The 57,671-nt window shown below is 34.6% G+C and carries 49 protein-coding genes (1 of these 49 cut by a window edge); 26 read left to right on the top strand and 23 right to left on the bottom strand.

All coding sequences use genetic code 11. The features are described 5' to 3' along the window. Window positions 1–187: 187 nt before the first annotated feature. On the bottom strand, window positions 188–1,573 hold the full coding sequence (locus tag HMPREF9449_RS08805; protein ID WP_009136906.1) for an MATE family efflux transporter: 1,386 nt from the start codon (window positions 1,571–1,573) through the stop codon (window positions 188–190). Between the two features lie 707 nt (window positions 1,574–2,280). On the opposite strand from HMPREF9449_RS08805, the gene HMPREF9449_RS08810 reads away from it, so the two are divergent. Continuing rightward, window positions 2,281–3,084, top strand: coding sequence for a phage integrase SAM-like domain-containing protein (locus HMPREF9449_RS08810; RefSeq protein ID WP_009136907.1), 804 nt, complete (start codon window positions 2,281–2,283; stop codon window positions 3,082–3,084). Here HMPREF9449_RS08810 and HMPREF9449_RS08815 read toward each other — a convergent pair. Further along, a complete protein-coding gene (locus HMPREF9449_RS08815) occupies window positions 3,002–3,712 on the bottom strand; it encodes a hypothetical protein (RefSeq protein WP_009136908.1) in 711 nt (236 codons plus the stop codon). The two genes, HMPREF9449_RS08810 and HMPREF9449_RS08815, sit on opposite strands and share 83 nt — an antisense overlap. A 643-nt stretch (window positions 3,713–4,355) precedes the next feature. Here HMPREF9449_RS08815 and HMPREF9449_RS08820 point away from each other — a divergent pair. The 3 genes from HMPREF9449_RS08820 to HMPREF9449_RS08830 all read left to right on the top strand — a co-directional run bounded on the left by HMPREF9449_RS08820 (window position 4,356) and on the right by HMPREF9449_RS08830 (window position 6,465). After that, the gene (locus HMPREF9449_RS08820; RefSeq protein WP_040611296.1) at window positions 4,356–4,814 is read left to right on the top strand and encodes a LexA family protein; all 459 of its coding nucleotides are present in this window, start codon (window positions 4,356–4,358) and stop codon (window positions 4,812–4,814) included. Window position 4,815: 1 nt separating this feature from the next. Further along, window positions 4,816–6,072 carry a Y-family DNA polymerase gene (locus HMPREF9449_RS08825; RefSeq protein WP_009136910.1) on the top strand — a complete coding sequence of 419 codons (1,257 nt, stop codon included), beginning with the start codon at window positions 4,816–4,818 and terminating at the stop codon, window positions 6,070–6,072. A gap of 192 nt (window positions 6,073–6,264) precedes the next feature. Further along, the gene (locus HMPREF9449_RS08830) at window positions 6,265–6,465 is read left to right on the top strand and encodes a hypothetical protein (protein WP_009136911.1); all 201 of its coding nucleotides are present in this window, start codon (window positions 6,265–6,267) and stop codon (window positions 6,463–6,465) included. A 465-nt stretch (window positions 6,466–6,930) separates the two neighbouring features. Here the strand turns inward: HMPREF9449_RS08830 and HMPREF9449_RS08835 are convergent, their stop codons facing one another. The 4 genes from HMPREF9449_RS08835 to HMPREF9449_RS08850 are packed head-to-tail and all read right to left on the bottom strand — an operon-like array spanning window position 6,931 to window position 12,858. Further along, a complete protein-coding gene (locus HMPREF9449_RS08835) occupies window positions 6,931–7,362 on the bottom strand; it encodes a hypothetical protein (protein WP_009136912.1) in 432 nt (143 codons plus the stop codon). 4 nt (window positions 7,363–7,366) lie between these two features. After that, on the bottom strand, window positions 7,367–8,014 hold the full coding sequence (locus HMPREF9449_RS08840; RefSeq protein ID WP_009136913.1) for a fasciclin domain-containing protein: 648 nt from the start codon (window positions 8,012–8,014) through the stop codon (window positions 7,367–7,369). Between the two features lie 18 nt (window positions 8,015–8,032). Next, window positions 8,033–9,547, bottom strand: coding sequence for a RagB/SusD family nutrient uptake outer membrane protein (locus tag HMPREF9449_RS08845; protein ID WP_147640039.1), 1,515 nt, complete (start codon window positions 9,545–9,547; stop codon window positions 8,033–8,035). Between the two features lie 11 nt (window positions 9,548–9,558). Further along, complete coding sequence (locus tag HMPREF9449_RS08850; RefSeq protein WP_009136915.1) at window positions 9,559–12,858, bottom strand: SusC/RagA family TonB-linked outer membrane protein; 3,300 nt, start codon at window positions 12,856–12,858, stop codon at window positions 9,559–9,561. A gap of 279 nt (window positions 12,859–13,137) precedes the next feature. Between HMPREF9449_RS08850 and HMPREF9449_RS08855 the strand changes: the two genes are divergently transcribed. Together HMPREF9449_RS08855 and HMPREF9449_RS08860 are read left to right on the top strand one after the other, a co-directional pair. Beyond that, on the top strand, window positions 13,138–13,377 hold the full coding sequence (locus tag HMPREF9449_RS08855) for a helix-turn-helix domain-containing protein (protein WP_009136916.1): 240 nt from the start codon (window positions 13,138–13,140) through the stop codon (window positions 13,375–13,377). Between the two features lie 373 nt (window positions 13,378–13,750). After that, window positions 13,751–13,987, top strand: coding sequence for a helix-turn-helix domain-containing protein (locus HMPREF9449_RS08860; RefSeq protein WP_009136917.1), 237 nt, complete (start codon window positions 13,751–13,753; stop codon window positions 13,985–13,987). 101 nt (window positions 13,988–14,088) lie between these two features. Here the strand turns inward: HMPREF9449_RS08860 and HMPREF9449_RS08865 are convergent, their stop codons facing one another. From HMPREF9449_RS08865 to HMPREF9449_RS15890, 3 genes are all read right to left on the bottom strand, one after another. Continuing rightward, the gene (locus HMPREF9449_RS08865) at window positions 14,089–14,826 is read right to left on the bottom strand and encodes a leucine-rich repeat domain-containing protein (protein ID WP_009136919.1); all 738 of its coding nucleotides are present in this window, start codon (window positions 14,824–14,826) and stop codon (window positions 14,089–14,091) included. Between the two features lie 624 nt (window positions 14,827–15,450). Further along, entirely contained in the window at window positions 15,451–15,786 is a 336-nt protein-coding gene (locus HMPREF9449_RS08870) for a peptidase associated/transthyretin-like domain-containing protein (protein ID WP_009136920.1), read from the bottom strand. Between the two features lie 121 nt (window positions 15,787–15,907). Continuing rightward, on the bottom strand, window positions 15,908–16,201 hold the full coding sequence (locus tag HMPREF9449_RS15890) for a hypothetical protein (protein ID WP_009136921.1): 294 nt from the start codon (window positions 16,199–16,201) through the stop codon (window positions 15,908–15,910). A gap of 238 nt (window positions 16,202–16,439) precedes the next feature. Between HMPREF9449_RS15890 and HMPREF9449_RS08880 the strand changes: the two genes are divergently transcribed. Genes HMPREF9449_RS08880 through HMPREF9449_RS08900 form a run of 5 tightly spaced genes read left to right on the top strand, consistent with a single transcriptional unit; the run spans window position 16,440 to window position 34,521 of the window. Further along, window positions 16,440–17,105 carry a virion core protein, T7 gp14 family gene (locus HMPREF9449_RS08880; RefSeq protein WP_040611301.1) on the top strand — a complete coding sequence of 222 codons (666 nt, stop codon included), beginning with the start codon at window positions 16,440–16,442 and terminating at the stop codon, window positions 17,103–17,105. 2 nt (window positions 17,106–17,107) lie between these two features. Further along, complete coding sequence (locus HMPREF9449_RS08885; RefSeq protein ID WP_009136923.1) at window positions 17,108–18,280, top strand: hypothetical protein; 1,173 nt, start codon at window positions 17,108–17,110, stop codon at window positions 18,278–18,280. 47 nt (window positions 18,281–18,327) lie between these two features. Next, window positions 18,328–19,065: a phosphoadenosine phosphosulfate reductase family protein gene (locus HMPREF9449_RS08890; RefSeq protein WP_187118594.1), complete on the top strand. Its 738-nt coding sequence runs from the start codon at window positions 18,328–18,330 to the stop codon at window positions 19,063–19,065. Window positions 19,066–19,076: 11 nt separating this feature from the next. Further along, a complete protein-coding gene (locus HMPREF9449_RS08895) occupies window positions 19,077–19,901 on the top strand; it encodes a DNA cytosine methyltransferase (RefSeq protein WP_009136925.1) in 825 nt (274 codons plus the stop codon). 10 nt (window positions 19,902–19,911) lie between these two features. Further along, window positions 19,912–34,521, top strand: a complete 14,610-nt coding sequence (locus HMPREF9449_RS08900; protein WP_009136926.1) for an LPD38 domain-containing protein — start codon at window positions 19,912–19,914, stop codon at window positions 34,519–34,521. A gap of 135 nt (window positions 34,522–34,656) precedes the next feature. Here HMPREF9449_RS08900 and HMPREF9449_RS08905 read toward each other — a convergent pair whose 3' ends face one another. From HMPREF9449_RS08905 to HMPREF9449_RS08925, 5 genes are all read right to left on the bottom strand, one after another. Then, the gene (locus HMPREF9449_RS08905; RefSeq protein ID WP_009136927.1) at window positions 34,657–34,962 is read right to left on the bottom strand and encodes a helix-turn-helix domain-containing protein; all 306 of its coding nucleotides are present in this window, start codon (window positions 34,960–34,962) and stop codon (window positions 34,657–34,659) included. Continuing rightward, the gene (locus HMPREF9449_RS08910) at window positions 34,959–35,291 is read right to left on the bottom strand and encodes a type II toxin-antitoxin system RelE/ParE family toxin (protein ID WP_009136928.1); all 333 of its coding nucleotides are present in this window, start codon (window positions 35,289–35,291) and stop codon (window positions 34,959–34,961) included. The genes HMPREF9449_RS08905 and HMPREF9449_RS08910 overlap by 4 nt, the downstream gene beginning before the upstream one ends. A gap of 110 nt (window positions 35,292–35,401) precedes the next feature. Then, window positions 35,402–37,408 carry a hypothetical protein gene (locus HMPREF9449_RS08915; protein WP_009136929.1) on the bottom strand — a complete coding sequence of 669 codons (2,007 nt, stop codon included), beginning with the start codon at window positions 37,406–37,408 and terminating at the stop codon, window positions 35,402–35,404. Beyond that, window positions 37,405–37,905 (bottom strand): rhomboid family intramembrane serine protease, encoded by a 501-nt coding sequence (locus HMPREF9449_RS08920; RefSeq protein ID WP_009136930.1) that lies wholly within the window; start codon window positions 37,903–37,905, stop codon window positions 37,405–37,407. Before HMPREF9449_RS08920 ends, HMPREF9449_RS08915 begins: the two co-directional genes overlap by 4 nt. A 5-nt stretch (window positions 37,906–37,910) precedes the next feature. Beyond that, window positions 37,911–38,297, bottom strand: a complete 387-nt coding sequence (locus tag HMPREF9449_RS08925) for a hypothetical protein (protein WP_009136931.1) — start codon at window positions 38,295–38,297, stop codon at window positions 37,911–37,913. A 150-nt stretch (window positions 38,298–38,447) separates the two neighbouring features. On the opposite strand from HMPREF9449_RS08925, the gene HMPREF9449_RS08930 reads away from it, so the two are divergent. The 13 genes from HMPREF9449_RS08930 to HMPREF9449_RS08990 are packed head-to-tail and all read left to right on the top strand — an operon-like array spanning window position 38,448 to window position 48,299. Next, complete coding sequence (locus tag HMPREF9449_RS08930) at window positions 38,448–39,230, top strand: hypothetical protein (protein ID WP_009136932.1); 783 nt, start codon at window positions 38,448–38,450, stop codon at window positions 39,228–39,230. An 11-nt stretch (window positions 39,231–39,241) separates the two neighbouring features. Continuing rightward, window positions 39,242–40,615: an SU10 major capsid protein gene (locus HMPREF9449_RS08935; protein WP_009136933.1), complete on the top strand. Its 1,374-nt coding sequence runs from the start codon at window positions 39,242–39,244 to the stop codon at window positions 40,613–40,615. Between the two features lie 8 nt (window positions 40,616–40,623). Continuing rightward, entirely contained in the window at window positions 40,624–41,088 is a 465-nt protein-coding gene (locus HMPREF9449_RS08940) for a hypothetical protein (protein ID WP_009136934.1), read from the top strand. A 43-nt stretch (window positions 41,089–41,131) separates the two neighbouring features. Further along, window positions 41,132–41,809 carry a hypothetical protein gene (locus HMPREF9449_RS08945; protein ID WP_009136935.1) on the top strand — a complete coding sequence of 226 codons (678 nt, stop codon included), beginning with the start codon at window positions 41,132–41,134 and terminating at the stop codon, window positions 41,807–41,809. After that, window positions 41,806–42,657 carry a hypothetical protein gene (locus HMPREF9449_RS08950; RefSeq protein WP_009136936.1) on the top strand — a complete coding sequence of 284 codons (852 nt, stop codon included), beginning with the start codon at window positions 41,806–41,808 and terminating at the stop codon, window positions 42,655–42,657. Before HMPREF9449_RS08945 ends, HMPREF9449_RS08950 begins: the two co-directional genes overlap by 4 nt. 15 nt (window positions 42,658–42,672) lie before the next feature. Further along, on the top strand, window positions 42,673–44,031 hold the full coding sequence (locus HMPREF9449_RS08955; RefSeq protein ID WP_009136937.1) for a hypothetical protein: 1,359 nt from the start codon (window positions 42,673–42,675) through the stop codon (window positions 44,029–44,031). 15 nt (window positions 44,032–44,046) lie between these two features. Continuing rightward, window positions 44,047–44,535 carry a hypothetical protein gene (locus tag HMPREF9449_RS08960; RefSeq protein ID WP_009136938.1) on the top strand — a complete coding sequence of 163 codons (489 nt, stop codon included), beginning with the start codon at window positions 44,047–44,049 and terminating at the stop codon, window positions 44,533–44,535. A gap of 10 nt (window positions 44,536–44,545) precedes the next feature. Further along, a complete protein-coding gene (locus HMPREF9449_RS08965; protein WP_040611309.1) occupies window positions 44,546–44,824 on the top strand; it encodes a hypothetical protein in 279 nt (92 codons plus the stop codon). A 2-nt stretch (window positions 44,825–44,826) separates the two neighbouring features. Further along, complete coding sequence (locus tag HMPREF9449_RS08970) at window positions 44,827–46,110, top strand: hypothetical protein (RefSeq protein ID WP_009136940.1); 1,284 nt, start codon at window positions 44,827–44,829, stop codon at window positions 46,108–46,110. Beyond that, a complete protein-coding gene (locus tag HMPREF9449_RS08975) occupies window positions 46,107–46,568 on the top strand; it encodes a phage holin family protein (protein ID WP_009136941.1) in 462 nt (153 codons plus the stop codon). The genes HMPREF9449_RS08970 and HMPREF9449_RS08975 overlap by 4 nt, the downstream gene beginning before the upstream one ends. After that, window positions 46,555–46,962 carry a M23 family metallopeptidase gene (locus HMPREF9449_RS08980; RefSeq protein ID WP_009136942.1) on the top strand — a complete coding sequence of 136 codons (408 nt, stop codon included), beginning with the start codon at window positions 46,555–46,557 and terminating at the stop codon, window positions 46,960–46,962. Before HMPREF9449_RS08975 ends, HMPREF9449_RS08980 begins: the two co-directional genes overlap by 14 nt. Then, entirely contained in the window at window positions 46,959–47,432 is a 474-nt protein-coding gene (locus HMPREF9449_RS08985) for a hypothetical protein (protein ID WP_009136943.1), read from the top strand. The genes HMPREF9449_RS08980 and HMPREF9449_RS08985 overlap by 4 nt, the downstream gene beginning before the upstream one ends. 9 nt (window positions 47,433–47,441) lie before the next feature. Further along, window positions 47,442–48,299 (top strand): radical SAM protein, encoded by an 858-nt coding sequence (locus HMPREF9449_RS08990; RefSeq protein WP_009136944.1) that lies wholly within the window; start codon window positions 47,442–47,444, stop codon window positions 48,297–48,299. 640 nt (window positions 48,300–48,939) lie between these two features. Here the strand turns inward: HMPREF9449_RS08990 and HMPREF9449_RS08995 are convergent. The 9 genes from HMPREF9449_RS08995 to HMPREF9449_RS09035 form a co-directional block, all read right to left on the bottom strand. Beyond that, entirely contained in the window at window positions 48,940–49,437 is a 498-nt protein-coding gene (locus HMPREF9449_RS08995) for a hypothetical protein (protein ID WP_009136945.1), read from the bottom strand. Between the two features lie 9 nt (window positions 49,438–49,446). Then, complete coding sequence (locus tag HMPREF9449_RS09000; RefSeq protein ID WP_009136946.1) at window positions 49,447–51,444, bottom strand: portal protein; 1,998 nt, start codon at window positions 51,442–51,444, stop codon at window positions 49,447–49,449. After that, on the bottom strand, window positions 51,441–53,981 hold the full coding sequence (locus HMPREF9449_RS09005) for a hypothetical protein (RefSeq protein WP_009136947.1): 2,541 nt from the start codon (window positions 53,979–53,981) through the stop codon (window positions 51,441–51,443). Before HMPREF9449_RS09005 ends, HMPREF9449_RS09000 begins: the two co-directional genes overlap by 4 nt. Window positions 53,982–54,085: 104 nt before the next feature. Continuing rightward, window positions 54,086–54,490 carry a hypothetical protein gene (locus HMPREF9449_RS09010; RefSeq protein WP_009136948.1) on the bottom strand — a complete coding sequence of 135 codons (405 nt, stop codon included), beginning with the start codon at window positions 54,488–54,490 and terminating at the stop codon, window positions 54,086–54,088. Further along, the gene (locus HMPREF9449_RS09015; RefSeq protein ID WP_009136949.1) at window positions 54,474–54,719 is read right to left on the bottom strand and encodes a hypothetical protein; all 246 of its coding nucleotides are present in this window, start codon (window positions 54,717–54,719) and stop codon (window positions 54,474–54,476) included. Before HMPREF9449_RS09015 ends, HMPREF9449_RS09010 begins: the two co-directional genes overlap by 17 nt. Window positions 54,720–54,734: 15 nt before the next feature. Beyond that, window positions 54,735–55,334, bottom strand: a complete 600-nt coding sequence (locus HMPREF9449_RS15895) for a P-loop NTPase family protein (RefSeq protein WP_009136950.1) — start codon at window positions 55,332–55,334, stop codon at window positions 54,735–54,737. Continuing rightward, window positions 55,321–56,016, bottom strand: coding sequence for a Lin1244/Lin1753 domain-containing protein (locus HMPREF9449_RS15900; protein ID WP_050810413.1), 696 nt, complete (start codon window positions 56,014–56,016; stop codon window positions 55,321–55,323). The genes HMPREF9449_RS15895 and HMPREF9449_RS15900 overlap by 14 nt, the downstream gene beginning before the upstream one ends. Then, the gene (locus HMPREF9449_RS09030) at window positions 56,000–56,311 is read right to left on the bottom strand and encodes a hypothetical protein (protein WP_009136952.1); all 312 of its coding nucleotides are present in this window, start codon (window positions 56,309–56,311) and stop codon (window positions 56,000–56,002) included. Before HMPREF9449_RS09030 ends, HMPREF9449_RS15900 begins: the two co-directional genes overlap by 17 nt. A gap of 4 nt (window positions 56,312–56,315) precedes the next feature. Continuing rightward, a complete protein-coding gene (locus HMPREF9449_RS09035) occupies window positions 56,316–56,570 on the bottom strand; it encodes a hypothetical protein (protein WP_009136953.1) in 255 nt (84 codons plus the stop codon). 105 nt (window positions 56,571–56,675) lie between these two features. Here HMPREF9449_RS09035 and HMPREF9449_RS09040 point away from each other — a divergent pair, with 105 nt between their 5' ends. Next, entirely contained in the window at window positions 56,676–57,026 is a 351-nt protein-coding gene (locus HMPREF9449_RS09040) for a hypothetical protein (protein ID WP_009136954.1), read from the top strand. 42 nt (window positions 57,027–57,068) lie between these two features. Next, on the top strand, window positions 57,069–57,671 hold the 5' portion of the coding sequence (locus tag HMPREF9449_RS09045; protein WP_009136955.1) for a site-specific integrase. It continues 696 nt past the right edge of the window; 603 of the gene's 1,299 nt are visible here — the first part of the coding sequence; the start codon lies at window positions 57,069–57,071; its stop codon lies off the right edge, out of view.

Below are 57,671 nucleotides of genomic sequence, written 5' to 3' on the forward strand. Positions count from 1 at the left end.
TCACTAACAATCCTCTAAAAGTATACAAAATTTGCCATCAACACACATTTCAAGATCACTCTTTTCAACTCTTATCCATAAAAAAATCCTCAGTCCCTTCTCAAACATTTTATGAAGATCCCTATCTCCTAAGCTAAACAAAAATTTTCCTCTCTTTTTCCCCTCCCCCTATGTTTCTTCTATCCATTTACCAGCCCGGAAGATATGCGTAGGATTTACGATAATACCACCATCCGATTATATCTGCTAAAAACCATCCGATAGGGATAGACCACCAGATTCCGAGTACCCCTACGGAGGGGATTACAGAGAGAGCATAGGCCAAAGCGACCCGGGTACCAAGGGAAATGACAGTCAGTACGACCGACATACCGGGCCGCCTTACCGCCCGATAAAAACCATAAAACAGGAACAGATAACCAATTCCACAATAGAAAACACCTTCAATCCGCAGGTATTCCACCCCGATTGAAATAATTTCCGTTTCATAAGCCGGAACAAAAATAAGCATAAGAGGACGAGCAAAAACGAAGACTAAAAGAGAGATAAGAGCACAAAAAAACGTAGTCGCAAGAAAAGCGACCCGGCTTCCTTTACGGATACGTTCCCGGTGACCGCCACCAAAATTCTGGGCAATAAAAGTAGAAAAAGCATTGCCGAAATCCTGAACGGGCATATAAGCAAAGGAATCGATTTTGACGGCAGCCGCAAAGGCCGCCATAACAGCTGTTCCGAAACTGTTTACCAATCCCTGCACCATCAGGATACCGAAATTCATAACCGATTGTTGGGCACAAGTCAGGGAAGAATAGGTAGCAATCTCCTTGACCGTAGTCCACTGCAGCTTTGTATTCTTACGACATATCCGTAAGTCCGGATAGCGATAAAGTGTATAAATACAAAGCCCGACTCCTGATACGGCCTGCGCAATCACCGTAGCCCATGCTGCGCCTTCTACACCCCAACCGAATAACAGAATAAAAATCAAATCAAGTGCAATATTCAATACTACGGCTACGGCCAGAAACCACAAAGGCTGCAGGGAGTTCCCTATAGCCCGGAGTAAACAAGCGTAGAAATTATAAAGAAAAGTAAAACCAATTCCCCAAAAAACAACCCACAAATAATCGCGCATCAAAGGATATACTTCAGCCGGAACCTGTAATAACCGCAAAATGGGATCAATCCACCTAAAAACAAAGATGTTCAAAACCAAGGTAACAAATCCGATCAATACCCCTGATGCATAAATACTGCGTTTCAACATCTCTTTCTCTCCGGCTCCGTACTGTAGGGAAAAGACCGCCCCACTTCCCATGCACAATCCCAAAAGTACAGAGGTCAAAAAAATCATCAGCGTATAAGCAGAACCGACAGCAGCCAAAGCATCAGCCCCTAAAAACTGACCGACAATCAAAGTATCGGCAATGTTATAGAATTGTTGTAACAAATTTCCAACAATCATTGGAACTGCGAACCACAACATCCCGAGAGGAATATTCCCGGTAACAAGGCTTCGCTTTCTTCTTTTTTTGTACACCTGTGCAAATTCTAAATCCGATTCATGCTGCATACGACACTTCTCACTTTCAACCTGCGAAAATAAAAAAACTAGTCCTCCAAACTACTTTTCAAAGCATATTTATTAGTATTTCAAAAAAGCAAGTCCTCTCTGAAATAAAACGTGAGCTATCCGGCATTTTAAAGTAGAAAACAACCCCTTGACGCATTGTAGAAAAAACAGAAATTCCTAAAAGTGTCGTTATCGATTCACCTCCCCCTCTTTTTACACATTAGGGACGTGCCCTAATGTGTAATTTTACGCAATTTTACCCCTAAGAAATTCAGAAAATAATTGGGTTTAAAAGCATCCCTGTTTTTCACAAAAAAGGTCCGTCCCTCTTTGCGTAAAATCTTGTCAAAACATTTCAAACAATTTGTATACAAAATCCGTGTTCAGGTATACAAATGAAAAAGAGGTACAGCTTCTTGCTATACCTCTAAATTCCTATTTGTTAATTGGAGCGGGAAACGGGACTCAAACCCGCGACCCCCAGCTTAGAAGACAACCAAAAGATGTATGCATATCATTTGGGATTATTTACACTTTCCTTAATTTCGTAGTAATAACAGGCACTTGAGCGTGTATTCACTTTGAGTTTAGTAGCTTTTATCTGTGTAAAAAACGGCACAGAAACGGCACGATAGAGATTTTACCCTAAAAACGGCACGATAACGGCACGCTGCAAATGAGTAATTAATCTAAATTCTGCTGACCTCATGAAAAGCCACACCACGTCGAAAGCCAAAAAGAAATGGTCTTTTAAATTACTCCAAACGCAGGACAGGATGCGTCAGGACGGTAGCTTCCCCATCGCTTTAGTATTATGTTTCTGCCAACAACGAAGTATTACCACCTTAGATTTAATGGCTTTACCCGAACAGTGGGACAAAGAATTTGAACGATATAGCTTGAAAGGTGCAAACAGCCATCCTGATGCGCTGAAATACAATGTTTACCTGAATTCATTATCTACAACTTTAGATGAAACGATTTCTGACCTTACCAAGCGAAAAATCCCTTTTACAAATACGATGATTATAGAACATCTGTTTATCGTGGAGAAAACAACCAGACTGAAAACTTATATTCTGCAATTAATAGAGCAACTCGAAAAACAGGAACGTTTCGGACATGTCCTGACCTTTGTTGAATTATCGGAATACCTTGAAAAATTCGATAAGGCCTTAGACAAACGGTTATTTGCAGACGTGAATTATAATTATGTAGTTAAGTTTGTTCAATACCAACTAAAGAACGGACGTAAGAAAGGTGGCATACCTGTTAATGTCAGATCCCTAAGAACAGTCCTGAATACAGCTATTCAGGATAATGCGGGAAACCCTGAAACAGTAGTAGAATTTATTATAAAATTAAACGAATGGAATCAACAAAATCAACGGATTTATCTTATCAGAAAACATCTCTATCGATATATTATCAATGATTCGGTCTATTCAATAACATATTTAACATCGGGTCGGGCATATCCATTTTATGATATCCTTCATAATATGGATTGAATATATACCTAAGCGTTCTGCCTACATCCGAGACTCTAGCTCCGGGATCACCAATTTCATTTTCGTCGATTTCGTCCATAATAAATTTTCTATAATTCCACAAAATGGTCGTCATGTCAAGATAAAACAAACCAGCAGCTAACTCTTCTTGTGCATCTTCTACCATAAGCCAATCTTCAGTTGCATTCAAGAAGTATTTTAGAACGTCAATATATGTCTTTTGTATCATATCGGCACATATTAAGAATTGCCCATATTTGATTTTCTTTTTTAAGAAAGCACAGAAAGCTGTTGCTAGATAGGATACTTTTTCATTATCGTCACATCTGTCAATAATGTATAATAATTTTTCTCCTACTTTGTGACGATAGTCTTCAGATTTTTCTATTTTAGCTATCATTCGTTTGCGTGTGCTTGATTTAATATCTTTAATACCATTAAGAAATGAAAGGATTTTCTTAAGGAATAAATAATCTCGAATATCCCCAGTTGTTCTAATCAAGGAAACGATAGGTAGATCGGTCATTGAATCAATAATAGATTCTGATATATTTGCCATAACACTACTTAAATCGCTGTTTAGAATAGTGTCTTCAAAAACTGTTGTGACATCACTTTTGTTTGCCATGCCTTATTATGATTTTTTGCTTATTACTTAATATAAAAATAATGAATAAATTCAACTCTTACAAATCAAAAGATATTGCTTTATGAATTATGATTTTAACTAATCCGATTAGCTATATTTCACACCAAACCAACAGAGGAATCGGTTAAAAAGGTCTACCTTTGTAAATACAATAAAATTTAATTAAACACCATATAATGATAGGGATAAGATGATTTTATTGTGTAATTAAACGCGAGTTATTTGACATTTTTGGGGTATAAAAACGGCATGCTGACGGCACGGTACGAAAAAGGACATGAAAAAAGCAGCTACAACTCAATGTAACTGCTTGATTTTCAGAGAGCGGAAAACGGGACTCAAACCCGCGACCCCCAGCTTGGAAGGCTATTGACAGTGTTTAGACAGATTGTTATAACATATTTATTATCAGTTATTTATTTTAGTATTTTAACTTGTCCGTTTGCTTTGTCTAAACATTGTCAAAACGGACAAGTTAATTCATTTTATACATTCTTATATGTACAAATAGCTCGTTTTAACGTTGTGAAATTTAACCCTATTAACGTAAAGTTTTATAAGAAATCTTATAACCCAAGCATACTCGGATAAATGATTGTTGGAATCTTATATTTTTGTCCGTATGAGTGGAAGAAAGAGGATAACTATTGAATTATTCCGGGCGGATACGAATAGCAATTTAGCATTACCTTATGCAGATGAGGGAATACAGGCTGGGTTTCCTAATCCTGCGCAAGATTATTTAGATTTATGCCTGGATTTAAATAAAGAGCTCGTAACCAATCCCCCAGCTACATTTTACGGACGTGTACGCGGTGATTCTTTAGTCGATGCTGATGTATTAGAAGGTGACGTTCTAATAGTAGATAAATCACTAACTCCTTTGGAAGGCGATCTAGTTGTGGTATTTATTGATGGCGATTTTACATTAAAATTTATACATAAAGATAATGAGGTAATTTGGTTAATACCTGCCAATAGTAAATATAATCCAATCAAGGTTACAAAGGAAAATGATTTTATGGTTTGGGGAGTGGTTACCTATACAATTCGAGATAACAGGAAGAGGAAAAGGAGATAAAATGTTTTTGTTGGTAGACTGTAATAATTTTTTCGCCTCTTGTGAACGTGTATTTAATCCAGCGCTTCAAAACAAACCCATCGTTGTTTTATCCAATAACGATGGATGTGTAATTGCCCGCTCCAATGAAGCTAAAAAGATCGTTAAAATGGGTGATCCCTATTTTAAGATTAAAGATATACTTCAGGAGAATGAAGTGATTATATTTTCGTCTAATTATTCTCTTTATGGAGATATGTCTAGACGGGTGATGTTGACGTTAGCCACTTTTGTCAAAGATTTGGAGGTATATTCTATTGATGAGGCTTTTCTCGATTTAGAAGGATTTGATAAACATTATGATCTTACTGATTATGCTAGAAAAATTATCAGAATAACTACTAAAAATACAGGTATTCCTGTATCTGGTGGTATTGCTGCAACAAAAACACTGGCAAAGGTAGCGAATAAATATGCTAAGAGATATAAGGGCTATAAAGGAATTTGCTTGTTAGATACAGATACTAAAATTCAAAAAGCCTTAAAATTGTTTGAAATTGGTGATGTTTGGGGAATTGGATACAAATACGATAAAAAATTACAACGTTACGGAATAAAAACTGCATGGGACTTTATTAATAAACCGGAAAGTTGGATCCGAACTCAAATGGGGGTTGTCGGTGTACGAACTTGGAAAGAACTTCAAGGAATACGTTGTTTTAATTTGGAATTACCTCATAGTAAAAAAAGTATATGTACTTCTCGTTCGTTCCCTATAGAAATAACAGATTTTGAAATATTGTATGAAGCAATCGCAAATTTTGCAGCTTCATGTGGACGTAAACTTAGAGAACAAAAAACGTGTGCTGGAACAGTAACTGTATTTATTCATTCAAATTTTTTTAGAGACGATTTATCCCCCTTCTATCAAACACGTTCTTTACAATTACCTGTAGCTTCAAACGCTTCTTCTGAGTTAATCATTGCAGCCAAAACAATATTGAAGGGGATTTACCAAAAAGGTTATGCTTTTAAAAAAGCTGGGGTAATTGTATCTGAATTAATAAAAGAGGATGAGGTACAAGGGAATTTATTCTACCGAATAGACCGTGAAAGAGAACAACGTCTTTATAAAGTGTTAGACATGCTTAATCGTAAGATTGCGCCTGATGCACTAAAATTGGCCGTTCAGGGAAATGGCAAAAAATGGGCATTGAGCCGGAAATATTTATCGAGACGTTACACGACAAGTTGGGATGATTTAATTGAAATCAAATAAAAGATTTAGTAAGCTTATCGGCTTTACTAAAACGTGGATAATTCTAAGTTGCTTGCAACTTTTCGAAAAGCCAACTATCAAGTATATATTACAATATCAAGATATATCGCATTAAAAAATAAATATCAATTATACAGAATATTTAAAATATGATTATATTTGTAAAGCATATTAATCATAAAATTTGAGATTATGGGAAAGATAACTTTTAAAAAAGTATGTAAATACGTTGTAGGAGGTGCTGCCATAGTCACGGGAGGTGCTTTGATTGCAGCAGCTGCAACTGGTGCGGCCCCATTTGATAGAGGATATACGTGGAGATGTGTCGGCAATAGTATAACGTCGCAAGGTCCAAACGTATTAAACAATGTCCTTAAATGGATGAAAGAGTAATTAAAAAGAGAGTGTCTTACGGCACTCTCTTTTTGATCGTTTAAAGGAAGGAAAATTGAAATTATTTTCCCTTTACCAATGAGACTTAATATTTAAATGTCACTCCAATCTGGTTACCTTCACTGTTCAACATATAGTCCACGTAATATAACCGACAATATGTGCCTTTATATTCTGTCACAAATCCACATCTTAGGATAGCTGCAACTTCTCCGGCCCTTCCTACTTCTAGAACTTTATTAACCGCTGCAATCCCTTTTACATTACCTATAATTGCGAAATTTGTACCATTTGATTGTTGTTTATCTCGATTATTCGTACAATAATCGCTTATAAATTTACCACCCTTTATTACCTGCTAGTATAAAAATGTAATTTAAAAATAAGGAGACGGATACGGGGGTTATCAAAAGATAATTCAGTGATGCTGAATAAGGCGATTCCCGTACCGTCTCCAAATAAGGTTTATTTAACTACTACTTTAAATATTTCAGGCAGAATGATAGAGTTATCTTCATTATAGACCAGAATGTCAATAAAATATTCACCTATAGGTATAGAATGATTATAGGCGATCTCAATTACGGCTTTACGAACAATGCCGAATTGGGATAAAATATCCTCTGATACATTTTTCCCATATTCATCGCGGATAGTATTTATTTTGTAATGAATAACCGGTGTCCCGTCAATTCCCTGAATAGGCGAAGATTGATAGGGTTTTTGCAAATTGATTTGTATGCTATCCGATGTATACGGATCTAACATAGTTTTTACAACCAATGAATCGGGCGTATAGGCAGCATTTTCCGTATCTAAAAATCCTATTTTTATTTTTTCACAAGAAGAAAAGGTTAATAGGATTAAGCAAATAATAAATAAATATTGGTTTTTCATTTTATTACTCATTTAAATGAACGACAGGATTTACAAGTAGAAAATCATAATCAAGAGAATGGACTATACCATTATCCGTTTGATGATCGGATGAGGCAATAGAACTCTTAAAACCAGTTTGGATAAAATGGATCGCCAGAATATCAGCACCTATATCTGGTACATCATAAAAATCACCATGTATACGATATACTCGTAGTTCTAAATTAGTTAAAGTTGTGCATAGCGAACCTCCTTCATTTGTCCCTTTAATTTCATAATTAAAGGATTCCCGCATTCTTCTGCCAGGAATAATATAGGAAAGAATCATTTCACGTGCCATTTCTACAGGAATATCTGAAACTGATTGATATATACGGTTATTTTCGTTATCCACTGTTTTAAATAAGAATTGATATATAGAGAAATTTGTTGGAGCAAAAAAAGTCAATTCAGGATTGTCTGAAACTTTGCCATCCAATAGAGGTTCTAATCCTGCATGTTGTATCAATATAACAAGATCGGAATAGTTTTTAGGGTCAGAATTTAGATACTCCCATATTGTTCCGTTAAATACACCATTTGCTTTACCAGTATCATGAAAATTATCTTCACAACTTACGAAAAGAAATAAAGTAATACTTAGTGCTAAAATAATTGAATATGTTTTCATTTTGTTTGTTTTAAAAAATTAGATTCTGAATTGGATTTGCCAATAGACTGTTTGCTTCATGGCAGGATTATTATTAAAAGCGACTTTGGGTAAAGGAAGAAATAAAGCGCCGTTAAGAACATCTTGTTCAGAAAGAGTAAGGAAATTTCCTTTCAAATTTTTATTATAGGTATGATTACGCATATTATCGAAATAACGGACAAGGCATTGAAAAATAAGTTCTTTGTCGCGTTCTAATTGAATAGCTATTCTAAGGTCTCCTTCCTCAGGCGTATAATCATCTACTCCGGCTCTTTGTCGGATTATATTCAGATCACTTTTTGCACCGGATAGGTCATTAGTAGCAGCCTTCATTTCTGCTCTAAGTAAAATGATGTCGGCCAAACGAAATATGATCTCATTTGCATCGTAGGTTTTCATCTGCCCCTTCTTATTACCATCATTGAAGATAATGGGATACCTCCAAATTTGGACATAAGCGGCATCTTGGGTAATAGCAGAAGATTCTTCTGCCATTTGTTCAAAATCTTTAAAATAAGCTGTTCTACGTAGATCATTTTTTGAATATAAATTGGCAACCGTAGTGTTATTAATACGGTAATTTCGTTTTGTTGCAGGTGTTGTATTGGGTTGGATTGGCCAACGTTGAATTGCTCCTGCAATATAACCTGCATAAGATTTGTATTCGCCGAGTAATTCACTATAAGTAATTTCAAATATGCTTTCTTTAGAATTGCCACGCATGACCTTAGTGCAAACTTCTTCAGGGTTAACAACCAATCCATAATTTGGGTCATTTATAACCGCTGTAGCTGCTTCTATTCCCTTGGTATAGTACATAGGTTCTTTCCCGAACCCTGCAAGCCATGCGTAGGCATGTGCCAATGTCGCGTTTGCAATTCCTTTACAAGGAATTTGTTTATTTGTTATGATGTTACCTTTAGAATCACGTAATTGATCAACAGACGGAAGTAACTGAACAGCCTTTACCAAATCATTAATAATAAAAGAAGCAATTTCTTTCCAAGGAGTACGTCCTTTTTGTCCGATATCGTTACTTGAAATTACTAAAGGTGCATCGCCCCATAATCTTATAATTTGGAAATAGGTGTATGCACGAAGGTAAAGTGCTTGGCCCAAATAAAAATTATATCTGTCCTGAGATAAATTTGCCCGATCAATGTTGTCAATTATTAAATTAGCCTGAGCAATAATTTTATATTCATTTGCCCAACTCAATTCCGGCGATGAGGTTGTATAACCGGAGAGATCATTAGATTGACTTTTATTCCATTTAGCCAAACTTAGGTAATCTAGAAGTATACCTCTATCACGATAATACTGTGTATAACTTCCAATCGCGTCTCGAAAAACTGTATGTAAACCATAGACCGCACTTTCAACATCCTGTTCTGTTTTCCAAAAATTTATATTAGTTGCAGAAGTTTCGGGTTCTTGTGTTAAAAAGTCATCACAAGACATCTGTATAAAACTAAAGCAGCTTATAATAAGAAAGAGAATTATTTTTTTCATCATCGTATTTTTTAAAATTCTTTTGAAATTCCAAACGTAAATTGTCTGGAAACGGGTAACGCATTTGCCCGATCAATGCCCGTAGCTGGATCGGTGTTCTCAGGATTATTACCTTTATAGTTAGTAATGGTAAATGGGTTTTCAACATTAAAAAAAATCCGGGTGTTATTGAAAATGGATTTGCGGATCGTATATCCTAAAGTAATAGTTTGACATTGTATGTAGTATACCTTTTGTGCATTAGAAGCTAAGTTGGATGCAAAATTATTTAATCCTACATTAGCCGCATTACGTGGGAAATCTGCTTTGTCACCGGGGTAACGCCAAAAATGAATTTTATTCAAGTTGTCAATTAAATAGGGCTTCGCTATATCTATTGGATTGATTTCTATAGTCGTGCCTAAAGATGCCCATTTAGCAGTATTAAGTATCCATTTTCCAATAACGTAATTAAATAATATATTGAAATCAAAATTTTTATATGTTAGATTTGATGAAAATCCTCCTTGTATTGCTGGTTGAGGAGGACCAATATAAATCCGATCATCTGCCAATGAACCATAATTATATATTTGCCCGTTTCCGTCAACATCCATAATTATCCTATCTCCTTCACGGTAAAAGGCATTTCCGTTTCCTGCGAGATATTTTAGTACGTTGCCATCCCAATAGCGGAATACGTCATTTTGAGAGTTGTATATACCCCTATCATCGAAAGCATATATACCGTATAGTCCTTTACCAATAATAGATAAATTATTAGCAAACCGAGCATCCGGATTTTTAAAATCTCGTCCATTTGCACTTCGTGTAAGTATATTCCAGTTTTTAGATATATTAAACCCAATATTTAAATTCAATTTTTCATTTCGGATAAGATCGGCATGTAATTCTAATTCAAAACCGTAATTATCTACTCCAAACATATTTTGCCAATATCGACGAACAGCTGTATGGGTTCCGGGAACTTCAGGGTTATAGAGCATTCCTGTGGTTCGTTTGAGATAATAATCTGCTACTGCTGTAAGCCGCCCACCCCAAAAAGAAAAATCAGCACCAATATCATATTGATCGGTTTTTTCCCATGTCAAATTTCGGTTTTCTAAACCCGAATTCCACTCCATTGTTACTGTTGGCTGGCCCATAAATGGTAAGTACTGTTGAAGCTCTCCAAAAGCAACGTAAGGAAATTCAAAAATACGTCCTGTTTTTCCGTAAGAAAACCTTAACTTAGCATTATCAAGAAAATTTTTCGACCAATTCATAAAATTTTCCTTTGCTATATCCCACGCAACAAAATACGACGGGAACCATGCCCAGCGTACATTTTCTCCGAAGCGACTTGAAGCATCACGGCGAAGGGTTGCGCCAATGAAGTATTTTTTTGCATAATTATAATTGATACGTCCAAAAATTCCCACCATTGTGGACTTTTGGTAATCTGAAGTAAAATCTTTGAGAGCTCTATTATTATCTGGATCATATACACTACCTTGCCAAGGCACATAATGAATTAGATCTGATGCAGCCCGTTTCCCATATCCAGAAATGTTATTACTTTCGTCTTGCTGTAAAGAAAACCCCAGTAAAGCATCAAAATTATGCACATCATTGAAAGTATGTTGATAAGTCAAAAGATTGTCATTTAATAACATTAAATGACGTGATATTGCGCCAGAACTATAAGTTTCTCCATATTCATCTAATTCGGATGGTTTAAATATATTCTGATTATTTTGTACAAAATCTACTGCAACGGATGTTTTAAGCGCAACTCCTTTAATAATATTATATGTTAAATCAAAGGAAGAGCGGAGACGATAGACATCATTTTTTTGTAAAGTTTTATCATATCTTTTGGTGAGTTCATCAAATGCAGGTGTACCTTTTCCCGGTAAAACAGTACTGGTGTTCAAAAGAAAGTCGGGATAAGTAGAATAGTCGTATTCAGATAGATTAAACATATCAATTCCCTTATTTGCTGCGGCATTATCTTGATAAGATAAATAAAATCTGAAATTACCTTGTAATTTATTAATTGGCTTGAAGCTAAGATTTGAAAAAGCACTTAATCGTCGATGTCCTGTTTTACGTAATGTACCAGTCTGATCGTAATATCCTAAACCAACTGAATAAGCAATATTTTGCGCACCACCACGCACTTGAAGGTTTGCGTTTATAACACGTGCAGGATTAAAATAATAATCAAAGTAATCTGTGCTGTTGTTGTAAAATGGGTTGAGGGAGTCTTGGTAGATTCTCAAAGAAGCTCCATTCCCTTTATTCCAAAAGTAATTAAAATCGGCACCATTTTGATAAGCTTCTTCAAAGGACGCTGGATATTTATAAGTATTTGTCTCTTTATCAAAGTATACTGATGCATAATTTTCCAAAGCCTCCATCCTGAAAAGTCGCTCTGCATTCCCACCAATGCGGTCGATAAGTTTTGGACGTGCTATAGCTGTATAGCTAAAATTAGCACTAATTTGTGCTTTTTGATTATATTTTCCCTGTTTAGTAGTAATCATCACTACACCATTTGCCGCGCGGGAACCGTAGATGGCCGTAGCAGCAGCATCTTTTAAGACGCTGTAGCTCTCTATGTCGTTTACATTTATAGAGGTTAAGACATTGCCCCCTACACTTAGATTAGTCTCATCGCTTGCTATCACATTATCAATAACAATAAGTGGTTGACGACGTTTAGAAAGTCCTAGATCTATATCCCCTCGTATACTTATATCAACGTCTTCGGCTGCTCCTGTAACCTGAGTAATACGAACACCTGCTGATTGACCTTTTAAGGCAAGTACAGAATTACCTACAATTCGGTTTTCAAGTTGCTCTGCCTTAATGACAGAAACAGATCCCATCACTTCGTCTTTACGTTGCGTACCATAACCGACAACGGTTACCTCCTCCAATTCATTCACATCTTCTTGAAGCTGAACTTTCATTACTATTCCAAATTGATATGTTTTTGTTAAGGATTTAAATCCAACACAAGAGAATGTAAGTATTCCTTCTGCTTGTGATAACAAAATTGAAAACTCCCCATTGTTATCAGTAGCCGTTCCTATTGTTCCCATCCTGACCGTTGCGCCAGGTATAGGGAACCCTTTTATATCGATAACTGTACCTTTAATGAGGTATGGAGGCTTGTCTTGAAAGTTTGATATAACAGAAAGCTCTGTACTTCCATAAGATGTAAAAAAAGAAAAACATAATAACAAAATGATCTTAAATCCATTTTTTATTTCATGATTTGTTTTTTGAGGCTTAGACCCCTTATTTTGTGAAAAATGTTTCATAATTTTGAATGTTGATTAAATAATAATTATTTGATTAATAAAGAGCGTCTAATGGTTTGAGAGGCCAGCGGGACGCTCTTTTTTTATAACATTAAGGTGGAGCGCGCGTATTAATAGTTATTAATGCTATTACCTTAATTTTATGTAGAAAATTAAAGTAAATAGAGTAAAATATTAGTCGGGTTAATCTCATATAATAATTATAATATTCCAAAATGCTCTACCAGTAGAGCATCAATGATTACAAAAAAATCTTTCATTTACAAATAATTGAAAGCTATGAGGCCGAAAGAAAAAACACCCATTCAATTATTTGTAAGTAAACAAGTTAAAACATTACGTGAGGAACGAGGTTTGACACAAGAACAATTCGCTGAAAATATTAATCGCTCGCGAGTTTTTTTCGCAAATCGGGAAAATCCTCATTGTGCAATGTCTTTTAATTTGGAGATGATTAATACAATTGCGAAAACATTTAATGTTTCGCCTAAATATTTTATGCCTGACGAGGGACTGTAATTCCAAAATGTCCAACTGTTTCATAATTTAAAGTATTAGTCAAAAAACATAAGGCGTAAACTACTTCATCTACTTTGTATTGAAGGTATCGCCAAACACCTTATCGTTTTATAGAATCCATAGTTCACGCCTATAAGCAGTGAACTATTTTGTCTATTGTCTTAACGATAATATATTTAGGCGATTTATTCAATACAAGACGTTAGAACAAAATTTTCTCACTTTCAGATTTATCTAATCCTGTTAACAAGATTTATTTTCCTTAGCAGAAACTAAAATTTGACTTCTTTTTCCATTTTTCCTGTGTATAGACAGTGAGACTTAAAATAAAATAGCACTTTCTTGCATTATTGAAATCTTAAAAAGTGTTGTAATGAAATGTGCTATAGATCAATATGTAATTAATAAAGTCAGAACATTAAGAACTGAATTAGGCTTTACTCAAGAAGACCTTGCAGAAGCTGCCAAAATTACTTCCGGATTTATTGGAGACGTGGAAGCTGGAACACGAGATACAAAATATAACCTGAGGCATTTGAATGCTTTCGCAAGACTTTTTAAATGTTCTCCTCAAATATTCTTACCCAAAGATCCGCTTCCTGATGATTAATTTCTTCTTCTGGCGGAGCACGTTGTAAAACAGTATTTAATTTAATTCTTTGTACTTCTTTATCAAACACTAATACGTATGTTTCGCGGACGACTGATATATCATTTTTTTTCAATGTTTTTTTTCTTTTCCTTTGGAACATATACATAATTCCAATTTTTTCTTTTTATATCTTGAATAAGGATCGGTGACATGGCCGAAGGCATACTACATAAAAATTTACCAGATATTTTTTTTATAGGTAGGCCAAAAACAGTTGATGCTATGTTATGTGGATAAATTTCACAATTAGATATGTCTATATATATTAATTTGTCACAACCTATAAGATTTATTGAAATAAAATCATTTCCAGCAAGTTGCAGAATTAACAATTTTGTAAAATATGCAACATTCAATTCTTCTAGTTGATTATTATTACATAGGAGATGATTTAAAGAATCTTTAATATTGGGGAGAAGAAGTTCTTTTAAATTATTGTTTGAGCAATCTAGAGTATTAAGATTACAACATTCTCTTACATCAAGATGCTTTAAAGAATTATTAGAACAGTACAACCTATTTAAATAGTTACAATTCATTAAGGTAAGTTGTACACAATTACAAGAAGTAACGTCTAATTTTCGCAATTCAATAGCTGAAAGGATAATATCATATATGCCAGGATCAAATGTATGACTATATGATTTTTTGTTTTTTCTAATTGTTTCTCCTATCATTAGAGAGACTTCGGAAGCAACGAACTTGATAATAATCTTTCTTTTCGTTTCTAAAGCTATTCTGATTGTTACAAGTCCAACACTTCCCATTAGCGGATTTGAGGAATCTAGTGTTTTCATTTTTAGATTATAAAGCGTGAAACTTATTATTGTAAGCCTCTGAAATCGCCAAACCTCATCTCTTACGATAATAACATTCCACGCTTTTATGTGGATGTTAATGAAGTAAATAAGAAGATGAGTAATTTTTGGCGATTAGAGACTTATTACATTCATTATTCTTAATTTCTATGTATCAAATGTCAGATCATAATTTCATTATTGAGTAAAAAAATGCGGACTGGGGCTTTCGCCAGTCTCCGGAATCGCCAAACCCCATCTCCTAACTACTAACCCACAGCCCGCAAATTTTATTGCGAACTATGAGTGTATTTAAGAGATTCATTAATTTGGCGATTTTTGAGACTGGCTACACTCCTTATAACTATATGTTATCCTTTTCCTAAATCAACCTTCTATATTTTAGTTTTTTCTTTGTGGAACAAATATATAAAAATCTTTAATAAACTTAGCTATTAGACGTAAAAAGTGGGATTATTCCGATTATCTGTATAGTTTTGGCTCGCCTAAGCCTTGTAGAGCAGAATTTACGCAATAATCCCACAAAAAGATTTACGTTTTAACTTGTTCTACAGATTTTATAAAAGGCGATTTGAACTAAACAAGCATCATCGTACGAATACGTTATTCAGAAGAACTATGAAAACTAAAATTCACTTCATTGTTAATTGAAGAAATCGGTGAACTTGTTTGATCACTTTGACTTGAATAACCATCCGGAGTACGTGCATTGATTTGCTGGCCTGACATTACTGACAAGTCATAACTACCGTCACTCCAAGTAGTAGTACTATTTGTTTCGTCTTGAACACAGTAAACTTCAACACCTTCAATACCACTACCGAATTCATCGGATACAACTCCGCTTACTTTAATTGCTGACATACTTGCCGTCAAAGTAAGTCCAAAACAGACGATGATTGCTATCATCAATCCTGTCAATGATAATTTTCTTTTCATAACCGCTAAGTTTAAATTAATATATACCTCAGAAAGCGAGGTTCTTCAAATTTAATATAATTATTTTAAAATTCAAAATTTATTTAAAACATATTTTCATTAAGTTAATATGTGCTTGCAATCAAAGTTTATTGTCAGGTTGTTTAGTGTTATCCTGAAATAAACGATTTATTAAATTGTTCACAACAGAAGTTGTTTCCTCATTTGTTTCTTTATCGCGCGCCGGAGGAACAATAAATTTTAATAAATTAATAAAAGCGGATACCCGTTCGGCAGGTTTCAATTTTTTTAAATCTTTCATTATACTATCAAAGTTATCATTTACAAACTTAGCAATCAGTTCTTTTGTTTCTGAACTAATTTTATTTTTTGAACCTTTAGGGCGTCCATTAGGATTATTTGTTTGTCCTTTCATTTATCTATAAATAGCTATTTTATCTCTATTTTGTATATATTTAGGCAAACGATCTATCTTGTAAAAAACAAGAATTTACAGAAGCTCCATTTCTATTAGATTGAATGCTATACTTGATTATTACCCTTCTTATTATCCATTCAAAGAAAGTCAAGCCCTCTATAAGTTTACTAATTTACAACTTGTAAGTGAATCTAATAGTTATTTCTTCACCAGTCGAGATGTAAATTATAAAAAGATGAAAAATAAAAATCATACAATAATGTTTTTAGTATTACTGACGATTATAACACTTCTTTGTTTTATCAGTTTTAGAGAAAATATTTTGTGTAGTGGTTTTTTTGGTTCAATTGTAAAAGGAATTACAGGTATTGGATCTTCCCTTTTTGGAGGAATAAAATCAGGTAAAGAACGCAAAAAAGCAGCAAAAGCATTAAAGGAAGCCCAGGAACAAATAAATCAAGAAAGAGCATTTAATGATACTCTTTTTAACAGAGAATATTATCAGGATTTTTTACAAAGATCAGAAAATCAAGCAGCCTTAAGAATGCTTAGAGAACGATTAAAACGTGAGAATCAAGCAACAGCACAACGGGCTGTAATTACTGGTGCTACTCCAGAATCAATGGCAAAAGCTAAAGAATTATCAAATAATACATATTCGGATACGGTTTCACGAATAGCAGCAAACAGTAGTAATGCTAAAGAAAATGTAATGAATCGTTATTTGAACTTTAGAAATAATCTGAACAAGCAGTTACAAAATGTTTATGGACAAAAAATGAATTTGCATAATCAGAATGCTACGCAATGGTCAAATTTAATGCAAAACGGTTTAAACAGTTTGACGGAATCTTTTGCAGAAGCAGATAATGGATTTTTAAGTAGTCTGTTTAAAAAGTAGTTATGGGACTTTTAGATTATATTTATAATGAGGGAAAAGGTGGGAATGAAGAACAACAAAATGAAAAATCGGTAGAAGACGAGAAGAAGTTATTGCAACTTAAACCCCCTTCTATGCCAGAAGAAGATTTTAAAGCAGCTTTGTCGGTCTTCTCCCCTGAACGAATTTCGGAATTATATAATGGTTTTGACCCTCAATCAACCAAACCATTTTATGAGCAATTGTATAAAGTAGTCAAAACTTCTCCCGTTGAGCCAGATGAGAAACGTTTACAGGCATCCCGTAATTTAGCTAGTTTAGGAGATGCTCTTTCTCTTATTATCCAATCTATTGCAGCTACACAAGGTAGTTTTATTGAAAAACGAGATCCTCGATTATCTGCTTCCCATCAAGCAGATTTAAATATTCAACGTTTGAAAGATGTTTATAAAAAAGATAAAGAAGTCTATGATAACGGATTGATCGGTGCGCAAATGAAAGATATAGAAGGAAATCAAAGTTTATATCAGCATGACCGGGCTGCACTATTGAATTTATTAGCAAAAATGAGAGAAGCTAATTTCCGCAATAAGCGTTTTATAGGAGAAATGAATTACCGGTATGATAAGTTGAAAAATGATGAGAAAGAACAAAAATTACGTATCCGTCAACTTGCTGCCAGTAATCAGCTGAAAAGAGAGAAATTAGATTGGGATAAAGCAAGACATCAACTTATACAAAAAGATACTCCTAAAGGTTATATTGATTTTTATAATAGTCAAACGGGTATGACTTATCGTGTTGCGGAGAAGAAATGGAAAGCAAATTATACTCAAATTTTTAATCAGATTAAGAATGATCTTTTTAAAATATATCCTCTTCTGAAAAGTGCAGAGAAATTGGGTTCTCTTAAACCTTCCGAAAAGGAAGAATACGTCAAACAGTTTATGTATGATAATCCTGACGCAATAGGTTTTTTGGAAAGCATCGCTGACAAAAAATTTCAAGACGGTACACCAATTCCAAAACCAGAAATACCCCAATTGACCGAGATTCAATTTAGAGCAATTTCGGCTCTTGCCCAAAAATACCAGAAAGATGAAATAAAAGCTTTATCGGAAATTGCAAATTTTTTGAAATCACAAGGTTTCAAGCAAGAAGATGTGAAAGCACTACTAAAAGCGATACAGGAATGACAGTTCTAAGTAATAAGATTTATGAATCTATCCGGTTAATAAGGAAAATGGAAAAAGTTGCGTTGCAATATTCCCCTTTCGGCTATCATGTTGCCTTTTCAGGAGGAAAAGATAGTCAAACAATTTTAGAGCTCTGTAAAATGGCAGGAGTAAAATTCAGAGCATTTTTTTATAAAACTTCTGTTGATCCGCCGGAATTGCTAAAATTTATTCGGACGAATTATCCGGAAGTAATTTGGCTAAAACCAGAACGTACAATGTTCCAATTAATTTTGGATAAAAAAATACTCCCCTTGCGCAATTGTCGATTTTGTTGTGAAATTTTAAAAGAACGTCGTGGACTAAACGAACTGACAATTATCGGGGTGCGTAAGGAAGAAAGTTATCGTAGAGCAAAACGGCAAGAGTTTACTATGGAATGTAAATATGGAGCTGATAAGTTGTTGCTTTCTATCATACTCGAATGGACTACGCGTGAAGTTTTTGAATTTCTAAGAAAAAGGGGTATTGAAATTTGTTCGCTCTATTCTGTATTTAAGCGAATAGGTTGTATTGGTTGCCCTATGAACAATAAAGCTCAGCGACGAGAACTTATGATGTATCCTTTGCATCGTAAAGCATATATAAACACAATCATAAAATTACGTAAAGTTGGACGTTATCTGGATTTTAGTGATGCTGAAGATGTTCTTAACTGGTGGTGTTCAGGTAAAAGCAAAAAAGTATATCTGGCAGAAAAGAAACAACTTCGCTTGTGGGATAATAATTCAGAATTAGCAGCTTAAACAACTTAAATATGGAAATAAGAAAATACACTCATGGAAGTCTTTTCTCTGGGATTGGAGGATTTGATTTAGGAGCAAAAATGTCTGGTATACCAACATTATGGAACTGTGAATATGAGGAGCATAAACGAAAAATTTTGAAAAGACATTTCCCTAACTCCTACCAATATTCAGATGTGTGTACGCTTAGTAATCCTCCTTATGTAGATATTATTAGTGGTGGATTTCCTTGTCAAGATATATCAATAGGAAATAATTCAAATAAAAATTTATGGAGAAATGGAGAAATCGGAATTAAAGGTGAACGTTCAGGATTATGGCGAGAGTTCGCCCGAATTATACACGAGGTTAGACCTTGCTATGTCATCATTGAGAATAGCCCACTACTTGCCAACAGAGGATTTGAAAAAGTGCTATATGATCTTACCCAAATCGGGTATGACTGTGAATGGCAATGTTTACAAGCTACCCAATTTAGCTACCCGCATCGGCGAGAAAGAATTTTTGTTATTGCCTACCCCAGCAAAATCAGACGCATATATCATTCTCAAATCTTCATGCCAGTTGAAGAAATATTATCAAAATGGACATCAAGACAAAACATTATACCAATGCCAATTAAACGGTTTAACTCCGAGTCAAACTATGAACGTGTACGAATGGATGATGGGTTTTCCACTGGACTGGACATTAGAAGAATAGAAGATTGTGGAAATGCTGTTATTCCCGAAATTGGAATGTATCTTTTTGAGTGTATCAAAGAATTTGATAAGGCTTATTCCAATGTTATTGAACAAGGACTATTAAATAATGAAAGTTTAAAAATTGCAGCTTAATTTCTATGTTATGCCTATTGACGTTACAAAGATAAAACCAAAAGCAGACCGGGAGGAAACTATTAATAACATCGTTGATAAACTTTTCAATCAAAATGATACATTATCACATACGGATCTATCCACTTCACAAGATAGCATACGAAATGAAGTATCAAAACCTGAAATTTCTTCAACTGGTAAAATGTTATACCATAGTTTTGGTCAGGACATTATTGTCGATGTCAGTGATAGAATCGATCCAGACGGATACACCGAAGTCACAGATTCTAAGAAACAGGTATATTTAGTTAAAGCAAATGAATTGAAGCCTTTGCCGGACGACTATTTTGAAAATGAGCAATCTGAACAAAAAAATGACCGGAAACCGGGGTTCTGGAATACTTATGTCGGAGATTTGATTGAACGATTTGGAGCAAGTGTATATCAATTTAATGGTGATCTGTATAATTTAGCAGATAAAACAGATAAGCTGCTAACTAAAATAGACCCTGTTGGTGGTGTGATTGCAGACATGATAAAAAAGAATTGGGAGCAAAAGCATCCAGATAAAGTATATAAAACTTGGTTACGTGAACAAGCAGACAATACTTACAGTTATGCGGATTTATTAAGGCAGCGAAGTGATCGGTATACGGGTAAAAATTTCACTGAATTAGCAAAAGAAGGCGATTATGCAGGAATGGTTGGTGAGGCATTTCTAACAGCTTCTGAAAGCCTAGCCCAAAGTATTGTGGCAATGGCTGGAGGTGGTTGGGGACTTGCCTTAACCGGAGCAACTGCCGGAGTACAAAAATACGATCAATTAGACCAAAGTCCTGAAACAAAGGATATGTCTGAAGCTATGAAAATTTATAACTCAGTAGCTACGGGCATTTTTAATGCACTTTTCGAAAAGTTAGGGGATGCAGCCATAGGAAGGGAGTTTAAAAGACTTGTTTTGAAACATGGGGCGGATGAAGCGAAAAGCATTGTCCGCAGTAATCTTGAAAATTGGTTGGATGGTATGTTTAAAAAATATGGTGTCTTATGGATGCCTGTTAGTGAAGGATTAGAAGAAGTTGCTACTCAAATCAGCGAGAATATAACAGATTATTGTACTGGAGCAACGGATAAATGGGATCCAATGGAAGGAGCATTGGAAAATTTTGTCTACGGTGCTGCTGGTGGAGCACAGTTTTCGATGGCCGGTGTACCCTTTGCTATTCGTAACCGGATCATAAAAAGCCAAAGCAGAAAAGCGTTTAACAATGCCAAAAAGAATCTTATAAATACATTTCCAAATGAAGATACCGAAACTTTTGTTCGTGGATTAACTTTTATGTCGCCTGCTGAACAAGAAATGACACTCGCAACGATTGCAAGAAGCGGAGCTTATGAGCAAGATCAAATTAATACATTAATAGATTTTACTGAAAAAGCCAATAAATACAAAGACTGGAACAATCTAAAAGCCGATGAGACAGATAAACAAGCTAAAAAAGAACTTGCAATACAAACTGCCTTACATGATTTTGACATTGCAACATCTCAAATTACAAATGAGGAGGGTTTTATACAGGAGGTTGTTCTTTCTGGAGAAGATAATCCCGTATACATCATTAAAGGAAATGTAGTCGTGACTGAGAATGGAACAGGAACCCTAATGGCAGATGTTACAAATTCATCTAAGGAATTGTTTTATAAAGATGAAGCCGGAGAAATGCAAGTCGTTTCTTCTTCGCGAATTGAGAGGATAGAGAATATTGTCAATGTTCTAACTATGCGAGAGAATCTTGAAGCAGAACTTCGCGAAGTTGATAATTCACCTGAACAAGAGATCGTTCAAGATGAAACTAATTTAAGTGAGCATATAAATAATGGCGATCCGATAGTGTACCGAAATTATAATGGCGACGAGATAGAAGGGACAGTTATTGATGCCTATTCTGATGCTGAAAGTGTTTTCTTGTCTGATGGTACAGTCGTTAATAAAAAAGATATTATACGTACTACTCCACTTCAAGATCAATCAACTTTAGAAAATAATCTCTCTAAAGGAGAAACAGGTATTTCCGAATCTTCTGTTACTTCAGAAATAAAAAATTTTGAAATTGAACCAGGATTAACTGCCTCATTACAAGAAGATGGAACATATATTTTAGACAAGACTTTTACAAAATCGGAATTTGATAAAGGGAAAAAGTTTATTGAGCGATTAAATGCGGACTATAACGGTGAAAATATTCATTTTGAACTAACAGAATTACCCAAAACAAATCCTGATAATCCTTTAGAAAAAACGAAGTTTGGGATTTTGGGGCGTATTGATCGACTTATACCTTCCATTGAAAATACAAATACCGATCAGGCAGAAATGTTGACGGATCTCAAAACAGCTAAAGTAACTGATAATAAAATTACACCTTTAACAGAAAATAAAGAAACTAGAGAAGCTATAAATGAAATCATAAGTCAGGAAAACGCAACAGAAGAGAATATTCTTGAGATTCCCGGTAAAGAAAAATTGAATCATGAGAAAAATACTCATCAACCAGAAAAAACGGATACAGAATCTAATCAGCCCAGAACCCATAAAAAAGTATTTGGTGCAAATAATAAGTTAGTAAGTCGCGAGCAATATGACGAATTAAAAAAGTTGTGGAAAGATAAAACGCAGGGGCAGCTAAATGTAGGGTTTGATCCGGAATTACTTTCTATCGGAATACAGATGGCTGCATTTCATATAGAAGCCGGAGCAAGAAAATTTTCGGATTTTGCTCAAAGTATGGTATCGGATATTGGTGATTCAATAAAGCCGTATTTAGTTGCCATTTATTTAGGAGCAAAGCACATGCCGGGGATGGAAATTATCGCTAAAGACATGGATTCTTCGGAATTTATTAGTATATTTAATGTTGATGAGACAAGGGCAAAGCAAGTAGCTACAGAGGAAGTTAAAGAACGCTACTCTCGCTACCAAAATGAATTAAAGACTTTATATGCCCGAAAAGAAGAATTAGATAAGACAAATGATGGGTTTGTCTTAAAGAAGCAAATTGCTGATTTAGAGCAATTAATACAGCGTATAGAAGAGACGTTCGGGAAATCCTTAGACGTTCCCGATGAGAAGGAAAATCTAAAAAAACAAATTAGAGATAAAGGTTGGGATGAAGAACATGTAATTATAGGAAGCCCTCCTAAAATTGTTCCGGAAAGAAATGAGAAAGTTGAAAAAAAAATTTTTAACAATTCTGAAGAAACAAGTGCCTCTATCCGGGATGTTATAGAGCGATTTCCTTTAAAAACTTATTCAATCACCAATATTACGCATGAAAGACCTTCAGTAGAAGTAGCGAAAAATATTAAAAAGGATATTCGTAAGTTTGTGAAAGCTTTACAAAGAGTCACAGGCTGGGAATTAAACAGGAATGCAAAAGGGAAAGTTGAATATTGTCGGGTTAATTTACCTCCTGCAGGTGGTGAAGCGACTTTTACAATATGGAAGTCAAATTCTAATTTAGGGATTTATGCTTCTATTGGTTATAAACTTAATGAACAATTTAATAGCTATATACCTGACAAAAAATTCACGTTCAGGGTCGTAAAAAAAGGAGAAAGTTCCGCTTATGAGCAGAACCTATTCTATACTACAGATGCTTCTGTTACTAAGATAGCAGAAGAGTTTGAGAAAGCAATTGATGATTATTTAAAGAAACTTGTAAATAGAAATAATGAAAGAAGAGATGACGGAATTGGAACCTTACCGGACTCCGGAAGCGAAAATCAAGGTATTGTGGATGCTCGAATGGATGCCAGAGGAAATATATCGGATGTACAAAGAGGACACTTTGAAGGATTATCTGGCGAAAGTAGTAAACAAGGCAATAGACGTGAAAGAAGCCGAAATGAAAACAGGAAAGAATTGGATAGAAGCGCAGGAGATTATGAACGAAACAGTTCTTTGCCCAATGAGAATGGAGCCGAAAGAAATGCCAGAATCATTGAGTTCGGAACAGATAGCGCAGATAGAGGTATATTTGAACATGCCCTTATAAAAAATAGTCGGAACTATGTTATCCTTGATCCTATCAACATAGTACCTAAAGGAGAAATAGCCAAAATCAAAGCTAACCTAGAAGTAATAAAGCTTTTAAAAAAAATTGAAAGCGAAGATCGGATTGCTACTAGTGAAGAACAAAAAAAACTTTCCCAATACTCTGGTTGGGGAGGATTGTCAGAAGTCCTCAATAAAGATAAGATACATAGTCAAAACTGGTCTGAGAAATATGGAGATTTTCATAAACAATTAACAGAACTTTTTACAGAAGATGAGTTTTTATCAGCCATAAACTCCACTATTAATTCCCATTATACACCGGGTCATATCGTTACTTCTTTATGGGGGCTTGCTGAAAGGTTAGGATTCAAGGGGGGGAAAGTGCTAGAGCCAGCAGCAGGATCAGGAAATTTTTTAGGGCTTATGCCTTCTCATTTAGCAAGTAAATCAATAATTTCAGCTTATGAATTAGATTCTATCACAGGACGTATTTTGTCACTACTGTATCCGGATGCTATAGTAAAAGTAACAGGGTATGAAAATTCAAAGGACAGAGCCTTTGATTTGATAATTACAAATGTACCGTTTGGCAAGATAGCACCCTATGATGCTTCCAATAAAGATTTATCAAAATTTTCTCTTCATAATTATTTTATTGCAAAAGGTATAAGGCAACTTAATCCCGGAGGTTTAGGAATATTTATTACATCCACCAGTACTCTTGATAATGGTGCTAGTGCTAAATTCCGGGAATGGGTCAGCAATGAAGGAAATGCTGATTTTGTTGGTGCAATCCGATTACCTAATAATGCTTTTTCACAGAATGCAGGGACTGAAGTTACTACTGACATTGTTGTATTCCGAAAACGGGATAACAATGGTATCTCTCCGTATAGACAGCCATTCCGGTACGCTTTGCCCTTAAAAGAAACAAAAAAACAAGATAATACACCAATTACGATAGATGTAAATGAATATTTTGTAGCAAATCCTGATATGATGTTGGGAGAACCGATGTTAGCCTATCAAGCAAACAAAGGGAAGTTATACAGTGCAGATGATTTTACATTGAAACCAAAAGCAGGCGAAAATTTATCACAAATCTTAAACGAGGCAATACAAAAATTCGCCACAAATATAACTGATACTCAAGCAGAGATTAACAGAAGCATGGAATTGGCAAAAGAAAGTGATAAAGAAGGTTCTCTTATTATTCGTGATGGTGAGATTCGTGAGGTATCAAATGGAGAATTGATAGTTCCACATTGGGTAAATGAATATATTACTAATATTAAAGGGAAACATGTATCAAAGCGTCAGGTCGCCAAACATTACATTGATGTTCGTGAAATAATTAATAATCTGGTAGATGCTGAAGTACATGGTAGTGAAGATATTGAAGAATTACGTAAACATCTAAATGAACAATACGACAGTTTTGTCGGGGAATATGGACAGTTTTACAATAATCTCAAGCTTCGTTTCCTTACTGATAATGACGTAGACTGGAGTAGTGTTTATGCTCTCGAAAAAATTGAATCAAAATATGTTGCCGACGGCAACGGTAAATTTAAACGAAAATTTTTTATTAAAAAATCCGATATTTTTTATAAACGGATTTCTTTTCCTGTTACTGAGCCGAATATAGCCTCGTCATTAGAAGACGCAATGCGTATTTCCGCAGCTTATCGTGGTAATCTTAATTTGTCCTATGTTGCAAAGCTATTAGGTGTAACAGAAGATGAGGCGAAAAATAAAATATTGGATAAGGAATTAGGTTTTGAAAATCCTGTTACGGGTTTAGTTGAAGACAAAGATAATTATTTGTCTGGTTTTGTCCGGACAAAATTAGATGAAGCTAAAAAAGCTGCTGAGATAGATAAACGTTTTACGGCAAATGTTAAAGCTTTAGAAAAGGTTATTCCTAACGATATTCCAGCCTCGCAAATTCGTTTTCGTTTAGGTACAACTTTTATTCCTAGTGAATATATAGAGAAGTTCATTAAAGATAAATTAGAAATATCTGCAACTGTACGTTATATTCCAACCCTAAACAAGTGGATTATAACTGACATTAATAATTCTCACAATGCTAAGAATAAAACTGTCTATGGAACAAAACGAATTTCAGGATTAGAATTAATTTATAAAGGACTGAATTTATCACAACCAATAATTTTTGACGTTTTCAAGGAAAACGGAAAAGAAATGAGGGTGAAAAATCTAGAAGAAACGGCAGTTGCACAAAGTAAATTATCAGACATAGAGGATGAATTTATTGATTATATATCAGGAAATGAAGAATTTATTAATGAAGTTGCAAGATTGTATAATGAGGGTTATAATGGATATAAAGAAAAACAATATACAGCACCTTCTTTTTTACATTTCCCAGGGGCAAATCCAGATATAACACTTCGAGAACATCAACGGAAAGCTATTCCCCGAATTTTACAGGAATGTACGTTACTAGCACACCAAGTTGGCTCTGGAAAAACCTATACAATAATAACGGCTGCAATGGAAATGCGTCGTTTAAAGATAGCGAAGAAGCCATTGATCGTAGTTCACAATCAAACAATAGAACAGTTTATTTCTTCATTCAAACTTTTATATCCAACTGCAAAAATTCTTTCACCGACAAAAAAGCAGACAGATGCTAAAAATCGGATCCGTCTTTTTAATCTAATCAGTTATGGCGATTACGATGCTATTGTTGTTCCACAATCGTTCATTACAATGATACCAGATAATCCGGAGCGACAGAAAGCCTATATCAAAGAACAAATTTCAGAATTAGAAAATTTATTAAATAATATTGACCCACATGAAGAAAAAACACTTCATTCTCAATTAAGTTCACAGTTAAAAGAGTTTCATGAAACCTTAAATAATTTGAATAAAGATTCTGCTGATCCAAAAGTAAAAACAACTAAAACGAAAGCGAACCAACAATTAGGAATAATAAAGCGAATATCCCGACAAGCAGACAGGAAAGTAGACGAAATACGAACCTTTGAACAATTGGGAGTTGATGCCCTATTTGTAGATGAAGCACATGCTTATAAAAAACTGGGATTTGTTACTAAGCTTGCAAATGTTAAGGGGATTGATAAAGGAGGAAGCAAGAGAGCATTCTCCATGTATATGAAAGTGCGTTATATACAAGAAGTAACCGGTAATAAAAATGTTGTTTTTGCAACAGGTACACCCATCACTAACACAATGGCGGAGCTATACACTATGTTACGTTATATTGCACCGGATATTCAACAGAAATACAATATCAAAAGTTTCGATGAATTTGCAACGACTTTCGGTGCCATTGAGCCCTCGTTAGAATTTACAGCAGCAGGATCGTTCAAAATAGTAGACCGCTTTAAAAGTTACGTAAATCTACCTGAATTACTTACTGCATTCCGTGCAAGAACGGATGTAGTTCTAACGGAAGATATAAAAGAGTTCAAAGAAAAAAATACTATACCTAAATTAAAGAATAATAGCTTTACTCAAATTATCATTAAGCAGAGCGACGGATTAAAAACGATTATGTGTGCCTTGCGTAAGCAACTGGAGGATTGGGAAAAATTATCTGGAAAAAAGAAACAGAAATTGCGACATATCCCTCTAGTTGTCTTTAATCAAGCAAAACAAGCAGCAATAGATTTACGTTTACTTAATCCAGACTTTCCCGATGATCCAGGGAGTAAGACAAATCGTGTGGTTTCAGAAGTTTTTAGAATTTATGAATCTACTTCATCTTATAAAGGAACACAGTTGGTATTTTGTGATATGTATCAATCTTCCAAAAAAAAAGAAGGCATTTTGAACTTTAATCTGTATAAGGATATAAAGCGCAAATTAATCGTAAAAGGAATTCCGGAAAACGAAATAGCAATCTTTACTGAATATAGTGATTCACAGCGAGAACATTTATTTGAACAAGTGAATAGCGGAGAAAAACGCATTATGATTGGCGGACAAACTATGTCAACTGGGGTAAATGTACAAGAACGTCTTGCAGCAGAACATCATGTTGATGCTCCTCCCCGTCCTATGGACTTTGAACAACGAAATGGAAGGGGTATGCGACAAGGTAATATGCACGCTGAAATGGGTATCCCGATAGAGATACTTACTTACGGTGTAGAAAGAACGTTAGATGCAACGGCTTATCAACGACTTTTGATTAAGCAAAATTTTATTAATCAAATGATGAAAGGTGAAAACTTAGGTAGAGAGATCGAAGACTTAGCAGCAGAAGATGACGCAAGTGATTTAAATTTCAATCAGATGATGGCAACGCTTTCAGGTAGTCAATATGCTATTTTGCATCAACAACGTAATTATGAGCTGAAGAAGTTAGAAATGGCGAAAAAGAATTTTGAACGTCGTCAGGTTGAGTTAAACCAACAATTAAAAGATGCCCAATATTTAATAACTTATTATAGAAACAAAATTGAAGAAGCAGAGAAGATACAAAAAACTGTTTCGCAGTTTTTTCCCGATGGTAAAATTAATTTGTTGAAAATTGATGATAAAATTTATACTGAAAAGTTTGGAGAGGTATTAGAGGCATTTTTTCAAAAACTCAGAGTCAAAAGTGTTAAAGATGCTTGCCAACATCATTATAAATTTTATTTAAATGGACATGAAAATCCGATAGTAATTCGATTGACTAGCATTGTCCATCCCGAATCTATCCAATATTCCTTTTATATAACTGATAGTGCAGATTCCCAAATCAGTTCAGAAATAAAATTTGGTCAAGGCTTTTTAACTTCTTTTGCAAAATTAATTGGTCGGGTAAAAGATAATCTAGCAGCTATTAAAGAACGACAACAACAAAATGATATAAAAATACCCATTTTAAAGGAAGAAATTAAAAAACCTTTTGATAAACTGGAAAAGTTAGAGAATCTAAGGATGGAAGTTGAAGAGTTGGAGGATAAGATGCAAAAAGAAGTGTTGAATGAAACGGGAATTGATACTAAAGCTATTGAGGAGAAAGAAGCAGAGGAAATAAACCTTGAAGAAACAATAGACGAGAATCTGGTCGAAGAGGCTGAAATTAGTGAAACACTTGAACGGATTATTCCGGATGCTCCTTCTACTATTAATAATAATGAAAGTAACGATGTATTAGCCTTACCTATTATTAAAACGAAGCATACTAAAACAGGTGCTGATCTATTTGTTGTAAAGTTAAGTAACAGGCTCACCCGGAACGATTTTATGCGTTTAAAAAAATCTGCCGGAAAATACGATGGTAAATGGAGTAATTTTACCAAAGGATTTAATTTCAATAGATCAGAAGATGCGGAGTATTTCAGAGAAGACGTAAATAGAAAAACTGAAAAAGGATATGATGTTTTATTCCGAGAAATAGAGCCAATAGAAAATGAAATCTTTTATTCTAATGCGGAACATGCAGTTATGTCTATTAAACAAGATAAAGCTACATCACTTCAATGGTTATCTATGTTGAAAAATAATGGGGGGTTGAAAGTTGGAGAAGATAAATGGCTGGGGTTATCAGATTGGTTAAAATCTGAAAATAACAAGATCCTTACTAAAAAAGATATATTAAGATGTATATCTCTTAATAAAATACCACTCTTTGAAACAGAACTTCAAGGCCTACCCTCAAAGGAATTCTGGAAGAAAAGTCAAGAAACTCCGGAGACAAAATATTACACTTTCTTAAAAACGGAAGAAGCTAATGTAGTGGCGCACCATCACATTAAAGATGAAGAGGATATAACTAAACTAAGAAAACGTATTATCGACGGAGAGGTTTATCAAGATGAATTTAAACAAGCTATTTCAAATAGAATTGCGGACATTGAGATTTATAATTATAATGACCATTATATTTTATACGATCCTAACATAGATTCTTATATTCTCAACCGGAATTATTTTGATAGTTTTGAAGAAGCGAGCAATGCTATTGCATACGGTCTTATCAATGATGTCCGATTAAAACACACTACAAAAGGTTTAGATTTATACAAAGAACTTGTATTAGTCGTTCCTTCTGTTCAAGAGTGGAATAAAGCGGATGCAATTCATTTTGGTGATGTAGCAGGTGGTAAAGCTGTTGTTTGGATTAGATTCGGGGATACGGTAGATAAAAATGGGAAAAAAGTACTTGCTATAGATGAAATACAAAGTCAACGTCACCAAAATGGGAAAACGAAGGGCTATGTGTCAGATTACTTTAACGAATTGGAGCAAAAGCAAGAATTTCCCTTTGCTAAAAAAATGCAGAATTATTATTTACAGAAGGTTTATGGTATTATTACTTCAACTCAGTATGACGAATTTATAAATAAAATCAATCAGGAAATTATTGAAAGTGGTTTAGATATTGAGACCGTTAATGATATATATAACCGATATTATACTGGTTTTGGTAAATGGGATTATATACCTGATGCTCCTTTTGAAAAGAATTGGCATGAAGTTGCATTCAAGCGAATGTTAAGATATGCAGCAGAAAATGGATATGATGTTGTTACATGGACAAAAGGCAAACAACAAGCAGACAGATATGATTTGAGGCAAAAAGTAGATTTTGTCCGGTGGAAAAATAAAGGAGATATTTATAATCTGGAATTGGATAAAAGAGGTGTGACTTATTTTTTCAACAATATACAGAAAGCCGATTTGGACAATTATTTAGGTTATGAACTAACAGAAGAAATCATTTCGTCATCGGAAAATTTCGGCACCATTGAGGGAAATGGTCTGAAGTTAGGTGGGGAAAAAGTAATAACTTTTTATGATAAAACTTTATTGGATTTTGTTCGCAAATACGTAAAAAAATGGGATTCTCAAATTAAAGATTTTATTTTACCAAAAGTAGAGGAAGCAGGAAGAATAATGTGGGGTGTAGAAATAACACCTGAAATGAGAGCAAGCGTGTTAACTGGACAACCGATGTTTAGAGAATCGGAAAATCTACAGAAAATTGAAAAAGAACAAATTATTCGGGAAATCGAAAGATTTAAGCGTCGGCTAGGTATTGATTTTACTCTAATCCAAAACCGAGGAGAGTTACCGCTTGAAGTATTTAAACGTATGAAGGAAGATAGTCGTTATCCTGGTGTTTTTATTCCCTCATCTGGTAAAGCTTACATTGTGTTGGATGAAATCGCAAGCGTGAAAGATGCACAAAGGTCTATACTGCATGAGTTAGTCGGTCACAAAGGCATACAAGGGTTATTGGGTGAAAATATAGGGCAGTTTAGTGAAAAGGTTTTGAGATCCATGAGTAAGGAAGCGAGGATCAAGTGGTTGAAACAATATAATGATAATCGTTTGTTGGCAGCACAAGAATATGTTGCTTCATTTGCTGAAGGGTATACGGAAATGACACAATGGAATAGGATCAAAGCTATCATACGGAATTTTTTCAGGCGTGTCGGGATTGATTTAAAGCTAACAGATCAAGATTTAATGTATTTGCTCTGGAAGGGTGTCCGGAAATTACAAAACCGGAGTTCTGTATTAGAAATGGCAAATTACGCCAAGAAGGACTATACCTATTTTCGTGAAGCGGAAACGAGTTATGATGTTCAATTGGATACTGCAACGGAATTGGAAATAGATCAAATTGAAAAAGTTAAGTTGCATAATTTAATTACATCCCATTCTTTCCGGTTTACAGAGGCCTATCAGGATCGTATGCTTGCTGTAAAGAAAATGCAGGATCTCATAGAGCAGAAAATAGAGCGAAAATTACCTGATTATATGAATGCTTATCTGTACGAAAATACTTTAGCTTCTAGGAATACTTATGAAACAGAGTACTTCAGGAATAATAATCTGCTTCCTTTAGTTAAAGCTATCGCTGCGTTGGAAAACCGAAGGTTGTCAAGGAGAGATATAGAAAATTATGTGATGCTTAAGCATGGATTAGAGCGTAATGAATATATGAAAAAACGTAAGGTGGATAAATGGTATATCCCAGAAATGAATAAAATCGAACTTACACGACAAGAAGACGGTGAAGCTATTTATTTAGAAAAAATGCGAGAGTTGGATATGGAACGCAAATTAAAATTGAAGGAACTAGAGAATACTGATTTTGCAGGAATTTCAGTAATAGCGGATGAAGTACCCGACGCTGATATAGAAAGATATATAAAAGAAATTGAAGAGCATCATCCAGATGAGGTGAATAATTTATGGCAAAGTATAAATGATGCAACAAACTACTCATTAAAAAAATGGTATGATTCTGGTATGATTGATCGAGATTGTTATTGTAAGATTAAGTCTATGTATAAAAATTATATTCCACTACGAGGTTGGGACGAGACAGTTGCACATGATGTTTTTGAGTACTTTACGGATAGTGGAAATATTTTTAATAGTCCTTTACGATCTGCTGAAGGAAGGCGTTCCCGTGCCGATGACCCATTTGCTTATCTCATTAACATAGCAGAAAGCTCGATCATAGGCGGAAATAAAAATTTAATGAAATTGCATTTTTTAAGGCTTGCTCAAAAATATCCATCCGATTTAATGAGCACGAATAAAGTATGGTATGAAGATTCTGGTAGTGTTGATGAGCAAGGAGAGCCATTATACGAGGCTGTATTTCCAGATTATAGTGATGATATTGAAAGGTACAGAAAGAACGTAGAAACTTTTAATCAAAGGATGAAAGTTTTGGAAGCTGAAGGTAAAGCTTATTCTAGCCGGAGTCGTTTAAATGTTGGTCTACGCCTTATTAATAGCGAATCAGAAGAACATATTGTTCGTGTACGCCAAAATGGGGAAGAATTTGCCATCCTGATACATGGTGACCCACGTCCTGCACAAGCAATAAACGGACTGAACGATGAGGAAAGGACGAATAATCGGGTAATAAAGGCGATCCGGACTATGAATCGCCAAATGGCTGCCAATTTTACAACGCGTAATCCGGCTTTTGTGGTTAGTAACCTGACAAGGGACCTGATTTTTTCAATTTCCACGTTGTCAGTCAAAGAAAGTAGTAAATATCGTAATCGTTTTGTCCAAAATATATATGCTGCCAGTGGAGCAGTACGAAGATATATAAATGGTAAAGCAGATTATAATAAACCAGAGGATATACTATTTAAAGAGTTTTTGGAAAACGGCGGAGAAACAGGGTATACAGCCCTTTATAATATTGAGAAATTTAAAAAATTAATTAACCGAGAAATAAAAAATACCCATCAAAATAAAATTTTAATAACCGGTATAAAAATAGTTGATTTCTTTGAGGCAGGGAATCGCTGGGCAGAAGATTTAAGCCGTTTCTCTACTTATATGACAAGTCGTCAAATGGGACGCACCGTATTAAAGTCCGTTAGCGATGCAAAAGAAGTAACCGTTAATTTTAATAGAAAAGGCAGTGGTGCGTATGGTGCCCACATATTTCGTAGCTTATACCTTTTTTTTAATGCTGCAGTTCAATCGCTGGCAAATGTGACTGGAATGGCTATTAAATATCCGGGACGTACTGCCAGCCTTGTCGCTACATACGCGGCGATGGGAGTAATTGTTCCTACTTTGTTAATGGCTCTGGGAGGGGATGATGCTTTAAAAGAGTATTTAAATTTGCCCGACTATGTCCGTAAAAATAACCTATGTATTTATCTTGGGAAAAAGCATGGATTTGTTACGATTCCCCTACCCATTGAGTTAAGAGCACTTTTTGGCTGGGGAGACAGTGCATTCCGGTATATGACCGGAGATGCTTCCGGAGAAACAGCCTGTGGGGAAGTAATTATGGGAATGTTAGACCTCCTGCCTTTAAATCCTGTTGGGGGTGATACGCCTTTTATACCAGACGCTATGAAGCCTATTGCACAATCTTATTTTTATAACCGGGATTTTACGGGGCGGCCTATAGCCAAGGTGAATGAAAATAATAAGTATTTGCCTGAATATCAGCGAGCATACAGAGGTACAGGAGGATTTTTCGTAAAAAGTTCCGAAGTATTGAATAATTTAACGGGTGGTGATTATGCAACTCGTGGAGGATTAGATCGTGTCGGGAATGTCCTATCTGAATTGTTAAATACTGAAGTCAACGTTACAAATCCGGCAGCCTTAGAACATTTGTTTGAAGCTTATTTGGGAGGAACTTTTACAACAATAAATCAGGCCATGAAAACTTTATATGATACCGGGGAGTGGGCTGTAACAGGAACCAATACTATAGAGGCACGACAAATTCCTATTCTGAATCGTTTTTATAATACCGGAAGTATTTATAGTAGCCAGGCTAAAATCAATGAAAAATATTTTGATGCACTTGATGAATTGAAAGAGACAGAAAGCCGCCTCCGAAGGTATAAAGAAGGAATGATGAGCGGTAAGATAGATATAGATAAAGCGTTAGATAGCTATAATCAGTTAATAAAAGAAGGTAAAATAGAAAGAGCAGAGATTATTAAATATTATTCCAATGAAATCCGGAAGATCGATGAGAAAATTTTGTCTGCAGTTTTAAGTGAATCAGAAATTGACGAGATAAAAGAAGAACAATTTTTATTGAAAGAACAGATGATAGAAGAATTAAGAATAATTCAATAATTAAAATAATGTACTTTTGTCAAAATGATTGCATACGGAATATATCAAACAATTTCTGCTTTCCGGAGATTTGGAAAATAAGAAAGCTACCAAATTTCTTAGTAGCTTCTTTGTAAAAGAGTATATAATATAGGGTTATCCTATTTTAATTTCTAAGCCAAGAGCGTGTGAAATTTGTAAGAATGTAGAAAGTTGCATGTCTGTTTCTCCTCTCTCTAGACGAGCAATATAAGAACGTTCACGACCAATCTTATTTGCAAGTTCTTCCTGCGTAATGTGTTTATTTTTTCTTGTACCCCTTAATATTTCTGCATAGTACCATGCCATTGCTTTAGCATTAAATTCAGCCCTTTGCTCACTACCCCGCTCTCCATACTTTTCCTTCAGAAGATCTTCTCCAGTGGGCAGTCCTTGTAATTTTTTAATGTCTATCTGTGTCATAAGTTTAGATTTTCAATAATGGATTCAGCAATTTTAATTTGTTTGTTGTAATCTTTTGTTGATTTCTTCATAAATCCATTTAAGAATAAAATGTTTGTTGCATTTATAAAGTTATCGTTATCACAACAGAGTAATATAACTCGATATTCATTTTGGGCAGAGATACGAAGTTCATAAAACTGAGTTCCTGATAATTTTTTTACTAATTTAGTATTGATTACCCGAATAGTATCCAAAACTACTAAAGCGTGGTCGATTTTGGCCTGAATTTTATCATCAAGACTATTATAAAATTCGTCAAACTCTGGTGTTCTAATTATATTTCTCATAACAAAGGTAACTAATAAGATACAAAAAACCAAATTGAGGGCATAAAGATTTACGAGTATAGCATTTTTTTTGATTCTAACATAATATTTATGATAATTTTATTTTATCCTTATATAGAAGCCTCACCAATAATTTTCTTTTTATGATTACGAGAAGAAGTTATTTTCAATTGCGGAAGTGGGAGATCAAAACAAATGTAAAGTCCAATCAGCCGAGTCATAATAATATCATCATGTTGTCCCTCAATTGCCCCGAATGAGCCATTAGGCTTTTTTTCGTACCATCTGGCTTCATTACAAGCTTGCTGATCCCGTTCAATGTAACCCTGTTCTCGTATAATTGCTATAAAGTTATCTATTATAAGTGGTTTTGTTGATTTATTCGTGTGAAATCCCCATTTAGCAGGAATTCCCTGACGTATTTGGTCTGCAGGAGTGCGGGAATACAAATTTGTATAAAAATTAGCAATTGTATCATAGATGAATTCTGTATGGTCTCCGTCTGTCTGTTCTGTTTCGGCGGTATTACTTTCAAAAACTAATAAAGCATTATTATAAAAAGTTGCTATTTGGGTTGAAGTCCAAGCTAAAATATCGTGATCTATGTGTCCGCGCCATTGCGCTACAACTTCAGGTTTGCCTCCAAACATTAACCAGTAACGATCTATTACTGTAATAACTGAAAAATCAGCTTTTTTAGAACGTCCTCCGGTATCCACAATGACGAGATAACGGTATAATATTGTTTGTGTTTTATCCGGAAAAACCCATATTTTAAATTTACCCTTAGAATCGGTGGCAAATTTAAGATTCTGAAGTATACATTTACGGGATTGTGGGTTTAGTTTTGCTCCAGAAGCAGGTGCATCGGCAATTAATTCGCCCATAGCTTCTGGTTCACGACATTCTTTCCGAAGCTTTTCAATGTGTTCCACTTGGAAGACAGACTGGCCTGAATGTTGAAAAGCTTCGATGTCATCTGACGGGAATTCCTCTTTCATACTGGAATCAGAAGGTTGTTCTTTTCGTTTAAGACGATACCAGTTGATTGCTTCAAGAGTTGCCCCTTTTTCCCATAAAAACCATTCATAATCACTCATTGAATGAATAAAATCTTCGTATGGAAGGTCAAGCGGTTCAGAATATATGTCGATTTCAAACCAAGAAACAAATACGGAAAGAAATGCCGAGCATTTTTTTTGGGCTAATAACCATTGGGTATGGAAAAAGTTACCAATCCCTTTTGCTGTACTTTCATAAGCTATTAATGAAAAGGGTACTCTTGCTACAGCGGAACTAACAGATCCGATAAGCTCTTCAGGACGATTCCCTTCAGTATTCGGGAAAAATGCAACTTCACTATAATGTACCATTACTGCGTCCTGAGATCGAACGCTATTGGGGGTTTCAGCGGAACCTACTGTAATGGTGCATCCTCTTGTGGGGATATATTTTATGTTGTCGGTTCGTTCATAAGGCTGTAATTCAATTTTTTCTCCACTGAAGAGCGGGTAATTTATAAGTGCATTGCTAAACATTCCACGAATGTTTTTTGCTGCATCTTTTGTGTGTGCACAGATACAGGAATTCCAATTCTTTTTATGAACCAGTTGTATCCATAACATATAGAGCTGAATAAGTGTGCTTCCCCCCCATTGGCGGGCTTTTAATAATATAATCCGTATTGGTAAGCCCGCTAAACGTTGTGTCTCTATAGCTTTGAGTAATTTACGTTGACCTCGATTCAGTATAAATGGAACGTACTTTTTTGAAATTTTATCTTTAATACTCAAACACAGAGCAGCATAAAATTCAAAATCGTATTTAATGCGAATTTTTACCCAATTAATCATAAAAAGATTTATTGCTTCTGTATCGGCCTTAATACCATTTTTTTCAAGGTATAGACTTATTGTCCCTGCTTTTGCTAATTGTTGACAAAGAGGAAATTCGTCGTACATTTTTTGGGGAATAAACTGAAGAGGAAAGGGAGCATCTGGAAGTTTGAGAAGGGTACGCGGGAATGTATCAGAACCCTCTCCTGTGATCGGATCATACGGAAGCTTAATTATATCAAGCCGGTATTGATTTTCTGCTATGATACCAGAGATGTTCATCCTTTTTTATGAGAGATAGAATTTTCTATAATTCCGACTATTGTACCAATAATGAATGCGTATAAATGGTTGAGATTATTTATATGAGGATTAAAGGCAAGAATAACAGCGGAAGTGATAATTGAAAATAACCAAATAAGGTATTTTGACTTGTTAATAATTTTCAACTTTTTCCCACAGATTGATAGGGTTATGTATATACCTAAAAGTGCAAACACCATTCCGGAAGCTCCAATTGTAGGGTGTAGTTTAATTGATGCATAGGAAGCAATTACGGCAGCAACATATACGTAACCATAAAGAAAATATTGAGGTATCACTTTCTCTAGCATACGAGCGAAAGAGATAAAAGAGAAAGCGTTCAGGGTCAGATGAAGTATATTGGTGTGTTGAAACATATAGACGAAATGAGTGTATTCGGGAGTATGCTGTGCATATCCTATATTTATCCCTGATAGATAAATAAGGATGAATATCAATAGAAATAAATATTTCATTGTCATCAGGATTTTAGAAGAGAATAGTATAAAATGAAAGCTGATTCTTTGGAAATGTAAAAACGGGGAGCAGGACTATAGATAATATTAGATAATACTTTTTTTAACGATTGGTCTTTTGTAAGTTTTATTTTTACTTCTTTCAAAATAGTTGTATACATTTCTTTTTTAAGGTCGTTTCTGAAAAGTACTTCTTTCCCTCTTAACATTTTAGAAATAATCCTTAACGCCTGCTCATAGCTCACATAATACCTTTTCGCTTGAGAGTGAATAGTTGCCTGTATTAATACATCTCTTGAAAGTTGTATAGCCTGTTTTCCATAAGACCGAATGACGTTATGATAGGCATTCATAAAATCTACATCTCTTTCTTTTTTAAATTCCAAATACATATAGAAATAGATTTATTTGTTTATATTATAACAATTAATTATTGTGAGTATACAAATATTTATTTAAAAAACAAATATTTATTAATTTACAACAAGGATATACAAGTGGAAAAACTTTTATTCGTAGGTAAGAATTACAAAAGAAGCATTATGGAAGAAAATGAAATGAAAGACAAAGATCAAAGTTCTCAATCCGCCGCAAATGCAAGAGAAGAATATTTGAAACGAATGAGAGAGAGAATGGGTGATGAAATCGATTGGGAAGGAGATCCGGAAGCACGGTATAATGCTTTCCGGAAATATGATGACGAGCAACAAGCAACGTTAGGAAAATATCAGGAATCCAATCAGAAGCTTTCGGAACTGTTCAGTAAGAATCCCCGCTTTGCCGCGATGATGTCGGATATGTTAAAAGGTACAGACGCCAGTGTAGCTTTTGTAAAATATTTCGGTAAAGAGGCTTTGGAGGCCTCTGGAGATGAGGAGAAGCTAAAATTAATAACAGAGGCGAATCAAGAATATTTAAATCAAGTGGCCGAGTCGGAGAAATTGCGGAAAACCCAGGAAGAAAATTTACAAAAGTCGGAAGAAGATATAAGTAGTTTTCAACAGGAAAAAGAATTGAATGACGAAGATTACGGGAAATTTATTGATTCTGTTTATCATGTAATTGAAGATGGTTTGGAAGGCCGTTTAACCAAGGAGTTTTTGCAAATATTCTGGCAGGGACTAAATTATGAAACGGATATACAGAGTGCTTTAAAAACCGGAGAAATCGAGGGGAAAAATCAGAAAATAGAATTAGAAAACCGAACGCAAAAAGGTGATAATGTACCCAATTTATCCAGTAGTAATTTAAGTAAGAAGAGTGAAAAAAAGTCTCTCCCACTGAATAAGAAAAAAGATTTTTTTGATGATTTTCCTATTGATTAAATTATAAAATGATGAAAAAAATGATTTTAGAATACAAGGCAAGCAAGTGGTTATTTCCTGTGTTAGTAATTGGATTAAGTGGAGTTTTGTACATTTTAGGAAATGCCGGAGTTTTATGTGCTGCCGGAGCTGTAAGTCCGGCCGACGGAGGAGTAATCCGGACTGGTGAAGATAATTCTGTTGCGATGACGCGAACGGATGTAGATCAATTGATCTTGGACGAAATAGATAAAAAGGTACAGAAAATACGTCCGGTTGCAAATCCACTTGATACTATTTCCAGATATATATCAGATATAAAGAGATCAAGTAGTCAGGTGGTCCGGCATTATGCGATAGATGTATTACCTCCTGATGCCACTGTTTTTACAGCTATTACCGAAGGGAATATTCAAGTTGTCTTGCAAACATCAAATAATGATATGTTTAGTGTAGACGAGACGGTGATGGTTGAAAATGTTTATGGCTTTAAAGAAGATGGAGTGACTGTTGCTAATGAATATCTTGTATTATATATAGTAGAAAAAGATGCTTCTGGTGGTTTAATTGTGAGAGCAGTAAATGGTGAGACTTGCGGAAATATTGAAAATACCATTCCGGCAATCTCAAAAGGTACGAAATTGATCCGAATGGGGCGTGCCGGAAGCGAAGACCAAATTACTACTCCTGCTTATGCTTCAAACCCTACTCCTACAGAGCAATATTTACAAAAATTTATGGCACAAGTTGAAGAAACTACTTTGCGCAAGATGGCTGAAACGGAAGTGGAATGGAATTTCACAGACATGGAGGAAGAAAGTTTATATGATATGAAGTCCGGGATGAACCGTTCTTTCTGGTTAGGGGTAAAAAGAGTTCGTCGTTATCCGAGTAAAAAGGGGAAGGACACCTATTTTACTGGAGGGATCTGGTGGCAAGCTGGGAAACAGTTTGAATATGGAGTTGATGCTGATAATTTGCAGTTTGATGAAAAGATGTTGGTAGAATTAATGAAGGTCGCTTTCACGGGTAATGCCGGAAGCCGACAAAAAGTCTGGATTTGTGGCTCAGATTTGATTGAAAATCTCGAAAAGATAGAATATGTAAAAATCATTCGAGTCGGTGCTTCTCATCAGGCATACGGGCTTGTTTTCGATTCCATCAAAAGTAAGTTTGGTGTGCTTTGGGTTGTACACGATGAATCACTTGATAGTATGGGATTCGCAAAGTGTGGAATGATTATTGACACTGCTTGTTTGCGCAAATGGACAATGGGCTGGAGAGTTGAAAATCATGATCTTGTGAAAGCAAGTATACGGGATGCGGATTCACGTTGGTTTTCAGAAATTTGTGGTTTAGTGCTTCGTAATCCGAAAGCACACGTGATCGTTATCCCTACCAAATAATTTGCATTATGGGAAAAAGAAAAATTTATCAAGTTTGTAATGGGGTGGAATTGAGTTTTCCGGCTTCAGTAAATGGGAAAAGAGTTTTAATCACATTTCAAGGAGAAGATACAAGCTTTTCGACCATAAACGAAGAGATACAAAAACGGATTGAAAGTCGTCCTGATTTCGGTTCAGTGATAAAATTAGTTAACGAAAAATATGAAAATACGGGGAATTCTCCAACAAGTGAAAATGTTCTGAATGATGGTAAAGGTATTAAAGAAAAGATTATAGAAAATAATCCAATAAATGAGCCAGAGGATCGAAACAAGTCATATATTGAAAATGATACTTCAGACTGGCAGATAGCTAAGGAATTTTTACGTTCAGAACCTTACAATATACCTTATCAAGCTTTAACGACGCCGGAACGGATTTTGTCAAAAGCAGAAGAGGTAAAAGTACATTTCCCTAATTTAATTATTCTTTAATGTTTCTATAGTCAAGCTTAATTCTGTTACTATCTTATTTGCTATGAATAAAAAGGATTATATAGATGCAGTATTGCTCCGAATGAACGAAGCAAAACTAAGTCAACGGGAAGGTTTTGAATTTGAAGGAGGAGATAACTCGGAGGTTGTCAGACATATTGAAGGAGTATATACAGATGCCTGGAGAAAATGTGCCGAAATTGTTCCCGCATCATGGCTTCAGGTGACAGATTTTTCAGAACATCCCCAAGCAAGAGCAGATGGAAGTGGATATTTGACAATACCAACAGATTGGTATAAGCTATATGTCTTTAAAATGAAAGGATGGCAAAGAGAAGTTTATCGGGTAGCTGAGGAAAATGATGAGATCGGACGTTTACAGTTTAATCCTTATACACGAGGGACATGTTTGCATCCTGTTTGTGTGTTGGGCTTTGGGGAGAATCAACAACGTATTATAAGTTATTATTCTTTACCCAAAGGAAGTGTACATGAAGTGGAAAAAGCTTTATATATTCCTCTCTGTACGGGATTAGAAAAACTAAATGAACAGGCAGAATTAAAGCTGGATAAACGATTAGAACAAGTCATTTGTTATATGGCAGGCGGACTTGTTTACCGCATTTTAGGGGATACCAATAGTTCACAATTATTAGAGCGCGAAGCTATTGTTTTAGTACATGGCTTTGTATTGGAAAATGAAGACAAAAAGAAAGTATGAGTTATGAAGTAAGGGAAAGCAGAAGCAAAGAGAGATTAACTCCCAGTGAAAGAAGGGCTTTAATCTATGAAAAAGAACCTGTCAAAGACATCGGTGAGTTATGGGAAAAATATCCGGAAGGCGGTCATCCCGGTTGGTATTGTCTTATCATAAATAAACACGCTTTATACGGTTGGGATGAAAATATTAAACAATGGAGAGAATTAGGAGGAGACTTAATATATGAAAAACACAATAAATGTACCGGACAATTATTGCGTTTTCTTGAACCGGGTAATTATAGCGAAAAAGACGGTATTATTAAAGATGAAGTTGTAGTAGTACCTCTGGATGCAGGAGATTATGTATTTTTTGATTCATGTTATATACGAGAACGGCAAAATCTTATTGTGAATGAAGATGAAGTCGGACAAGTAGTGTTTTTATGTAAGTCGGGCAAATGGGAAAAATTATTGTTACCCATATTTGATTTTATACAAAATGCTCTTTTGCAGTTTCAGCATAATCGAGGCGTTGTTTTTCAAGATCCTAATTTGGTCGAATTTATTCCGGAAGTGAAGGAAGGTGATTATGTATATTATAAGGACAAAACAGATCGTTTCCCTATAATGTGGGTGTATACAAGCCGTATTTGGAAAAAAACGTTAACTACTATGCCCACTGCAGAAATTATAGAACTGACCGAGTATGCCAGACATGGATATAAAAAGGGTGAAAGACAAAAGAGTTTGGCTGAAGTTGAAAAAGAAATAAGCGGAATGATCGGAAATGTTGACGGAGGGAATGCCAGCTCATGTTATGGTGGATGTATTACGGTAGACGGGGGAAACGCAGAAACAGAGATGTAATTAAAAATATCGGTTATGCAAAAAGTGCAATTACGTGGAGATACCTTAATAAGGTGGTTAAAATATAATCCCATTCTTTCAGAACGAGAAATAATACTTGTTGCTACAGACCCGAATGAGCCAACTAATTACAATATGTATAAAATTGGTGACGGACGACGCCGATTTAATGCTCTTCCTTTCCGCGGATTACCTGCAATACAATGCAGAGGCAACTCTCAAACAGATGTAATGAGTCAGAAAGCCGTCACTGATCAATTAATTAAATTAGAAGAGACATTAAAGGAAGTAAAGATTGAAATCGCGGGCTGCAATAGTCATAAACAAAATACAGATAGCGGAACAATTCAACGCAGTTTTTTGATTAATAATATTCTACTGAAATGTTGCTGTAATGGGCTTGTGGTAAGAAATGAATGTGATTGTGAATATGCGGATTTTACGGTAAGAGACTTATATATTAAAGGCAAATTGTATTGTGAGCATGTTGTGGAAGCGGAAGTTGAGCAAGTGAAAATTAAAAATAATTTGATTATTCTAAACGATGGAGAGACGCATACCGGAGTGAAAGATGGTTTTTCAGGAATTGAGATAGATCGGGGGACAGAAGAACATTTTTTTCTACTATTTGAGGAAGAGACAAAGGGTTTACAAGCAGGATTCGGTAGTCAACTCTTTGGAATAATGTGTATGGATAAAGGGTTTCAAAACGGGGATTTAGCCCAATGGGACGCAGAACAAGGGATGTTTGTTGCCTGTAAAAATTTAGATAACGATTATATGCGAATGAAAGGCCCCTTTCACAATGGTAGTTTTCCAGTATGGGATGCTGAACAAGAAATTTTTGTGGAACAAGTTGCCGAAAGTGGGAAAAATTATATGAAAATGTTAACTCCTTTTCAAGAAGGAGAAATCCCAATATGGAATACAGAACAACAATTGTTTGTTCCGGGAAGTGGGTTACCAGATAATGTAATGTTGAAGGGAGAAGGTTTTGAGGATCGGGACGGTGTTGTGTGGGATGAAAGTCATAAACAATTTGTGCCAGGAATACCTTTCGATCCATTATGCCTTAGAAAAAATCGAATTATGGTATTGTCTTCCCTACCGGTCGTCGGAATGGAAGAGGGTGACATCATTATTTTGGATAAAAATGCAGCTACTCCTCCTAATACAGCGGAAGAATTAAACAAAAAAAATCCCTATTTAATGAAAAGTGATATTGTAGATAATGTAAATAGTGAAGAAACACAGAAAGTATTGAGTGCACGTATGGGATACGTTTTAAGTCATTCAACTCCGAGTAGCGAAGGTTGGGGAACAAACGAAGATTTTGTAAAAGGTTTTGAAGAAAATGCAGGAAATTTATTTTAATTAATATTATTAGTTATGGCAGAAGTAAGGAATGTAATGCAGGAATTGGGAGCTTTCCTTGGGGGAAAGTTTGCAAAAATCGGAAATGAATTTGCTCAAATTGGCAATGCATCGGCCGAGTATAATTCATTAGGGAAAATAGAGGCTATTATAAAAGCCTTGGATATAGTTGTTAAAGGAACTGAGGGAAGTGAAGAATTTGATACCTTAACTAAAATCAGCACTTTCCTCAAAACCAATAAAACAGCCATTGCAAGTATCGGCAGCAAGATGAATAAAAGTGATATAATTAATGCCTTAACGGCATCTGATACCACAATTAATCAAAGTAAGGCTTTGGCTGCTCCGCAAGGTAAAATATTAAAAGATACGATTGATACTTTAACCCTTAACGTTAATCAAAAAGCCGATGCTTCAGCGATTTATACAAAAACTGAAATCGGCACAAATGCAGAATTTACTACTGCATTTAATACAACGGCTGGATCTTTGTTTAACTCTTAATGTTGGAGATATGGCAGATAGTATAATGGAACAATTGGGTGCGTTTATTGGTGCCAAACTGGCAAAATTAAAAAAAGTTGCCTTTAGTAATAATTATAATGATCTGGATAATAAACCCACCATACCTACTGTAAGCTCATGGGCATTACAAAAAGAAAAACCGAAATATACCGCTTCAGAGGTAAATGCTATTCCGACCAGCAAAGAAAGCGATTTACTGAAGAAAAGCCGGATATTTAAAACGAAACCAATGAACCCTGAAGAAGGTGATCTTTATATAAAAGTATAATTATGGAAGAGAAGCAAGTAGAGGATATATGTATCTATTTAAAAGGTGAATTTCTTTCATGGAGAGATCAGTACTTTTTTATAGAAAATGAATGGAATCGTTTTGGTTCAGGGAGCGGTATTTTTTATGAAGGAACTTGGCATGTTTTAAAAGATTTACAATCGCAAATGGAAATATTTTTGTTGTATTGTAAGCAAGAAAATATTGCTGTTGGAGAATTATTTCCAGTAGTAAATAAAATCAGTTTTTCTGAAGCAGAGGATTCATTTTCAAATGGTTTATTTTTTTATCACCCCGATGGGAATTTATATATAGTATGTGGTGAAAATATCAGGGTCGTTACAAAAGTAGATCTATTGCCTTATTCAAAAACACTCCCTCCAATTAGTAGTTTACCGACTAATAATGGAGACGTACCAACATCACAAGGCGATGGGTCAATATATACCGAAAGAGATGATAATCCTCAAATTGGGGGTGGTATAGAAAATCCTGACCCCGTTGATCCAGTTGACCCTGAAGACCCTTCAGCAGAATTGAAAACTATAAGTGTTTCAGACCGGATCATCGTAATGAAATGTACAGAAAGTTATATTTTGGTTAAGTACTCGTTTATCCATGATGATATAAAACTTGTAAAATTTAATAACCAATGGGAGGTTATTGGAACATGGACATATACAGGATCTTCCTCTTCTACTTCACGCATAATAAAGGGTGACTTTTGTGAAGCAGAAGGAAGAATATATTTAGCTTATATCCGGGATAACTACGTTTATGTAAAGGGATTGAACTTAGATATTACCTCCAATGCAATTTTTATGGAGGACGTTTCTTCCCGACTTTTATTTGAAAGTCCGAAAATAAGTACAGGAAGTGTTTTTTGGGATGATCATTACAATAATGGAAAAAAGCTTTCTACAAGAGAACTCCTGTTTGTATATATAACCGGAATCAGTTTAGGAGTACCTAAGCAGCAATTACGAGCAGTTATGTATTCAAATCTTCTGAATACAATGCGTGAGATCGGTATGAATGAAAATTTAAATTTTGATGAACAAAATGGGTTTATGTCTCCTATTTGTTATGAAAAATCTGGCTTTTATGTTTTATCTGGAGACAAACTATCCCAATATACTTTAACCTCTGGAAGGGATAGTGCGGTGTTAGAAAAACAGTTTGTGTGTAGTTTTAATTTTACAGAGCGTTATTTTGCACAGGATCTGAGTGATAATTATAATGTATGGGAGTATATAGGTGATAACTATAAAATGCTGACCTCATGATTCAGGAAGTCAAAAATATTATCTACACGCTATGCTGCGTTTTAATGGGTTATATAGATCCTGTAAAAAACGTTGTGCAAGTACTGGCTTTTTTATGTGTTTGTAATTTTTTATGTGGTTTGGTTGCAGGACTTCTTTGTAACCGGGAAAAGTTTTCATTTAAAAAGGCTTTTCATTGTTTTATAGAAGTTGCCATATATGTCATGATCGTTTCTTCTATTTACCAAATCGGAGACACTTTAAAGGATGAAGTAGAAGCAACCTATACGGTCAAAATCGTAACGTATGTGATGCTCTATTTTTATAGTAAAAATATTCTTAAAAACTTAGTCCATTTATTTCCTAAAAATCAGGTTTTTTATTGTTTGGATTATTTATTAGGATTGGAGTTTGTGAAGCATATTCCTCATTATTCTGAAAATTTGAAATCAAAAAACAAAGATTATGAAAATCATTGAAGGAAGAATCAGCAGCCCTTTTGGAGACCGGATACATCCAATTGAAAAGAAATTGAAATTTCACAATGGAATTGACATTGCTTGTTCTATTGGTACACTCATTTATTCTCCTATTGAGGGGAAAATAATGAAGGTTTATTTTGACCCGTGCGGAGGAAATACCTTAATTATTGGAGATGAAAATAATATGCGTTTCGGTTTTTGTCATCTTAGTAAAGTATTTTTTCCAGAAGGCACCAGAATAAAAAAAGGTCACGCCATTGCGGAGAGCGGAAACACTGGGAGGATAACGGGAGCTCACGTACATTTTACAGTTAAGGAAGACGGCCAATGGCAAGGTAGTGAATATGTCGGTGGTAGATGGGTTAATCCAGAGAAATATTTAGAATTATGAGATTTGTTATCATTATAGGGATAATTCTGGTTTTATTGAGTTGTAAGGCTTCCAAAGTGTTTACAGACAATTCCCAAACGGTAATGACAGTTGACAGTAGTTGCATTAAGAATAGGCAACTAAGTATTGATACGAGTTTAATCAATATCCTACATCAGAAAGAATTAAAGGAGTTGATTATCCACTATTATATGTTATTACCCGACAGTTTACAAATAACAGGTAAGCCAAGAGAAACATATCTTTTTAAAGAAGAGATATACCGGGAAAAAGTTGAAAATAAGAATACTGAAATCCAGAATAAAAAATTGGCTCAAACAGAGCGGGATAGTTCTTTTGTGCAGATATATAAAGATGACCAAAAGGCTATTGTAAATGAAGAAAAAAAAAGATTTTCAAATAATTGGTTCATTCTCCTCATTTTTATTGTATTATGTCTGATAGTTATCCGTGGGAGGAATCGGTATTAAATTAAGGTTATGAAAGTGATAAGAGTATTTCCGCGAAAAACAAGTGCGACTCCCGATGATAGTAGTGTAAGAATAAGGACAATGCCAACATTATTCGATGAAGCGGATGAGGTTCACATATCTACCACATTCACATGGGATTTACAATGGACAGAGAAAGCTGTAAAGCAATGGCGGGGTGTAGGTCGTGTAAAAGTAGGTGGCCCTGCATTTTATGAGGAAGGCGGAGAATTTACGCCCGGAATGTATTTGAAAGAAGGGTATGTAGTAACAAGTCGGGGATGTCCAAATCGTTGTTGGTTTTGCAGTGTGCCGAAACGAGAAGGGTATAAGGTTAGGGAATTAAAAATTCGGGACGGCTGGATCGTTATGGATGATAATTTATTAGCTTGTTCAAACGAACATATTGAGAATGTTTTTAATATGTTGAAAAGACAAAAGGTACGACCTATATTTACAGGTGGCTTAGAAGCTAAATTATTAAGCCGAAAAATGGCCGAAAAATTGAAAGAATTAAAGCCTCAAAGATTGTATTTTGCCTATGATACTCCGGATGATTTAGAATTTTTAAGAGAAGCCGGAAAATATTTAAGGGAATCCGGCTTCAGTGAAAAAAGTCATTGTTTACGTTGCTATGTACTTATTGGATATAAAGGAGATAGTGAATTAAAAGCATTTAAGCGTATGCAAGAAACTTTTGAAGCCGGATTTATGCCTATGGCCATGCTGTATAGGGACGATAGTGGTAAATACGATAACCATTGGAGGAAATTTCAGCGTCAATGGGCTAATCCAATAATTACTTATTGCAATTGTAATAAATATTTTAGAGATAAAAAGAATAGTCGGTTAGAACTATATTGTTAAACCGACTATTCAAAAAAGCTAATTTTCAGTAATCCAAATTTCTGATTCATTCTTTTATCACAAAGAAAACATTAGCTTCCCCCTGGTTGCTTTCTCCCAAGTCACCCCTCTTTGATGGCGGCACCCCACACTTTATAAATAGCCACGCTTTTTAGATTGCAGTATTTTAACCTGTTTTTCAGTTATTGAACTATATGGAAAATAGTCCACGCCTATTAAGCTTCCGGATAACCGTCCGATATGTATCGAACTTAGCGGACTGAAGGAATACGGTTAAAACAAATGCAAAAAAAGCGTGGACAATGTTGCAGCTTCCCTCAGGTTCCGCTAAGACCCCATTATCGACTACAACACGCCCACGCTAACTGTATATATACATTTATCCTTAGTATATAATCAACGTAGAAAATGTGTTTAAGTTTCGATAATGTCTAGAATTTAGCGGATTCGAGAAAGACAACTTAATGCACAGCTTTCGAGCATTTCTATTTAAAAGAACTACTTATCTCCTATGTTAGGAGTTCACAAAGTAATATAAAATCATTCAAATATGCAAAAATTATAAAAAAAATTATGTTTTGTTATTATAAAATAATTTTATAATCTAATTCGTATTAGGAAAGTGAATGGTAAGGATAGACTAAAAAAGCCGGTATGGTCTTCGGAGGGGTTTAATTCTTCGCTCCAATCGCATAGAAAGATTCTCTAAGTTTTTATCTGCTCTCTGTTTAAAGGTTTGGGCTTCATTTGGTAGTTTAGCTTCTAACCAACGATAGATTACCCACGACACAAGATAATTATAAATCGCCCTGTCGATACCAGAAGTTGCTTGCTGTGCAAACGAATCAGGCATATTGAGAATTGTATAAAAATCCTCATCAAGTTTTGTTGTATTTTCATACTCTTCTCCTCTTTGTATCGTATTTTGTCTAATATATGGCGAACATTTGTCATTTACGGTTTCAATGGCTTCTTTGAAGAAAGTACGGAATATTAGCAATTGATCTTGGTCTAAAATAATAGAATCCATCAGGTGCCCTTGTCCTTGACTTTGATATATTTTAGCCAAATTAATTGTTTCATGTTCTACCCGACGACGAATCTCTGCGGAACTTATCCAAATATCGATTAATATCATGGTATTTTATTATTGATTTTCTGCTGGATTGAAATGTGTTATATTATTAAGTTGTTGTAAGGTTTGCGGCGGCAAATTCTGATCTTTTTGTTCATCTGCTACAGTTCTTTTTAACTCATTTTGCTGTTGTTGAACTTGTGTTTTAAAATCGCGAATCGATTGTAAAAGTTTGTCAGCGAAAGGGAATGAACCATTTTCGAGTAGCATTTCAACATTAATTTGTCCCATCTCTAAGAGGCGTAGAAGGAGTTCGTTTTGAGTAATCCGATAAGCCGGAGTGGCTACACTTTCACATATAGAAAGATCAAAATCAATGTTCCTAACTTTTTCTGGATTAAATATTTTAGCTTCATGTGAATAGGTGCTACCCACAATATTTAAGTAACGGATGTCTGTATAGTATTGTTGTTGCAGCTTCATAATTTTAGTATCCCTGTCTTCCCGAAGTTGCCGAAAGGATTCAAGTACATCTACAAGATTTGTCGCAGAATTCTGCGTTTGCTGATTATATAATGCAGCGGGGGTACCTGACTGTGGTTGTTGTCCTTGTAATGCACCGTATACTCCTGTAACATCTTTATAAAGTTCCATCTGTAAGCGAAGCATTTCAAAAGCTCCGGTTTGGGTTGTGTTTGCAATAATTTGTTGGGGAGGCGGTACACCAGGTAGTGGTTTGTAGTAAATAATTCCATTATAGCTTACCCATTCCTCTGCTATTTCTTCCATGCTCATTGAATCGGGCTTGCAGTTCTCTGGAAACATCAGCACACCTTTGGCCGCTGCTCCCATGATGAAATCCTGCATAGTTATTAATCTGTTGATGTATCGGTTTTGGTCTATAGCATCACCTACAAAGCTATGTACTTCACTGTCAAAAAAGGGATAGATTTTAAAAGTATAGGGATGACTTTTGTGCCAATAGGGTGTTTCACCCTCCTTCAAAACGTCACCAAAAGGGGAAAGAAAGCGATAGTACCAGTAACGATCTATAAACCATTCATATTTTATGAGTTTCAAATTATTCTCTTGAATACCAAACGATAGTTGTTCCGTTAAACGACGGTTGTTTTCTTCTATTATCCGGGATTCGTCATTGATTTCTATTTTGTACCATTCCCCTGTAAGGGTGTCGTGGACACGAAGTCGCTCCTTTGTTTCTTTTTGCCACACTTCAATCACTCTGCACCGCGACATGTCACTGGGTATAAAAAAGTCCATGTTTTTTAAACGTTCATCTGTCAGGGTATTTAGGTTTTGGGTTAGCAATTCTGTATCCGTTGTTTTGTACAATTCTCTCAGATATTTTGCTTTATATCGAGACCCGTCCGAAAAATTAGAAATTAAATCATTTAAGGCAATATCATGAATTTCTCCAATTAATGAACAATCCCAATGTCGGACGTCTTCCATATTCGGGTCAAAAAATATACGGTTATAATTGATAAGATCTGTCCACACGTCCATAAGATCCATACTATCTCGCCATCCATAGGTGGTTTTAAAAAAAGTAGTACCAGTGATTAAGAAAACTTCTAAAGCACGACGATCTAATTCCCATAGCTTATTCCGTTGATAGTTTGTTTGTATGGCGGCACTCATCATTTCACCCAATTTCTGCTCATCACGGTCACGTGCCACACAAATTGATTCAGTTTGAGTCGTTGCAAATTGCCCTAATACAGAACGAACTAATCCTCTAATAAGATTGTTTTTTAACGGGACTTTCCCTTGAGATTTAATATAATTTTCTTCTGTTATTTTTTTGCCTGTAACAGGATGACGTATATAATCTCCCCATTGATTACCAAAAGTATACATACGACATCTCTGCGCTTCTTTGCGAAAGTTGTCAAGTGAAGCATAAGCATTGTATGCGCTAAGTAATACTTCCCTATTTTTCGATGTATAATCAGCAGAACAAGAATCTATAATTTTATTCTTTTCTTTTCCGGTAGCCACATATTTTTTGTAAATGGCTAAATTGATTTTATCTTGTCCCTTCGTCATTTTATTTTGTCATTTAAATAGGTGTTATACCACGTTGTTTCAATATAGTCAATACGACTATCGGAGTTTAATTCACCACCAAACAGTAGTGAAAAGTACCTGTATTTGTTTGCAGTAAGTAGACCTGTATCTATATCTCGATATTTACCTGCTTTAATTTTTTGGGAAGATTTTAAGACAAAATTTGATGCATCAGTAGAAGAAAGAGTAAATAGTCCTGCCTCTGAAGCTACATTCAGATAGGAACGAAATAAATAACGCTGGAGATTTTTAAATCGTTGTGTGTTGAGTTTTAAAGGACGAAGAAGAATAAGAACTGAAACAGAGGAATTGGTTTCATCGGAAATATTCAAAATTTTATTATTTACAATACCAAACAAATATGGAAATGAATTATATACGGGTAAAAAAATGTGGGTATTCATGTACCAAACTTGTGTGTTTAGGTTATATACATAAGCATAGGGAACTGATCTACTTATAATCAGAAGTTCATTTTCTTGATAATTGTAATGAATTGTTATATCGGGTCGTTGAATAAAGTCCAGATAGGAAAGAGAGTCGAATATTAATTTAGGGAAAAGTCTTTTTTTTATATCCTGAAAATGTGGGATTTGCATGAATGGTTTCGTAGTATTTAATTGAGAGGAAATTGCAACCGGTGTACTGCCAGTAATTAAAAAAGCACCTCTGCTTGTAAGAAAAAAAACTGCACCTGCTACGTTTTTAATTGTACCGGGCAATGCGATTTCTTCTGCTACAGGAACAACATTACTATAAACAGTACTGCCTGAACCTATTCCAAAAATATAAATACCTAAGTTTGTAAAGACATATAATGGGAATTGACCAAATTGTCCTTCAGAAACAGGAATAGCATTTGTTGCCATACCGATAACTTTGCCATTTACAATATAAGTGTTTTCGTTTAGAAAAATAAATGGATTTTGAAGTGCTGAAACTTTAATCTTATTTTCTTCAGAAACATGAAGCAATATAATTGCATAAGTAAATTTAAAGGTAGTTTCAGTGAGAATTGTAATATCTTCTAAAGAAGAATCCATGTAGTAAGCTAAATTCAGATTGGGATGAGGTTTCAATGACAAGGTTCTTCTTTTTAGTATCATATCATTTTTATCGGTGAAAGTTATAACGGCTTTACTAGCACGGGAATCGGGGTAAGAAAAGAAAGGGTTGATATAATAGTATTCTATGTCTTCGCTCTGGCTAAGAACGTAGGAATTAAATGAAGAATCAATATTTATATAAATTTGGATAAAAGCTTTTTGAATTTTTATTAATGTTTTGTCATCTTCAGGACGTTCAGAAGAACCTGGGCGTCTTCCTAGGGTCTTTTTATTAACAACGAAATTTTGTAATTTGAATCCGCGAAAAAAATGGGTCTGAATGTTAGCAATATGTAGGCGTTGATTATATGTGTAAGTATAAGCGGCTGAAAGGTTGTGGTGAGAAAAACTATCTACAGGTAAAGTCGGTTGATGAACCAGATTTTGAAGTGTTGCTATATCAATTTTTTCAGGGAATATAACTTTCAAGTTGTCTGATTTTAATGATAAGCTTTTAATTAAGTAGAAATTCGTAACATTATCAATGTTTTTTATTATAGCGGTTTTATCAATATCTTGAGGACGTATTGATTTACGAGTGTATGGATTGGGTTTTTCTGGTGGCGTTATGTTTATAATAGAGTCTTCAATTTTTTTAAACTTTTCTGTTATAACCCCTAATTCCTCTGAAATAAAAAAATCTATATCTGTAATTATATCATTCCAGTCTGAAAGATTGTATATCTCCATTTCACAAGAAAGATAAAACAATTCTGCATTTGCTGTAGAACTTTCTTTTATAAATGTATTATTATCGTAGGCAAGTATGGATTTATATGGATGGAGGGGAAAACAAGGAAAAATGAAATAAGGAGATGAATGAAGCATATAAGATCCGTCATACATCCTAAGCGCATACCGCAATAGGTAAGCTCCGCATAAAAGATAAGCTGAATCTTCTTTCCACCGATTTTTGATAATCATTGCCTCCATTGCAGCTTGTACATCAGTAACAGAACCTTCTATAGCAGTAAAATCTGTTATTGAATTAGAAACAATACATTGTATTGTAGCTTGCGGAAAGGGAGGTTTGAATCCAAGTTGTTTATAGTAACCATTTTTATAAAGTAGATAATAAAAGCCTTCTCCTGTTGAGAGAATAAGTGTATTACCAATATGTTCTATATGGGTAATAGTAGCAGACAATTCACATACTAATTTAGGAGAGTTTAAAATATCCGTATATAATTGTTTCTCCTTAACTGCAATCCAGTTATTTATTTTATTATTTGAATGAATATAAACAATATCATAAGTATCTTTGAGGGTTGCATATTCTTTCCCTTCTGTAACTGGATGAAAAGACTGGTCTTTTTTACGCAAATTTATTAAATAGAGCATATCGCCATCCGATGAAGTTGAATCGGGTAAAGCATGGCTTATGCCGTTGAGCACTATTTTTGTCTGCATGAACTATCATTTTTATTGAGATTATGTGTTTTCAGCAGAATATGCAAGTTGTAAATTAAGAATTAAAAAGTGGACCATGCCTATAAATAGCCCACTTAATAGCCTTAAATTGGAATATCAAAGTTTATAAAATTCGGTGGTAAAGTATGTCTTTCAATCTCAGCACATTGAAGTAAACGATTACAGATGTAAATTTTTGATTTATGATTTTCGGTAATTTTTTGAAGAAATAATAAGCTATCGTTTTTAGAAAAAGAGTGCGTAGTTGAAAAAAAGAAATAATCAGCACTATTTACAGCAACTTTATATTGTCCATAGGTTTCGGAGAAATCATGTAGAATAAATTTTACAAAAGTTTTGTAACCAGCTTCATGAATTTTATGAAGTTTCATTAACTGTTCAATGTCATTGGAGTTGATATTATGAGGTTGGATTATAATTCCATAAATGTTATTTTTATCTGTCAGTTGAGGCTGATAAATGTTGATATATTTAAACTTTGTTTTCATGGCTATTTTGATTATAAGGAGTTATTGATAGGATTTTAAGTTTTGCCTTTTTCAATTTTTTTATTGTAGCATTTAATTTAGAAGGCGACACTGAAATAATTCTTTTACGTGCCGGAGTAACTTCATAGACAATACTAATATTGTCCTTTGTTTTTGTCTCTGCCTCGCGAAGAGCTTTAATTGCTTCATCGTGTTCTTCCTGGCAATGCTGATGATAAGATTTGTTCATAATGAAAGTTAGTAGTTATGTTTGTATTCTTCTGGAAATTCCTATCAGGGGGATAATATTGAACATTTCCTGTCTTCTATCGCGAATAAAATCACCATAGAGGTTTTCTACACCATTGGCATCGAGATTGGTTGTTATAAATGTTTTAATGCCGAATTCTTGCCATAAGCTGTATCTAACGTGAAGAATATGCTGCATTACATTGATTTGGGTTTTATATCGATATACAGGCACTGGTTCACGACCCAATTCATCAAAACCCATATTTATAGCACCATTAGGATAATTATTTTTACCGTAAGTGTATGAATCTAAGCTTGCTCCCTCTGAAAAAGAAGTACAAATGTGTGTACAGGAATGTAGTAAAAACCCTTTTCTTTCCCGAATGAGATATTTTGAGAAGATCCGGAGTAAAGTGGATTTACCTGTACCTAAGTTGCCTTCCAGCCAAATACCTTTTTTGTTATTTAAATGTCCCGGACGATTTGTAAAATAATTAAAAAGATCAGCTACAACCGACCGATTATTGTCGTCTATTATGAAACAGGGACAAAGAGAACGTGCAAATTGTATAAATTCATTTTTAATTTTAATAATATCTTCAGGCTTTTCCATATTCCGTCGTTTTAATCGGTTGTTGTGTTTTTTCATTGGCTTCCCATGTACGAATGGCCGCTTGCCAGTCTTTCATTTTATTTTTGCCAATCATCCAATTTTTTGCAGTGTAATGATTGATAAATTTTATAGGATCTATATTATTTTTCCTTTTTAAGCAGTAAGCCTTAACCCGTTCTAAAGTTGGGGGAATGATATTTCTTTCCTTCGGTTCAAGGGGGGATTTAGGGGGAATATAGTTAATTTTTATTTTATTTTTTTTATTCTTTTCTTTCTTATTAGTATTACGTTCGTTATTCGACAGTAATACATCCGTATAAAGTTTACTGTTATCACTGTCAAATGAATGCTTTTCCCATCTTGCAGCAATGCTCTGACGTGCCTTTTCGCTTTTTTCCTGTCTCTTTTTTAAGCGTCGAAGCACGGTGTTGGAATAAAATTTTTCACCTTTGAAAGCAAAGAGTTCAAAATTTTCTATTATGTCTTTAATTGTTTCGTAATCAGAATGTAATTCAAAAGAAATACGTTCGTATTCTGATCGAAGTATATAACCACCGTTTTCGTATAGCATTTCTACTATACACCAATATGCACCAATTCCTAACAGAGCATATCTCATCATCAACTTAACCATTTTAGGATCATTGCGAGCATAATAATTATGACTAAAATATTCCATCATATTCTTCTTTATTTTCCGGAGGAATGATTCCATAAACCCGATCCACATAACTTAATGAAGCAAGAAGCTCTAATCGTTCCCGTGAAATTTTTATAGCACCATTTCGTTTGCCAGAAATTTTTAGTGGAGTTATCAGTTTTTCTTTTATCCAGAGTTCCACATTTCTCCTTTTGTAAATTTTGTAAGCTTGTTTAAGTGTTAAGAATTTAGGCAAAACACCCGTATCTTCCAGACAACGTTTATATCCGGCTTCATAAGCTTGTGAAATAAGATTAGTTATATGGTGGGTATCCATTTATTTAATCTTTAAGTTGTGCCTCTAATACAGAAGTTTCTCCCATAGCCCGCTGTCTTTCTACTGATAGCTTTAATGCTTCATTGTAAATAATTCTATTGAAATAGTTACTATAGGGATTTAATGTTGACGCAACAGCAGAACGTGAAAATTGAATTTGATATTGTTCCTTAATTCTTTGAATAATTACATAGAAATCGCCTCTCCGAAGGCAATTCTTTATTTTTTTAATTATTTCTGTATTTTTTTGTTTGTTCATATCTATAAATGTTTATATTTGTACAAATTTTTATACGAGTATATAATTATTTATTACATAACAAAATAATATGTTATAATTAACCTATTTTAACATTATTAATTCATGGATATATCAAATACAACAAAAGACAGGTTGAAAGTTTTTTTGAAGTATAAAAAGCTCACAAACCAAGAGTTTTCGGAAGTGACAGGGTTGTCAATAAGTTTTATAAATGCACTAAAAGAATCTGATTCTATTGGAAGTTCAGCCTTTAAAAAAATATATATGGCCTTTCCAGATCTTAATCTTTATTGGTTGTTAGGTTTTCAAGGACATGAAATGTTAAATGAAAATAATCCAAAGGATTTGTCTAGACTGAAAGAGGAAAATGAGTATTATAAGAATGAATTGATTAAGAAAGAAGGACAGATTGAAATGCTAATGACATTATTAAATAATAAACAGGAAAAATGAAAAAGGTAAGAGTTATGATGTTCAATTTTAAATTAAATGTTTATGACAACATTCAAAGCAGTAGTACAACATTCGAAAAGGGATCAAGCTAGATTTCAGCTTTACATTCGTATTACGAATAAAAGAATTCCAGATTATTTAAAGACAAGTTGGTATGTTACACTTGATAACTTTGATGACAAAGGAAATCTCAAAGATTTGCAATTACAAACTGCAGTTAATTTATTTATTCTGGAGCTTCAGCAAAAGATCAATAAGAGATTTGGAATAATATGTAATGTAACTGGCAAAGAGATTGTGAAGTATCTGGAGAAAGATTTACAACCAGAACAAATAGATTTTCTTAAATTTTTTGAAGGTATTATGAATCAAATGATTCACGATAACCAACCTTCGGGCGAAAATTATAAAGCCAGTTTTAATCATTTAAAAAGGTTTATCAAAAAAGATAAACTTCCAATTGATTTGATTACAGTAAGTTTTTTAAAAAACTTTGAAAAGTATTTATTAAAACAAGCACAAGAGAAAGGATTCAAAGGTCATAGGTGTGTTTCACTAACGTTGAGTAATGTACGTCATGTATTCAACTTAGCTATGGAGGAGTATAATGACAAAGTGAATGGAATTGAACCCATTAAACATTAT

Origin of the sequence: Odoribacter laneus YIT 12061 (assembly GCF_000243215.1) — a bacterium.
Classification (GTDB): Bacteria; Bacteroidota; Bacteroidia; order Bacteroidales; family Marinifilaceae; genus Culturomica; species Culturomica lanea.

Bases quoted from the DNA above. Each gene is read 5' to 3' on its own strand.
- HMPREF9449_RS08805 (WP_009136906.1), bottom strand. From the start codon at position 1,573: ATGCAGCATGAATCGGATTTAGAATTTGCACAGGTGTACAAAAAAAGA.
- HMPREF9449_RS08810 (WP_009136907.1), top strand. From the start codon at position 2,281: ATGAAAAGCCACACCACGTCGAAAGCCAAAAAGAAATGGTCTTTTAAA.
- HMPREF9449_RS08815 (WP_009136908.1), bottom strand. From the start codon at position 3,712: ATGGCAAACAAAAGTGATGTCACAACAGTTTTTGAAGACACTATTCTA.
- HMPREF9449_RS08820 (WP_040611296.1), top strand. From the start codon at position 4,356: ATGAGTGGAAGAAAGAGGATAACTATTGAATTATTCCGGGCGGATACG.
- HMPREF9449_RS08825 (WP_009136910.1), top strand. From the start codon at position 4,816: ATGTTTTTGTTGGTAGACTGTAATAATTTTTTCGCCTCTTGTGAACGT.
- HMPREF9449_RS08830 (WP_009136911.1), top strand. From the start codon at position 6,265: ATGGGAAAGATAACTTTTAAAAAAGTATGTAAATACGTTGTAGGAGGT.
- HMPREF9449_RS08835 (WP_009136912.1), bottom strand. From the start codon at position 7,362: ATGAAAAACCAATATTTATTTATTATTTGCTTAATCCTATTAACCTTT.
- HMPREF9449_RS08840 (WP_009136913.1), bottom strand. From the start codon at position 8,014: ATGAAAACATATTCAATTATTTTAGCACTAAGTATTACTTTATTTCTT.
- HMPREF9449_RS08845 (WP_147640039.1), bottom strand. From the start codon at position 9,547: ATGAAAAAAATAATTCTCTTTCTTATTATAAGCTGCTTTAGTTTTATA.
- HMPREF9449_RS08850 (WP_009136915.1), bottom strand. From the start codon at position 12,858: ATGAAACATTTTTCACAAAATAAGGGGTCTAAGCCTCAAAAAACAAAT.
- HMPREF9449_RS08855 (WP_009136916.1), top strand. From the start codon at position 13,138: ATGAGGCCGAAAGAAAAAACACCCATTCAATTATTTGTAAGTAAACAA.
- HMPREF9449_RS08860 (WP_009136917.1), top strand. From the start codon at position 13,751: ATGAAATGTGCTATAGATCAATATGTAATTAATAAAGTCAGAACATTA.
- HMPREF9449_RS08865 (WP_009136919.1), bottom strand. From the start codon at position 14,826: ATGAAAACACTAGATTCCTCAAATCCGCTAATGGGAAGTGTTGGACTT.
- HMPREF9449_RS08870 (WP_009136920.1), bottom strand. From the start codon at position 15,786: ATGAAAAGAAAATTATCATTGACAGGATTGATGATAGCAATCATCGTC.
- HMPREF9449_RS15890 (WP_009136921.1), bottom strand. From the start codon at position 16,201: ATGAAAGGACAAACAAATAATCCTAATGGACGCCCTAAAGGTTCAAAA.
- HMPREF9449_RS08880 (WP_040611301.1), top strand. From the start codon at position 16,440: ATGAAAAATAAAAATCATACAATAATGTTTTTAGTATTACTGACGATT.
- HMPREF9449_RS08885 (WP_009136923.1), top strand. From the start codon at position 17,108: ATGGGACTTTTAGATTATATTTATAATGAGGGAAAAGGTGGGAATGAA.
- HMPREF9449_RS08890 (WP_187118594.1), top strand. From the start codon at position 18,328: ATGGAAAAAGTTGCGTTGCAATATTCCCCTTTCGGCTATCATGTTGCC.
- HMPREF9449_RS08895 (WP_009136925.1), top strand. From the start codon at position 19,077: ATGGAAATAAGAAAATACACTCATGGAAGTCTTTTCTCTGGGATTGGA.
- HMPREF9449_RS08900 (WP_009136926.1), top strand. From the start codon at position 19,912: ATGCCTATTGACGTTACAAAGATAAAACCAAAAGCAGACCGGGAGGAA.
- HMPREF9449_RS08905 (WP_009136927.1), bottom strand. From the start codon at position 34,962: ATGACACAGATAGACATTAAAAAATTACAAGGACTGCCCACTGGAGAA.
- HMPREF9449_RS08910 (WP_009136928.1), bottom strand. From the start codon at position 35,291: ATGAGAAATATAATTAGAACACCAGAGTTTGACGAATTTTATAATAGT.
- HMPREF9449_RS08915 (WP_009136929.1), bottom strand. From the start codon at position 37,408: ATGAACATCTCTGGTATCATAGCAGAAAATCAATACCGGCTTGATATA.
- HMPREF9449_RS08920 (WP_009136930.1), bottom strand. From the start codon at position 37,905: ATGAAATATTTATTTCTATTGATATTCATCCTTATTTATCTATCAGGG.
- HMPREF9449_RS08925 (WP_009136931.1), bottom strand. From the start codon at position 38,297: ATGTATTTGGAATTTAAAAAAGAAAGAGATGTAGATTTTATGAATGCC.
- HMPREF9449_RS08930 (WP_009136932.1), top strand. From the start codon at position 38,448: ATGGAAGAAAATGAAATGAAAGACAAAGATCAAAGTTCTCAATCCGCC.
- HMPREF9449_RS08935 (WP_009136933.1), top strand. From the start codon at position 39,242: ATGAAAAAAATGATTTTAGAATACAAGGCAAGCAAGTGGTTATTTCCT.
- HMPREF9449_RS08940 (WP_009136934.1), top strand. From the start codon at position 40,624: ATGGGAAAAAGAAAAATTTATCAAGTTTGTAATGGGGTGGAATTGAGT.
- HMPREF9449_RS08945 (WP_009136935.1), top strand. From the start codon at position 41,132: ATGAATAAAAAGGATTATATAGATGCAGTATTGCTCCGAATGAACGAA.
- HMPREF9449_RS08950 (WP_009136936.1), top strand. From the start codon at position 41,806: ATGAGTTATGAAGTAAGGGAAAGCAGAAGCAAAGAGAGATTAACTCCC.
- HMPREF9449_RS08955 (WP_009136937.1), top strand. From the start codon at position 42,673: ATGCAAAAAGTGCAATTACGTGGAGATACCTTAATAAGGTGGTTAAAA.
- HMPREF9449_RS08960 (WP_009136938.1), top strand. From the start codon at position 44,047: ATGGCAGAAGTAAGGAATGTAATGCAGGAATTGGGAGCTTTCCTTGGG.
- HMPREF9449_RS08965 (WP_040611309.1), top strand. From the start codon at position 44,546: ATGGCAGATAGTATAATGGAACAATTGGGTGCGTTTATTGGTGCCAAA.
- HMPREF9449_RS08970 (WP_009136940.1), top strand. From the start codon at position 44,827: ATGGAAGAGAAGCAAGTAGAGGATATATGTATCTATTTAAAAGGTGAA.
- HMPREF9449_RS08975 (WP_009136941.1), top strand. From the start codon at position 46,107: ATGATTCAGGAAGTCAAAAATATTATCTACACGCTATGCTGCGTTTTA.
- HMPREF9449_RS08980 (WP_009136942.1), top strand. From the start codon at position 46,555: ATGAAAATCATTGAAGGAAGAATCAGCAGCCCTTTTGGAGACCGGATA.
- HMPREF9449_RS08985 (WP_009136943.1), top strand. From the start codon at position 46,959: ATGAGATTTGTTATCATTATAGGGATAATTCTGGTTTTATTGAGTTGT.
- HMPREF9449_RS08990 (WP_009136944.1), top strand. From the start codon at position 47,442: ATGAAAGTGATAAGAGTATTTCCGCGAAAAACAAGTGCGACTCCCGAT.
- HMPREF9449_RS08995 (WP_009136945.1), bottom strand. From the start codon at position 49,437: ATGATATTAATCGATATTTGGATAAGTTCCGCAGAGATTCGTCGTCGG.
- HMPREF9449_RS09000 (WP_009136946.1), bottom strand. From the start codon at position 51,444: ATGACGAAGGGACAAGATAAAATCAATTTAGCCATTTACAAAAAATAT.
- HMPREF9449_RS09005 (WP_009136947.1), bottom strand. From the start codon at position 53,981: ATGCAGACAAAAATAGTGCTCAACGGCATAAGCCATGCTTTACCCGAT.
- HMPREF9449_RS09010 (WP_009136948.1), bottom strand. From the start codon at position 54,490: ATGAAAACAAAGTTTAAATATATCAACATTTATCAGCCTCAACTGACA.
- HMPREF9449_RS09015 (WP_009136949.1), bottom strand. From the start codon at position 54,719: ATGAACAAATCTTATCATCAGCATTGCCAGGAAGAACACGATGAAGCA.
- HMPREF9449_RS15895 (WP_009136950.1), bottom strand. From the start codon at position 55,334: ATGGAAAAGCCTGAAGATATTATTAAAATTAAAAATGAATTTATACAA.
- HMPREF9449_RS15900 (WP_050810413.1), bottom strand. From the start codon at position 56,016: ATGATGGAATATTTTAGTCATAATTATTATGCTCGCAATGATCCTAAA.
- HMPREF9449_RS09030 (WP_009136952.1), bottom strand. From the start codon at position 56,311: ATGGATACCCACCATATAACTAATCTTATTTCACAAGCTTATGAAGCC.
- HMPREF9449_RS09035 (WP_009136953.1), bottom strand. From the start codon at position 56,570: ATGAACAAACAAAAAAATACAGAAATAATTAAAAAAATAAAGAATTGC.
- HMPREF9449_RS09040 (WP_009136954.1), top strand. From the start codon at position 56,676: ATGGATATATCAAATACAACAAAAGACAGGTTGAAAGTTTTTTTGAAG.